This is a genomic window from Parafrigoribacterium mesophilum, from assembly GCF_039652555.1.
Taxonomy (GTDB): Bacteria; Actinomycetota; Actinomycetes; order Actinomycetales; family Microbacteriaceae; genus Parafrigoribacterium; species Parafrigoribacterium mesophilum.
Map to the genome: position 1 here is coordinate 1688858 of NZ_JBDJAF010000001.1, position 55596 is coordinate 1744453.

55 protein-coding genes (2 of these 55 only partly in view) are annotated in these 55596 nt (G+C 66.1%); 14 read left to right on the top strand and 41 right to left on the bottom strand.

The window, feature by feature from the left end; genetic code table 11:
* Positions 1-237: the end of an SDR family oxidoreductase gene (locus ABFX56_RS08075; RefSeq protein ID WP_346232738.1), read on the top strand. 765 nt of this gene lie to the left of the window's left edge; only the last 237 of its 1002 coding nucleotides appear in the window; its start codon lies beyond the left edge, outside the window; the stop codon is at positions 235-237.
* Positions 238-254: 17 nt separating this feature from the next.
* Here ABFX56_RS08075 and ABFX56_RS08080 read toward each other — a convergent pair whose 3' ends face one another.
* The 5 genes from ABFX56_RS08080 to ABFX56_RS08100 all read right to left on the bottom strand — a co-directional run bounded on the left by ABFX56_RS08080 (position 255) and on the right by ABFX56_RS08100 (position 5201).
* A complete protein-coding gene (locus ABFX56_RS08080) occupies positions 255-1187 on the bottom strand; it encodes a pyridoxamine 5'-phosphate oxidase family protein (protein WP_346232739.1) in 933 nt (310 codons plus the stop codon).
* 51 nt (positions 1188-1238) lie between these two features.
* Complete coding sequence (locus ABFX56_RS08085; protein WP_346232740.1) at positions 1239-1712, bottom strand: VOC family protein; 474 nt, start codon at positions 1710-1712, stop codon at positions 1239-1241.
* A 126-nt stretch (positions 1713-1838) separates the two neighbouring features.
* On the bottom strand, positions 1839-2633 hold the full coding sequence (locus ABFX56_RS08090; RefSeq protein WP_346232741.1) for an MBL fold metallo-hydrolase: 795 nt from the start codon (positions 2631-2633) through the stop codon (positions 1839-1841).
* A gap of 77 nt (positions 2634-2710) precedes the next feature.
* Positions 2711-3001 carry a hypothetical protein gene (locus ABFX56_RS08095; protein ID WP_346232742.1) on the bottom strand — a complete coding sequence of 97 codons (291 nt, stop codon included), beginning with the start codon at positions 2999-3001 and terminating at the stop codon, positions 2711-2713.
* 34 nt (positions 3002-3035) lie between these two features.
* On the bottom strand, positions 3036-5201 hold the full coding sequence (locus ABFX56_RS08100; protein WP_346232743.1) for a transglycosylase domain-containing protein: 2166 nt from the start codon (positions 5199-5201) through the stop codon (positions 3036-3038).
* Positions 5202-5388: 187 nt separating this feature from the next.
* Between ABFX56_RS08100 and ABFX56_RS08105 the strand changes: the two genes are divergently transcribed.
* Entirely contained in the window at positions 5389-5865 is a 477-nt protein-coding gene (locus ABFX56_RS08105; RefSeq protein ID WP_346232744.1) for a hypothetical protein, read from the top strand.
* A gap of 106 nt (positions 5866-5971) precedes the next feature.
* Here ABFX56_RS08105 and ABFX56_RS08110 read toward each other — a convergent pair whose 3' ends face one another.
* Positions 5972-6760: an MBL fold metallo-hydrolase gene (locus tag ABFX56_RS08110; protein WP_428834411.1), complete on the bottom strand. Its 789-nt coding sequence runs from the start codon at positions 6758-6760 to the stop codon at positions 5972-5974.
* Between the two features lie 74 nt (positions 6761-6834).
* Here ABFX56_RS08110 and ABFX56_RS08115 point away from each other — a divergent pair, with 74 nt between their 5' ends.
* From ABFX56_RS08115 to ABFX56_RS08125, 3 genes are read left to right on the top strand one after another with little or no spacing between them, the layout of a single operon-like run.
* Positions 6835-7545, top strand: coding sequence for an NUDIX hydrolase (locus ABFX56_RS08115; RefSeq protein WP_346232745.1), 711 nt, complete (start codon positions 6835-6837; stop codon positions 7543-7545).
* 41 nt (positions 7546-7586) lie between these two features.
* On the top strand, positions 7587-8564 hold the full coding sequence (locus tag ABFX56_RS08120) for a DMT family transporter (protein WP_346232746.1): 978 nt from the start codon (positions 7587-7589) through the stop codon (positions 8562-8564).
* Positions 8561-9250, top strand: coding sequence for a GntR family transcriptional regulator (locus ABFX56_RS08125; RefSeq protein WP_346232747.1), 690 nt, complete (start codon positions 8561-8563; stop codon positions 9248-9250). The genes ABFX56_RS08120 and ABFX56_RS08125 overlap by 4 nt, the downstream gene beginning before the upstream one ends.
* A 13-nt stretch (positions 9251-9263) precedes the next feature.
* Here the strand turns inward: ABFX56_RS08125 and ABFX56_RS08130 are convergent, their stop codons facing one another.
* Genes ABFX56_RS08130 through ABFX56_RS08145 form a run of 4 tightly spaced genes read right to left on the bottom strand, consistent with a single transcriptional unit; the run spans position 9264 to position 15175 of the window.
* Entirely contained in the window at positions 9264-10112 is an 849-nt protein-coding gene (locus ABFX56_RS08130) for a fumarylacetoacetate hydrolase family protein (protein WP_346232748.1), read from the bottom strand.
* Positions 10113-10146: 34 nt separating this feature from the next.
* Positions 10147-10788: an RraA family protein gene (locus ABFX56_RS08135; RefSeq protein ID WP_346232749.1), complete on the bottom strand. Its 642-nt coding sequence runs from the start codon at positions 10786-10788 to the stop codon at positions 10147-10149.
* The gene (locus tag ABFX56_RS08140; protein ID WP_346232750.1) at positions 10785-13019 is read right to left on the bottom strand and encodes a hydantoinase B/oxoprolinase family protein; all 2235 of its coding nucleotides are present in this window, start codon (positions 13017-13019) and stop codon (positions 10785-10787) included. Before ABFX56_RS08140 ends, ABFX56_RS08135 begins: the two co-directional genes overlap by 4 nt.
* Positions 13016-15175, bottom strand: coding sequence for a hydantoinase/oxoprolinase family protein (locus ABFX56_RS08145; RefSeq protein ID WP_346232751.1), 2160 nt, complete (start codon positions 15173-15175; stop codon positions 13016-13018). The genes ABFX56_RS08140 and ABFX56_RS08145 overlap by 4 nt, the downstream gene beginning before the upstream one ends.
* A gap of 151 nt (positions 15176-15326) precedes the next feature.
* On the opposite strand from ABFX56_RS08145, the gene ABFX56_RS08150 reads away from it, so the two are divergent.
* Positions 15327-16334 carry a LacI family DNA-binding transcriptional regulator gene (locus tag ABFX56_RS08150; protein ID WP_346232752.1) on the top strand — a complete coding sequence of 336 codons (1008 nt, stop codon included), beginning with the start codon at positions 15327-15329 and terminating at the stop codon, positions 16332-16334.
* 9 nt (positions 16335-16343) lie between these two features.
* Here ABFX56_RS08150 and ABFX56_RS08155 read toward each other — a convergent pair whose 3' ends face one another.
* From ABFX56_RS08155 to ABFX56_RS08170, 4 genes are all read right to left on the bottom strand, one after another.
* Entirely contained in the window at positions 16344-17636 is a 1293-nt protein-coding gene (locus ABFX56_RS08155) for a TRAP transporter large permease (protein ID WP_346232753.1), read from the bottom strand.
* Positions 17633-18172, bottom strand: coding sequence for a TRAP transporter small permease (locus tag ABFX56_RS08160; RefSeq protein ID WP_346232754.1), 540 nt, complete (start codon positions 18170-18172; stop codon positions 17633-17635). Before ABFX56_RS08160 ends, ABFX56_RS08155 begins: the two co-directional genes overlap by 4 nt.
* A 29-nt stretch (positions 18173-18201) precedes the next feature.
* The gene (locus ABFX56_RS08165; RefSeq protein WP_346232755.1) at positions 18202-19236 is read right to left on the bottom strand and encodes a TRAP transporter substrate-binding protein; all 1035 of its coding nucleotides are present in this window, start codon (positions 19234-19236) and stop codon (positions 18202-18204) included.
* Between the two features lie 104 nt (positions 19237-19340).
* Entirely contained in the window at positions 19341-20276 is a 936-nt protein-coding gene (locus ABFX56_RS08170; RefSeq protein WP_346232756.1) for a dihydrodipicolinate synthase family protein, read from the bottom strand.
* A gap of 248 nt (positions 20277-20524) precedes the next feature.
* On the opposite strand from ABFX56_RS08170, the gene ABFX56_RS08175 reads away from it, so the two are divergent.
* The 4 genes from ABFX56_RS08175 to ABFX56_RS08190 are packed head-to-tail and all read left to right on the top strand — an operon-like array spanning position 20525 to position 24280.
* Positions 20525-22261 carry a dihydroxyacetone kinase family protein gene (locus tag ABFX56_RS08175; protein ID WP_346232757.1) on the top strand — a complete coding sequence of 579 codons (1737 nt, stop codon included), beginning with the start codon at positions 20525-20527 and terminating at the stop codon, positions 22259-22261.
* A gap of 15 nt (positions 22262-22276) precedes the next feature.
* Positions 22277-22738: a ribose-5-phosphate isomerase gene (locus ABFX56_RS08180; RefSeq protein WP_346232758.1), complete on the top strand. Its 462-nt coding sequence runs from the start codon at positions 22277-22279 to the stop codon at positions 22736-22738.
* Positions 22735-23535, top strand: a complete 801-nt coding sequence (locus ABFX56_RS08185) for a triose-phosphate isomerase family protein (protein WP_346232759.1) — start codon at positions 22735-22737, stop codon at positions 23533-23535. The genes ABFX56_RS08180 and ABFX56_RS08185 overlap by 4 nt, the downstream gene beginning before the upstream one ends.
* Before the next feature lie 25 nt (positions 23536-23560).
* Positions 23561-24280 (top strand): GntR family transcriptional regulator, encoded by a 720-nt coding sequence (locus ABFX56_RS08190; protein WP_346232761.1) that lies wholly within the window; start codon positions 23561-23563, stop codon positions 24278-24280.
* Positions 24281-24370: 90 nt separating this feature from the next.
* Here ABFX56_RS08190 and ABFX56_RS08195 read toward each other — a convergent pair whose 3' ends face one another.
* The 7 genes from ABFX56_RS08195 to ABFX56_RS08225 all read right to left on the bottom strand — a co-directional run bounded on the left by ABFX56_RS08195 (position 24371) and on the right by ABFX56_RS08225 (position 31293).
* On the bottom strand, positions 24371-25735 hold the full coding sequence (locus tag ABFX56_RS08195; protein WP_428834427.1) for an MFS transporter: 1365 nt from the start codon (positions 25733-25735) through the stop codon (positions 24371-24373).
* 167 nt (positions 25736-25902) lie between these two features.
* A complete protein-coding gene (locus ABFX56_RS08200) occupies positions 25903-26670 on the bottom strand; it encodes an SDR family NAD(P)-dependent oxidoreductase (RefSeq protein WP_346232763.1) in 768 nt (255 codons plus the stop codon).
* A gap of 30 nt (positions 26671-26700) precedes the next feature.
* Complete coding sequence (locus ABFX56_RS08205; RefSeq protein ID WP_346232764.1) at positions 26701-27675, bottom strand: 3-hydroxyacyl-CoA dehydrogenase family protein; 975 nt, start codon at positions 27673-27675, stop codon at positions 26701-26703.
* A gap of 9 nt (positions 27676-27684) precedes the next feature.
* The gene (locus tag ABFX56_RS08210; protein ID WP_346232765.1) at positions 27685-28626 is read right to left on the bottom strand and encodes a sugar phosphate isomerase/epimerase family protein; all 942 of its coding nucleotides are present in this window, start codon (positions 28624-28626) and stop codon (positions 27685-27687) included.
* A gap of 95 nt (positions 28627-28721) precedes the next feature.
* Positions 28722-29672 carry an aldo/keto reductase gene (locus ABFX56_RS08215; RefSeq protein WP_346232766.1) on the bottom strand — a complete coding sequence of 317 codons (951 nt, stop codon included), beginning with the start codon at positions 29670-29672 and terminating at the stop codon, positions 28722-28724.
* 20 nt (positions 29673-29692) lie between these two features.
* Positions 29693-30544 carry an NAD(P)-dependent oxidoreductase gene (locus ABFX56_RS08220; protein ID WP_346232767.1) on the bottom strand — a complete coding sequence of 284 codons (852 nt, stop codon included), beginning with the start codon at positions 30542-30544 and terminating at the stop codon, positions 29693-29695.
* Positions 30541-31293 (bottom strand): FadR/GntR family transcriptional regulator, encoded by a 753-nt coding sequence (locus ABFX56_RS08225; protein WP_346232768.1) that lies wholly within the window; start codon positions 31291-31293, stop codon positions 30541-30543. Before ABFX56_RS08225 ends, ABFX56_RS08220 begins: the two co-directional genes overlap by 4 nt.
* A gap of 109 nt (positions 31294-31402) precedes the next feature.
* On the opposite strand from ABFX56_RS08225, the gene ABFX56_RS08230 reads away from it, so the two are divergent.
* Positions 31403-32647, top strand: coding sequence for a four-carbon acid sugar kinase family protein (locus ABFX56_RS08230; RefSeq protein WP_346232769.1), 1245 nt, complete (start codon positions 31403-31405; stop codon positions 32645-32647).
* Between the two features lie 119 nt (positions 32648-32766).
* Here ABFX56_RS08230 and rocD read toward each other — a convergent pair whose 3' ends face one another.
* The 3 genes from rocD to ABFX56_RS08245 are packed head-to-tail and all read right to left on the bottom strand — an operon-like array spanning position 32767 to position 36686.
* A complete protein-coding gene (rocD, locus tag ABFX56_RS08235; protein ID WP_346232770.1) occupies positions 32767-34050 on the bottom strand; it encodes an ornithine--oxo-acid transaminase in 1284 nt (427 codons plus the stop codon).
* Positions 34051-34090: 40 nt separating this feature from the next.
* On the bottom strand, positions 34091-35371 hold the full coding sequence (locus tag ABFX56_RS08240; protein ID WP_346232771.1) for a M24 family metallopeptidase: 1281 nt from the start codon (positions 35369-35371) through the stop codon (positions 34091-34093).
* 7 nt (positions 35372-35378) lie between these two features.
* On the bottom strand, positions 35379-36686 hold the full coding sequence (locus tag ABFX56_RS08245) for an ABC transporter substrate-binding protein (protein ID WP_346232772.1): 1308 nt from the start codon (positions 36684-36686) through the stop codon (positions 35379-35381).
* Between the two features lie 115 nt (positions 36687-36801).
* Between ABFX56_RS08245 and ABFX56_RS08250 the strand changes: the two genes are divergently transcribed.
* On the top strand, positions 36802-37710 hold the full coding sequence (locus ABFX56_RS08250; protein WP_346232773.1) for a LysR substrate-binding domain-containing protein: 909 nt from the start codon (positions 36802-36804) through the stop codon (positions 37708-37710).
* Positions 37711-37752: 42 nt separating this feature from the next.
* On the opposite strand, the gene ABFX56_RS08255 is transcribed toward ABFX56_RS08250, so the two are convergent.
* The 12 genes from ABFX56_RS08255 to ABFX56_RS08310 form a co-directional block, all read right to left on the bottom strand.
* On the bottom strand, positions 37753-38523 hold the full coding sequence (locus ABFX56_RS08255; RefSeq protein ID WP_346232774.1) for an ABC transporter ATP-binding protein: 771 nt from the start codon (positions 38521-38523) through the stop codon (positions 37753-37755).
* Positions 38516-39328, bottom strand: coding sequence for an ABC transporter ATP-binding protein (locus ABFX56_RS08260; protein ID WP_346232775.1), 813 nt, complete (start codon positions 39326-39328; stop codon positions 38516-38518). The genes ABFX56_RS08255 and ABFX56_RS08260 overlap by 8 nt, the downstream gene beginning before the upstream one ends.
* Positions 39315-40313, bottom strand: a complete 999-nt coding sequence (locus tag ABFX56_RS08265; RefSeq protein WP_346232776.1) for a branched-chain amino acid ABC transporter permease — start codon at positions 40311-40313, stop codon at positions 39315-39317. The genes ABFX56_RS08260 and ABFX56_RS08265 overlap by 14 nt, the downstream gene beginning before the upstream one ends.
* A complete protein-coding gene (locus ABFX56_RS08270) occupies positions 40313-41593 on the bottom strand; it encodes a branched-chain amino acid ABC transporter permease (protein ID WP_346232777.1) in 1281 nt (426 codons plus the stop codon). Before ABFX56_RS08270 ends, ABFX56_RS08265 begins: the two co-directional genes overlap by 1 nt.
* A gap of 481 nt (positions 41594-42074) precedes the next feature.
* Complete coding sequence (locus tag ABFX56_RS08275) at positions 42075-42674, bottom strand: DUF222 domain-containing protein (RefSeq protein ID WP_346232778.1); 600 nt, start codon at positions 42672-42674, stop codon at positions 42075-42077.
* A gap of 160 nt (positions 42675-42834) precedes the next feature.
* On the bottom strand, positions 42835-43359 hold the full coding sequence (locus ABFX56_RS08280; protein WP_346232779.1) for a DUF222 domain-containing protein: 525 nt from the start codon (positions 43357-43359) through the stop codon (positions 42835-42837).
* 78 nt (positions 43360-43437) lie between these two features.
* Positions 43438-43659: an avidin-fold protein gene (locus ABFX56_RS08285; protein ID WP_346232780.1), complete on the bottom strand. Its 222-nt coding sequence runs from the start codon at positions 43657-43659 to the stop codon at positions 43438-43440.
* 787 nt (positions 43660-44446) lie between these two features.
* The gene (locus ABFX56_RS08290; RefSeq protein ID WP_346232781.1) at positions 44447-45490 is read right to left on the bottom strand and encodes an HNH endonuclease family protein; all 1044 of its coding nucleotides are present in this window, start codon (positions 45488-45490) and stop codon (positions 44447-44449) included.
* A gap of 92 nt (positions 45491-45582) precedes the next feature.
* Positions 45583-46170, bottom strand: coding sequence for a dihydrofolate reductase family protein (locus ABFX56_RS08295; protein ID WP_346232782.1), 588 nt, complete (start codon positions 46168-46170; stop codon positions 45583-45585).
* Between the two features lie 237 nt (positions 46171-46407).
* On the bottom strand, positions 46408-47595 hold the full coding sequence (locus ABFX56_RS08300; protein ID WP_346232783.1) for an acetyl-CoA acetyltransferase: 1188 nt from the start codon (positions 47593-47595) through the stop codon (positions 46408-46410).
* Positions 47592-48248 (bottom strand): CoA transferase subunit B, encoded by a 657-nt coding sequence (locus tag ABFX56_RS08305; protein ID WP_346232784.1) that lies wholly within the window; start codon positions 48246-48248, stop codon positions 47592-47594. The genes ABFX56_RS08300 and ABFX56_RS08305 overlap by 4 nt, the downstream gene beginning before the upstream one ends.
* Before the next feature lie 24 nt (positions 48249-48272).
* On the bottom strand, positions 48273-49031 hold the full coding sequence (locus ABFX56_RS08310) for a CoA transferase subunit A (protein WP_346232785.1): 759 nt from the start codon (positions 49029-49031) through the stop codon (positions 48273-48275).
* Positions 49032-49328: 297 nt separating this feature from the next.
* On the opposite strand from ABFX56_RS08310, the gene ABFX56_RS08315 reads away from it, so the two are divergent.
* Complete coding sequence (locus tag ABFX56_RS08315) at positions 49329-50078, top strand: 3-hydroxybutyrate dehydrogenase (protein ID WP_346232786.1); 750 nt, start codon at positions 49329-49331, stop codon at positions 50076-50078.
* 102 nt (positions 50079-50180) lie between these two features.
* On the opposite strand, the gene ABFX56_RS08320 is transcribed toward ABFX56_RS08315, so the two are convergent.
* The 5 genes from ABFX56_RS08320 to ABFX56_RS08340 form a co-directional block, all read right to left on the bottom strand.
* The gene (locus ABFX56_RS08320; RefSeq protein ID WP_346232787.1) at positions 50181-51257 is read right to left on the bottom strand and encodes a branched-chain amino acid ABC transporter permease; all 1077 of its coding nucleotides are present in this window, start codon (positions 51255-51257) and stop codon (positions 50181-50183) included.
* Complete coding sequence (locus ABFX56_RS08325) at positions 51254-52123, bottom strand: branched-chain amino acid ABC transporter permease (protein ID WP_346232788.1); 870 nt, start codon at positions 52121-52123, stop codon at positions 51254-51256. The genes ABFX56_RS08320 and ABFX56_RS08325 overlap by 4 nt, the downstream gene beginning before the upstream one ends.
* Before the next feature lie 66 nt (positions 52124-52189).
* On the bottom strand, positions 52190-53431 hold the full coding sequence (locus tag ABFX56_RS08330; RefSeq protein WP_346232789.1) for an ABC transporter substrate-binding protein: 1242 nt from the start codon (positions 53429-53431) through the stop codon (positions 52190-52192).
* Between the two features lie 36 nt (positions 53432-53467).
* A complete protein-coding gene (locus ABFX56_RS08335; RefSeq protein WP_346232790.1) occupies positions 53468-54160 on the bottom strand; it encodes an ABC transporter ATP-binding protein in 693 nt (230 codons plus the stop codon).
* The gene (locus tag ABFX56_RS08340) at positions 54153-54980 is read right to left on the bottom strand and encodes an ABC transporter ATP-binding protein (protein WP_346232791.1); all 828 of its coding nucleotides are present in this window, start codon (positions 54978-54980) and stop codon (positions 54153-54155) included. The genes ABFX56_RS08335 and ABFX56_RS08340 overlap by 8 nt, the downstream gene beginning before the upstream one ends.
* 154 nt (positions 54981-55134) lie before the next feature.
* Here ABFX56_RS08340 and ABFX56_RS08345 point away from each other — a divergent pair, with 154 nt between their 5' ends.
* A protein-coding gene (locus ABFX56_RS08345) for an IclR family transcriptional regulator (RefSeq protein ID WP_346232792.1) crosses the window boundary here: on the top strand, positions 55135-55596 show its 5' portion. 318 nt of this gene lie beyond the right edge of the window; only the first 462 of its 780 coding nucleotides appear in the window; it begins with the start codon at positions 55135-55137; its stop codon lies beyond the right edge, outside the window.

Consider the following 55596-nt stretch of genomic DNA (forward strand, 5'->3'; position numbering starts at 1 on the left):
GCGAGTCCGGAACTCGGCGCCTCGCACCTGGGCGACCGGGCGCACTCGGTGATCTTCGACAACAGCAAGATCAAGGCCCTGGTGCCCGACTTCGTGGCCACCACCCCGTTCGCCGTCGGCGCGCGGGAGATCGTCAACTGGTACTCCTCGCATCCGGAGCAGCAGGTGGTCGACCAGGAGCTGGATGCGCTGTTCGACCGGCTCGTGGTGGCCAGCCGCTTCACCCGCAAACGCTAGCCAGGAGGCCAGTCGGGTCAGGCAGCGCGGCTCGGGTTATAACGGCTGAGAACCGCGGTGCTCCACCGCGTGTCTAGGGCGTGTTCGGTCTGCCGCACGGCATCGATGGTCAACTCGACTACGCGCTCCGCCCCGGCCAGCGCGGCCGCCGACACCGGATCCCAGTCCACTCTGGCCCGTCCAGAGAGCTGTAACATCCCGCCGGTGGCCCAGTCGGGGAAGAGCAGCCCGACGCGCGGGTTGACCGTGATGTTACCGAGCGTCATGAACATGGCGTTGCCGTTGTAGTCCGGCCAGCGCAAGGTGCGGGGCGAGTCGACGTCGATGAATCCGGGGTTTCCACCACGGTGGGAGGCGTCGGCAGGGCCGTCCGGATGAGATGTGCCGATGAAGAACGTGTCCGCCGCCCGGACCACCTCCATTTGCGCTGCCGTCAGCGCGGTGCCGGTGTTCGGTTCAGGGCCGATGCCCGCTGCGGCCGGTCCTTCGTGGAGATTGGCGTCCGGCGCTGGCTCTGTTTCTGGCGTCTCCAGCGGATGCCGCTCGGCGATGTAGCGGCCGCAGTTCGAGTACACCTGCACCGTGCTCACGGCGAACCCGTCCGCTCGCGGGTCCAAGACCCCGTTGACGCGCATCCGCCCGTGGTGGTCCCACAGAATCGTGCCGACCTCACCGCCGGTAGCAACCAGACGCGCGAGCGGATCACTCGCCAGCGGTCGCGCGTGTACCACCATGACCTGCGGGTCCGGCGCCTGCATGAAGCCCGGCTCACCGGTGAGCATGGTCGCCCACATCCGTTCGTCCGGGTCACGGCCGGCAATAACGATCGCCGGCCGGCTGACCAGAAACTCCGCGGCGATCTCGGGTATCGATCTGCGGATCATCGCCCCGGAGCTCTTGCCCGCGCGTTTCTGCACGGCAAGCTCACCGGGGTGGAACGGCTGACTCATCGGGGCCAGCCGGCTGTGCGGCTGCGGAGGCGACCGGCTGGACCGCTCGTTTTAGAAGAACCCACAGGTCGGTGCCTCACCGCTGGGAGCCGGGCTCTCCTCGGCCCCGGTCGGGGCGAAAATTTCTAGCCTGATGCCATCCGGATCGGCGAAGAAGATACCACCGGACGAGGAGCCTTCGGAGTGCGCGACGATGCTGTCGTGGAAGAATGGCGCGTTCAGTTCGTGTGCAATGGCCTCGGCGGCATGCACCTGTACCATGCTCTCGACCTGGAAAGACAGATGATGCAACCCTGGCGTGGACGGGCTGAATTCCCCATTGCTCTGCTGGAACAGGGTGAGGACGAGCTTGCCGCCTCGGCCCAGGAACACGAAGCGCCGGTCCGCGTCGTTGCCTTCCTTGGCGATCGAGAGGCCAAGCAGTCGCTGGTAAAACGCCTTGGAGCGGTCCAGCTCGGTCACGTTGAGAGCGACGTGACCGGTCTGCAGTGACGTAATGGTTGGCGTCGTGGTGGGTGTTGACATTATTGCCTTCCTTGGCGTCGTGCCGCGACGCCGACTACCATGATTATCTCTCTGAATGGAGGCCTTGGCGCGGTTGAGTTGCGCGGCTCACGACCGACAGCCGCAAGTATCCGCGCAGTTCGCACGTCAGGCGGCCCCCACCGCGAGCGCGGCCGACACCGCGGCACCGATGCCGGCCCGCCACGGCTCGCCGTGGCCCGGCAGCACGATCCGGGCTCCCGTGGCAGCGAGCCCGCTCAGCGATGCGAGTGCCATCTCGGAGTCGGCGGTGGCCGCGCCGGCGATGATTCGCGCGCCGGTCTGTGCGGTGTACGGATCGAGGGTGACCAGCGCGTCGCCGGTGATGATCGCGTCCCGATCGGGGAAGAACAGAGCGCAGTGCCCGTAGGTATGACCGGGGCTGAACACCACGGTGGGGCTGCCCGGCACGTCCAGCACCGTCGATGTGGGCATCCGCCGCACCTCCCGCAGCCCCTTCACCCGCAGCGCCCCGGCCGCCGCCATCGCCGCCAGCACCCGCATCCCGCGCGGGTAGAACAGCGGATAGAGCGCCCGATTCCGTTCGTGCTGGTAGCGGTACGGATGCGCGGCGATGTCGCTGTCGCGTTCCTGCAGCCAGATGGGCACCGCGAAGTCGGATGCCGCACGCGCCGCAAACCCTAGGTGGTCGAAGTGGCCGTGGGTGAGCACGATGGCGGTCACGTCACCGGGGCTGTGTCCGCACTCGAGCAGTGCTGCCAGAAGGTGTTTCCAGGTAGAGGGGAACGCCGTGTCGACGATGGTCACCCCCGTGCCGTCCTCCACCAGGTAACAATTGACGTAGGCATGCGCCAGACGGTGGATGCCGGGGGCGACGTTGCGAGTGAGCACAGCATGGCCCGACGACGAGGCTGACTTCCGACTGCGCGTGCTGCGAGACATGGCACCTCCCGGGTGCAAAGTCCCCAGTCAAAGCCGCTGTCCGATGGCGCGCAACCCCGAAGGTCAGCGTCGCAGATTCATCGTGCCTTGGTCGATCGCTTGGCTGCTGGCTTGGCCGCCGGCTTGGCCCTCGCGGCCTTGGCCGCCGCGAGCTCGTCGGCTCCCGCCCAGTAGTTGCCGAGCACGAGGAGGGCAACAAACGGCACCACCACGATGATCCCGAAGACCCAACCGGGAAGCGGCACACCCCAGAGCAGCATCATGACGCCCAGGCACGCGGCCATGATCAGCCAGGATGCCGACCGCCGGCCCTGGGTGCGCGACAGGGCGATGCGGGCATCCTTGTGGATCAGATTTCTCAAGCCCATCCCGGTGGCCTCCCTGCATCAATAGTGCACCATGTCAGGGCTTGTCCCCGTTACCGTTACCGTTACCGTTCCCGTTCCCGGGCGGCTCGGTGGTGGGACTGGGCGGCGCAGGAGCGACCGGCGGGACGGTCGGCTTCGGCGCCGGCGGGGCCACCGGCCGCGGCCGGCGCATCAGGGATTGATCCGGCGGCGGGAATTCACCGCCGCGGTATTCCGGATTGGTGTCGAGCGAGGCCATCGTGGCCCGGAAGATGTTGAACTTCGTGTTGTAGCCGTTGGTTCCGGCCACCGAGATCTTCCGCAGGCTCTGGCCTCCGCTGATGTTGCCGACCCAGACCGCCAAGGAGACCTTGGTCGTGGTGGCGACGAGCCAGTTCTGGTGGGATTCCTCAGCGGTCCCGGTCTTGCCGACGATCGGCACGCCGTCCCGCGGATTGCCGGCCGTGCCAGTGCCCGCGGTCATCACCGATTTCAGGGCGAACGCGACGGTGGCGGCGATATTCGGGTCGATCGACTGCGTGCACTGCTTGGGCTGGCCGGGCAGGTCCTTACCATCCGGCCCGATCAGCTTGTCCACGATGGTCGGGGCGCAGTACACCCCGTTGGTGCCGATCGTGGCGATGGCGGCGGCCATCGTCAACGGCGAGATCTCGTTGGTCCCGAGCACGGACGACGGATACACGTCGAGCGGTGCCCCGTCGGCGCGGTGCACTCCCATGGAGGTGGCGGCGTCCCGGATGGCGCACAAGTCGAGTTTTTGGGCCATGCTGACGAACGCGACGTTGACGGAGTTGCGCGTCGCATCCAGCACGCTCATCCTGCCGCGCTCCCACGTTGCGTCGTTGCCGGGGGCATAGGGTTCGCCGGCGAAACGGGCGCAGGATGCCTTGAAGCTCTTCATCGGGAACGGCCGGGGCGTGCCGTCCACGATGTCGTAGAGGCCGTGGCCGGTCTGCAACCAGTTGGTGAGCGCAAAGATCTTGTAGGTGGAGCCGGTCTGGAAGCCGGATGAGCCGCCGTAGTTCTTGTCGGTGTTGAAGTTCACCGCCGTGGTGGTTGCGGGATCCCCGGTGCCCGAGTCGTCGAAGATCTTGTTCTGTGCCATCAGGAGGATGCGACCGGTGCCCGGCTGCACCGCAGTGGCCGCCGCGCCGAGCTTGAAGCGGGTCTCGGTGGCCGGGGCGCTCTTGTCGAGGTTCGCCTGGGCGACATCCTGCTGATTCAGGTCGATGCTCGTGTAAAGCTGGTAGCCGCCGCGCGCCCAGCTGCGTTGCCGCTCGGCGGGGCTTCCGCCCAGCGACGTGAGTGTTGGCACCAAGCGGCGCACGTAGTCGCAGGCGAATTTGGCATCGGCGGCGTAGAGGCATCCGTTCGCCGGCGGGGTGATCTTGACCATGTCCTCGATCTTCGTGGCGATGGCATCGTCGTATTGCTGCTCGTTGATGTAGCCCTCTTCGAGCATGTCGCCCAGGATCTGGTCACGTCGGACCTTGTTAGCCGGGTAGAACTTCGGGTTCCGCAGGTTCTGCATAGTGGGCTGCTGAACGATGGCGATGAGACTCGCCGCCTGGGCCAACGTGACGTCCTTTGCGTCGACGCTGAAGTACTGCCGCGCGGCGGCCTGGACACCATAGGTCTGACCACCGAAGCCGGTGATGTTGAGATAGCCGAGCAGGATCTCGTTCTTCGTGTACCGCTTGTCCAGGGCGATCGCGAGCTTGGCCTCCTTGAGTTTGCGGTCCATGGTGTCAGTGATCGCGTCATCGTAGGCGCGTTTGCGCGCGGTCGGATCGTCGATCTGCAACGCCTCCTGGATGAGGATGTTTCGCACCAGCTGCATGTCGATGGTCGAGGCGCCGCTGGTGGTCTTTCGGCTGGCGAAGTTCGACGTCGCCGCGCGGACGATCGAGGTGAGGTCGACGCCGCCGTGGTCCCAGAAGCGCCGGTCCTCGCCGGCCACCGCCGCCTCGCGCAGGAATGGCGAGATCTGGTCCCAGCCCACCACCTGCCGGTTCTGGTCGAAGACGGTTGCGATCTGCACGGGCTGCCCGTCCCGGTTGGCGAAGATCACGTTTTGCTGCGCCTGCGTGCCCAGGGCGATGTCGCTCGGAAGCTCGTTGAACATGGTGATAGCACTGTCAGCGGCCGCCGCGGTCATGGTCAGCGCCGGAGTGATCATCGCGCTGATCAGCACCGCCATCGCGACGCAGCAAGCGAGGAGGCCCCCGAGCCCCCCGACAACGCTAGAAAACCCTCGATTTTGGGTAGTCATTCCATGAAGGATAGGCACTCACTTCTCCTGCCGCCAGGGAGCCACGGTCACAATATGAAAACCTTAAGATTCTTCACAGCTCCGGGATGTCGGTGGTGCGGTCCATCCTGTGCGCATGAACACACCACGACCACACATCGACGACATCCTCGCGGGCTTCTTCGCGGACGCCCTCGAGGACCAAGCCCCCGTCGCACGACGCCGCATCCTCGCGGTGGAACAGCGACTGCGGCTGTGTATCGAGGCGGAAGGCGACCGGATGCTGAGCGATGAGGACTATGCCCTCCTCGCTGTCGAGCGCGCCTTCGACCCGGAACACGCCATCGCCCGCACCATGCACGCAGAAGACCTGCTCTGGGTGCTCACGGTCTTCTTGCTCGACCCGTGGCGCCTGGGCGACCCGCTCGCACTACGGGTGCAGGCGCAGCTCACGGACGATCTCACCAATCGGATCGTGTACGGCGGGCTGGTCTGCATCGAGTGCATGAACCATCCGTTGCAGCACATCCGCGAGGGCCTGTCGACGGCGCGCAAACAGATCAACCGGGCGCAGCCGAAGAAGCGGCGCCGGGCGGTCCCGCATCGGACCTAGACGACTCGCTCGAGGCATCCGAACCACCGCGGCCGAGCGATACCGTTTCGGACGAGACCGGCCGCCGCGGCGGGCACACTCGTCCGCAACGGTATCGGTCGGCCGGTCAGCCGCGCAGGTAGGCCAGCTGCGCACGCACGGATGCCTCGGCGGCGAACCGCACGGCGTCCGGCGCGTCAACATAGACGAGGTCGGTGACCGCAGCGACCGACGCATCGGCTCCCAGTTGCGCAAGAGCGCCGCGAATCTGCTCGAGTCGCTCCCGTCGATGTCGAAGATAGGCGTCGCAGACGGCGGCGAGGTCGGGCAGCACGGGTCCGTGCGCCGGCAGTACCGTGGCCGGGCCGAACGCCCGCAGGGTGGCGAGGGACTCCAGATAGTCGCCGAGGGTGCCGTCGGGAAAATCGAGAATCGTGGTGCCGCGGCCGAGGATCGTGTCGCCGGTGAGCATGACGCCGGTGCCGCCGTCGTCGGGCAGATGGAACGAGACGGAGTCTGAGGTGTGCCCCGGAGTGTGTACGACGCGGATGCGTGTGCCTGCGGCCGCGATCAGCTCGCCGTCGGTGAGTGGCTGGCCGCCAATGCACAGGGCCGGGTCGAACGCGCGCACCGGTGCCCCGGTGAGGGTCGCGAAGGCGTCGCGGGATTCACTGTGGTCCAGGTGGCGGTGAGTGAGCAATACGAGTTCGACCGGGGTGGCCGCCAGCGCGGCCAGGTGCGTGTCGTCGAGCGGACCCGGATCGACCACGACCACACTGCCGGAGCCGGTCGCGCCGACTAGATAAGAGTTGGTGCCCTCCAGCGTCATAGGGCCGGGGTTCGGGGCGAGCAGCCGCCTCACCATCGTGGTCACGGTTTCGGCAGCGGGCTCGTCGTCGACAGCGTCGTGGCTCATAGCAAGAGCCTAACCAGCGCTCCACCGTAGAGTCGCAGCCCGCACGCCTCAGCCGGCGGCGGTACCGTAACAGAATGCGGCAGATCCCTCCGAGCTCGGAACCCGACGGCACTCGCGTCGCCGCCACCGTCGTTCTCGTGCGCGATGGCGACGCGGGTCTTGAGGTCCTACTCGTGGAGCGGCCGAGCAACCGCGGCTCCTTCGCCGGTGCCTGGGTGTTCCCGGGCGGCAGCGTCGATCCTGAGGACTGGCCCGCGCAGCGTCCGGGGACCCAGCCCGACGAGGAGGCCGCGGCCAGAAATGCGGCGGTGCGGGAGGTGCGCGAAGAGACCGGTCTCGAAGTGGCCAAAGATCACCTCGTTGTCGCCTCGAAATGGACACCTCCGGCCGCGGCGCCACGCAAGTTCCGCACCTGGTTCTACCTGGCTCCAGCGCCGGCGGGCGAGATCGTCCTCTCCGCCAATGAGTGCGTCGACCACGCCTGGCTGAGCCCGGATGCGGCGCTGCAGCGGCACGCCGGCGGCAAGTTCCAGCTGGTACCGCCCACCTGGGTCACCCTGTACGGCCTGGTCGGAATCGACTCCGCTGCCGATGCCCTCGATCCGGTGCGACATGCCGCGCGGCAGGACTTCGCGACGCGCATGCTCACGATGGAGGACGGGACGGTGATGCTGTGGGACGGAGACATCGCTTACGCGGATGACGCCCTGTTCGAGGAGGACGGTGCCCGGCATCGGCTGGACGCCAGGACACTGCCCTGGGTCTATACCAAGTCAGTGCAGTAGTCACACCTTCTCCCGCAGCGGATTGTGTAACAATATTGTCCGTGCGCCCCTACTTCGTCATTCTTCTGGCGTGCCTGTGTTTCGGCACCACCGGTACGGCTCAGGCGTTGGGAGCGAATGAGGCGTCCTCGTCGTCGATCGGCGCCGCGCGCATCCTGATCGGCGGCGGCCTGCTCGCGTTGATCGCCGGGACCATGTGGCTGCGGCAGGGAGAGTCGCCGTTGCGGCTTGCTGTTTCCGTTGCGCGGGGCACAGCTATCCGGAACGGGAACAGCCGGGGGCGTTGGGAGCGAACACGAACGACGGCACTGGTCGTGATCGGCGCGCTCGGCGTGCTGACCTACCAGCCCACGTTCTTCCTCGGCACCAGGCTCAACGGGGTCGCGATCGGCACGATTGTCGCGCTCGGCTCCGCGCCGATGATCACGGGTCTGCTCGACTGGGCGTTGCGGCGCCGCTTTCCGGGGGTGCTGTGGCTGATCGCGACGCTGGTCGCCACCGCCGGGGTCACCCTGCTCAGCGGCATGACGGATGTCGGTGGGAGCACGATCAGCGTGCTCGGGATCGTGAGCTCGGTGGGCGCCGGCGCCGCCTATGCCGTGTACACGCTGGCCAGCAAGGCCCTGCTCGATAGCGGCTGGAGTCCGGTGGGCACGATGGGCGGCGTTTTCGGGCTGGCGGCCGCATTCTCGGTGCCGCTACTGCTGGCCGGGGATGCGAGCTGGCTGGCGTCCCCGTCCGGGCTGGCGATGGCCCTCTGGCTGGGCGTTGTGACCACCACGGTGGCGTACCTCCTCTTCGCGTGGGGGTTGCGGCGGCTTCCGGCCGCCACGGTGTCTACGCTGACCCTGGGCGAGCCGCTTACCGCGACGCTGTTGGGTCTCCTGCTGTTGGGCGAGCGGTTGCCGCCGATGGCCGTCGCGGGTCTGGTGGTCCTCGCGGCCGGGCTCACCATCCTCATCGCCCCCTGGCGGCGCCGGCGCAACGCCGATGCAGTGGTGCTGCGGGCGGCGGGATGATGACATTGCACGCCACGGCACCGCGGCAACGGGCGGTCGAGGAGCTTGCGGCCACGGTGCGCGAGCGGATTCTCAATGGCGCTCTGTCGCCGGGCCAGCCGCTGCGGGAGAGCGTTCTCGCCGAGGAATCCGGGCTCTCCCGGCACACCGTGCGGGCCGCGCTGGCGCTGCTCGCGGCCGAGCGGCTCGCCACGGCAGAGCCCTTCGCCGGGGTGCGGGTCGCCGCGTTGGGCGACGAGGACTTAGTCGCGCTCCAGGACCTGCGGTGTGCACTGGAGAGTGCCGCGGTTCGCCGACTCCATGATCGGTTCGGCGATGGCCCCTGGCCGAGTCCGATCACCGCAGCACTGGAGGCCGCCCTGCGGGAGTTGGAGAAGGCCTGCTCCGCTCATCCGGATGATTGGGCCGCGGTGGAGCGGGCCCACTCTCGGTTGCACCTGGCGCTGGTCACCGGGGCGGCCAGCCCGCGGATCACGGACAGTTATCGCCAGCTTGATGCAGAACTTCAACTCCTGCTGCTGCACATTCGTCCGCACTACGGCCCCGGTGCGCTCGTCGCGGAGCACCGCCGGTACATCGGCGATGTGCAACGCCTCGGCGAGCCGGCCGTGCGCGACCACCTGGCCCACTCGACCGACCTCATCCTGCGGTCGCGACGCACCAAGCCTGGCGACCCGGACCTCTGATACGCGAGCCAGCTTATGACGCGACGAACCGGTTCTGGATGCTGCCGAGCCCCGAAATCGAGCACCTCACGACATCGCCAGTCGTAAGGAACCGCGGCGGCCTGAATCCAAGGCCCACCCCGGGCGGCGTGCCGGTAAGGATCACGTCGCCGGGTTTCAAGGTGACGGTGGCCGCCAGATAGCTGATGATCTGGGCAGTGCTGAAGATCATGTCCGAGGTCACGCCGCTCTGGCGCAGTTCCCCGTTTACGGTGGAACTCAGATCAAATCCACCGGGTCCATCGAATTCATCGGCCGTCGTAATCCACGGCCCGATCGGACAGAACGTGTCTGCGCTCTTCGACCGGGAGAACTGCCCGTCCGACCGCTGCCAATCCCGTGCGGAGACGTCGTTGGCCACCGCGTAGCCGAACACGTAGTCCAGGGCCTCCGCCTCTGACACGCCCTTCGCGGTGCGGCCGATGATGACCGCCAGCTCAACCTCGTAGTCCGCCTGTTCGGTGACCCGCGGCCCGATCTCGACGTCGGCAAACGGTCCGGTCAGTGAATTCGGGTACTTGGCGAAGATCAGCGGGCGCTCCGGTAGCGTCGCCCCAGTCTCCTTGGCGTGGCTGGCATAGTTGAGCCCTACGGCGAGCATCTTGCTCGGTCGCACGATCGGGCATGCGAACGCGTCGTCCGGCAGGTCAACGCCGCCAACCGGCTGCGACTGAAGTGCCGAGCGGATGCCCTCGGCATCTGCAATCAGGGACTCGCTGTCCGGGTAGTCGAGGCCCAGTTGTGCCAGTCGTACCCAGCTGCCGTCGCGGCCAGATGCCGCGAACTCCAGCGTCCCGTTGTGCGTGATTCTGCCGATTCTCATCGTCTTCTACTCCTTCTCATTTACGCAGCTTGTGTTACTTGTCGCCGATCAACCCGAGATAGCTCGTGGTACTGATGCCCTCCTCGTCCACCTGCTTCATCAGCTGGTCTTCCCGCACGACGATGGCACCCGCCTCCACGCGAACTCGCTCCCTGCCCGTCCAGGGCACGGCCACGATCCCGTCCTCGTCTGCGACGATCAGGTCGCCCGTCGCGACCGGAACGCCGCCGCACGACACGGTGCCACCCCAGGAGCCGCCACCGGCCTTGTGCGGTCCGGCGGGCGTGACCGCGGCCGAGTAGATGGGGAAGGTTCTCCGCCGGATCCCGTCGACGTCCCGGATGGCCCCGTCGATCACGGCACCGATCACCCCGCGCCGCTGTGCCGCAGCGGTGAGCACCTCACCCCAGACGGCGCGGTCGCAAAAGCCACCGGCATCCACGACGAGCACCGACCCGACCGGCGTCTCATCCAGCGCCAGGTGCAGCGATGCGCTGTCTCCGGCGACCACCCGCACGCAGTACGCCCGTCCGATCAAACCAGCGCCGGTGCGCGGTCGCAGTCTGGCGGCGAACACCTGATGGCGGCCGAGGGCGTCGGAGATCGCGGTGGTGGGCAATGTCGCCCATGCGCGCCACTCGGCCTCGGTCAGCTCCGCGTTGGCCAGCTCGCTCACGATTGCGCTCCGGTAAGACTTCCGCCACCCGTCACGATGGAGGATGGGCCGATCCCGCCCGGCACGACGAGGTCCGCCTCCAACTGCCTGCCACAGCCCGGGCAGTAGAACAGCCGCACCGCGATCGCCACGGTGCCCTCCTCGACGTAGTCACTGCCGTGAACCGGCCCGGCCTTCCACGCCGGCACTTCCTCGGCGACGCAGCCCGCGCGGAGATCCCTGCCCACTCTGCCCAGCTGGAAGCCGCAACCGACGCAGCTCATGGAGTCGCTGGCGTGGTCGACCTTCACGATGTCCCAGTAGCCGACCGCCTCGCGGCTGGCTACTGCAGCGCTGTCGTCCCGGTCCATCACCGGGAGCGGATAGGCCTCGGTGAACGGATGCGCACGCGCCAGCCGGCCGTGCCGCAGTTCGTCGCGAAGGGTGACAGTGGCAACCGCGTCGGCCACGGCACCACGGACTCCTTGGCCGAGCACGACCCCGTAGGTCTGCCGCGCCTGCTCCGCAGACACCAGGCCGAGCCGCACGTCGTCGCTCACCTTGGCCGGGTCGCGGTCCAGCGGATCGCCGAACCCGCCGCCCCCTTGCCAGTTGTGGTATTCGACGGTGCGCAGGTCGAACTGGATCTTGGACGAGTTCAGGATGCCGGCGGTGCGCGGGCCGGCAATGTCGCCAAGCTCGCCGGCGAGCCGTGGTCCATTGCCGCCGAGCGCATCTGCCTCTTCGAAGCGCAGGAAGCGCACGGTCGCCCCTGGCAGCCCGCCGGCCACTCCAAGCGCGTTCGGCGTCACCGAGCCGACCCCGGCGAAGGAGGTCGACAGCGGCTCGCTGGTGTCGTAGGGGGTGATCGCCACCTCCCCCGACACCCCGCCACGGAATCGACCGGCTCCACCGGAGTCGGTGAGCTGCCGACGGAACAGGTAAAGCAGCGGATAGGCGTCCTCGGTGGCTTCGATCGACGGGATGTTCGCAGTGGTGTTGATGATGATGCCGCCGGTGTCGACGCCGTCGGCGTAGGACCGCGCGCCGCAGCCGGCCGCGAAGTGGCTGGCTTCCGGCGCTACCGTGAGCAGGCCGTCCCGGTTCACCCCGACCATCGACACGCCAAGGGACGTGCCGCACCAGCTGGCCATCGCCTGTTCGTGGTGCTTCGGGCTGGCCAGCAGCATCCGGGACAACACCACCAGGGTGAGGTTCAGGGTGACGATGATCGCCGAGATCGTCGACATCGATACCGGCGTCGGGTACTCGGCGGTCACGATAGTGCGCCGCGGTGCCTTGATCTTCACGCACTCGGAAACCCCGTCGTTCCAGGTCAAGTCGTAGCCCAGCGCGATGCACACCCCGGAGAGCACGGCGGCCCGCAGCCCGCCGGCGGCGCAGTTCGCGAACCCGTTCACCTGCGGATCGGATCCGGTGAAGTCGAGTGTCAGCTGCTCACCGCGCTTGGTCACCGTGCAGACGATCTTCCGCACGTTCCGCTGGTGCCCATCATGGTCCAGGTATTGCACCTCTCGCCAGACGCCGTCGGGCAGTGAGCGCAGTCGCCGTCGCATGCCGGAGGCGACGTGGTCGATTCCGCGGCGCATCACGGTGTCCAGGACCGCCGGTCCCACATCGTCGGCGATGTCGAGCAGCCGGGTGCGGCCAACCTCGTTGGCAACGAGCTGGCCGCGCAGGTCGAGCTCGGCCAACGGTTCCCGAATCTGCGCCATGATCAGCTCGACGATGTCCTCGCGGATTTCGCCACGCTCGACGATCTTGGTGGGCGGCAAGCGCAAGCCCTCGTCGAACACCGACTCGGCGTTCATGTTGAACCCGCCCGGCTCGCTGCCGCCGATGTCCAGCCAGTGCCCGGACGAGCCGACCCAGGCCCTCAGTTCCCCGGAGTGGTGCACCGGGGCGACGGTCGCGACATCCGGTTGGTGGGTGGCGCCCAGGTACGGGTCGTTGCAGATAAGCATGTCCCCCGGGTTGATGCCCGGGTTCACCGACCGGGTGCGCAGCACAGACTCCACGATCAGGTTGAGCACGTGCGCCTGCGTCGTGATGTACGGACCCATGGCCACCAGCCGCCCGTCGGGCAGGGTGATCCCCGTGCTCGCGTCGTATGCGCCGACCAGCACCGGGGAGCCGGAGGTGCGCATGTACTTGATGCCCATTTCCTCGGTGATGTCCAGCAGCTTGTGCCAGACCACCTCGAACTGAACCGGATCAACGTCCCTGGTCATTTCATGCTCCCCACTGCGATTACGTCGGCGTTCGCTCTTTCCGCCTCGGGTGCCGGAGTGGCACCTTCCAACGTGATGATCAGGTTCCGCAGCGCGTCTACCCTGGCATCCGCGCCCGGCGGAATGACCACGCTGGTTCCGGGTTGCTCGACGATCGCCGGACCGGCGAGCACATGCCCGTCGGCCAGGGTCTCGCCGTCGTAGATGGCGGTCTCCAGCCACCCCGAGTTCTCCGGCCAGTACACGCTGCGGACTCCGGTCTCCGCCGGAATTTCGGATGCCGCCGGGCGGGCACCGACACCGCCGACGGAGATTCCGCTCGGCGCGGTGGCATCGACGCCGATTCGTAGGATGCGCGGTTTCGCATCCTTCAGCCGGGCGGTCTTGCCGAACAACAATTCGTAGCGATCCGCGAACGCCTGCGACAGGTCTCCGACGAGCGACGGGCCGGCGTCGTCTGCGCGACCCAGATGCACCCGCACATCGTGCAGCTGCCGCTCGTAGCGCATGTCGGCCCATCGGTTGAGCGTGATGTCTCCTGTCGCAACCCCTTGAGCGTTCAACGCGGCGAGGGCCTGGGAGCAAAGCTCCTCGTAGCTCGCCGCGAGACTGGTCTCGTCTCGGCCGAGTTCCGGGCTGATCGAGCGCTGCACGCTCCGCACCGTGTCGGAGATGACGACGCCATAGGCGGAGAACGCGGTTGCGCTGAGCGGCACCATGATCTGCCCTACCCCGGCGGAGCGCGCGTAGGAGGCCGCGTGCACCGGACCGGCGCCGCCGTAGGCGGCGAGCAGGAAGCTGCGCGGGTCGAAACCCCGTTCAAGGGTTGCCTTGCGGATCAGGTCGCCCATCTGCGAGTCGACCACCTGCCGCACTCCGGCCGCTGCGGCGGTGACGTCCCCGCCGAAGAGCGGATCGGCGACGTGCTCCCGCATCGCCTCGGTGGCCAGATCCAGACGCAACTGAATGCGGCCGTCCAGGAAGCGGGCCGGGTTGAGGTAGCCGAGCAAGGCGTCCGCGTCGGTGACTGTCGGCCGGGTTCCGCCCCAGCCGTAACAAGCCGGGCCCGGCGCCGCGCCGGCCGATACTGGGCCAATCCGTAGCCGGCCGGCATCCGCCCAGGCGATGCTACCGCCACCGGCACCGATCGACACCACGTCGATCATCGGCGAGAGCAGCGTGTACTGGTTGATCACGGTCTCCGGTGCCATTGACCAGCGCCCGTCGACGATGAGGCCGACCTTGAACGTGGTGCCGCCCACGTCGGTGGCGATCACCCGGGGGCGCTCGATGCGCTCGGCCAGTTTCTGCACGGCGACCATTCCGGCCGCAGGGCCGGACTCGATCGTGCTCACCGGCAGTACGGAGGGAACGTCGTTGACGCCGCCGCCGGCTTGGAAGATCAGGATCGGCACCCGCAGTCCGTGGGAACGCAGCCGCTCATCAAGCCTGGCGAGGTAGCGCTCCAGCGTCGGTGCCACGAAGGCGTTCACCACCGTCGTGGAGGTGCGCTCGTATTCGCCGGTGACCGGCGCGATGTCGCTGGAAAGTGACACATGAGCGCCGGGGACGATTCGGCGGATGACCTCGTGCACTTGCTTCTCGTGCGCCGGGTTCTGGTGACTCCACAGCAGCGCGACGGCGAAGGACGTGACTCCGGATGCGATCAGTTGCTCAACCGCGCGCTCGACCTCCTCCTCGCGCAGGTCCTCGAGCACTTTGCCGGATCGGTCGACGCGCTCGGCGAGTTCGATGATCCGGTCCCTGGGTACGATTTGCTCGGGCTTGTCGGTGAGGCGCAGGTGACGCCGCTCGGCAAGCCCCAGGCCGGCCACCCGGCCCCGGGCGCGCATGATGAGCAGCTCGTCGCCGAACCCGCGCGTGGTCAACAGGCCGACCACCGCACCGTCCTGCCAGGTGAACATCACATTCGTGGTCTGGGTTGTGGCGTGGGAGAACCGTTCGGTCGCGGCGAGCAGCTCCGGCAGGCTCAGCTGGAACTGTGCGGCCGCGCGCTGCACACCGTCGAGCAGTCCCTCGATCAGGTCGAGCGGGGTGGTCGGGGATTTGGCGATCACCTCTCGACCGGTGTGCCGGTCGATCACCGAGACATCGGTGAATGTGCCGCCGATATCGACGCCGACAACGTACTGCATCTGGATCCTCCTCGACCTGCGGTGGCGACTCGCGCAAGTACTGCACAATCGTTTTCGCTAATCTATGGGTAATGGCGCGGGCCCGTCAAGTCCGGTGGTGTTTCCGGCGCCGGTCTGCAACAACCTGATAGTTTGCGGTTGGAGACTGAACATGGACACACCGGGGCACAAGGCCACCCTCAAAAGCATCGCCGAGGCCGCGGGCGTGCACCCGTCGACGGTGTCACGGGCGCTGATGGGAATGCCGGGGTCGCGGATTCCGGCGGCCACGGTTGAACGCATCCGGGCCGCCGCCGCGGAGCTGAACTACGAGCCGGACCCGTGGGCGAAGAGTCTACGCACTCGCCGCGGGATGATGGTCGGGCTGGCGATTCCCCGGTTGACCGATGTGGTGCTCGGGCAGATGTTCGAGGCCGCCCAGTGGCGGGCGCGTGACTTCGGCTACCAGACGATGACCGTCAGTGCCGAGAAGGAGGGTGCCGAGAGCACCTCGATCAAGAGCCTGATGGACCGCCGAACGGACGGCCTGATTCTGGCAACGGCAACGCTCCGCGATCCGTTCTTGAAGGTGATCGAGGCATCCGGTCTGCCGTTCGTGCTGCTGAACCGCAGCTCCGGCGCCTACCCCGCGGTGTGCGGCGATGACCTTCTCGGTGGCTACCTTGCGACCAAGCACTTGATCGAACTGGGTCACGTCCGCATCGGCCACATCAGCGGACCGGCGAGCGTCAGCACCGGGAAGCTGCGCGCGCAGGGATACCGTAAGGCGCTGCGCGAGGCCGGCATCGAGCCGACGAGCGACCTGGTCGCACCCGGTGAGTTCGACGTCGATTCCGGCATGGCGGCGGCCGAGTCGCTGCTCAGCCTGCCGGACCGGCCGACGGCGATCTTTGCGATCAACGACATCAGCGCCCTGGCCGCCATGGCAGTCGCCCGGCGACGCGGCTTGCGGGTGCCGGATGATGTCGCAATCGTCGGCTACAACGACTCCGAGATGTCCCCGCTGTTGCCGATCCCGCTGACCTCCGTGCGCGTCCCGCTGCTGGAGATGGGCAAACTGGCCGTCGAGCTGCTGATGAAGCGCCTGTCCGGCGAGGAGGTCGGCTCGGTGCGGATGGAACCTCAAGTGATCGCCCGGGAGTCCTCCGGCGCCGCCTGATCATCGACATCACCCGCTGAGCAGCGGGATGATCCAGTTGTAGGTTTGCGGCACCAGGGTCACCACGACGGTGAGGATCAACAGTGCGATCAGGAACGGGATGATCGCCACCGACAGCTTCGCCATCGATACCTTGCTGATCGACATCGCCACAAACAGGCTGGCGCCGACCGGCGGTGTTGCCAGTCCCAGCGTGAGCGCCAGCACCATGACAACGCCGAAGTGCACCGGGTCTACGCCAAAGCTCAGCGCTGCGGGCAGTAGCACCGGGGTGACGATGATGATCGCGGGGACCGGGTCCAGCGGCATTCCGATGATCAGCAGCAGCACCAGCACGATCAGCAGGAACACGGTCTGGTTGTCGGTGATCGACAGCATGAACTTGGCGACCAGCTGGGGCAGTTGCGAGTAGGCCAGCGCCCAGTTGAGCACGGCCGACGCGACGACGATGATCATCACGACCGCGGTCATCACGACCGATGAGCGCAGCACGTCGATGATTTTGCGGATGCTCAGGGTGCGGAAGACGAACACTCCGACGACGAGGGCGTACAGCACGGCGACGGCCGCCGCCTCCGTCGGGGTGAAGACGCCGCCCAGGATGCCGCCGATGATCACCACGGGCATGAGCACCGCGATCAGCGCATCGCGCACCGAGAGGGCCAGGTCTTTGCCTTTGAGGTCCTGCTCGGCCGTGAGCTTCGGGGTCACGAAGCCGTACCGCTTGAGCAGGATGTAGTTGGTGATCATCACCGCGACGCCGATACCGATCCCTGGAATGATGCCCGCGAGGAACAGCTTGCCGATCGAGGTCTCACTCTGCACCCCGTAGATGATGAACGGGATGCTCGGCGGGATCACCGCGCCCATCAGGGAGGCGGTGGTGATCGTGGCGGTGGAAAACTCGCGCTTGTAGCCATCGCGCTCCATCTGCGGGATCATCGTAATGCCGACTGCGGCGAGGTCGGCGGCCGCCGCCCCGCTTACCCCTCCGAAGAGCATCGACACCAGAACGGCCACCTGGGCGAGTCCGCCGTATACCCGGCGCAGCATGATCCGGGCCAGGGTGACGAGCCGTTCGGTGAGGCCGACCTCGTTCATCAGGTAACCGGCCAGCACGAACAGCGGGATCGCCATCAGAGTGAAGTCATCCATGCCGGCGAAGAGCCTTTGCGCAACGATGGACAGCGGCACCTCGGTGGCGAACATGATGTACAGGGTTCCGGCGCCGATGATGACCACGGCGAGCGGAACGCCCAGCGACATCATTCCGACGAACCCGCCGAGCAACACCGAGGTCATGCCAGCACCTCGCGTTCAGGATCACGGTCATGGGGAGGGCGGAAGACCCGCACCAGGGATTGCAGCGAGAGCAGCCCGAACCCGACCGGGATGGCGAGGTAGATCCAGGCGATCCCGATCTGCATGGCGGGGCTCACCTGGTGGTTGGCGAAGTTCCCGGCCGCCGCCTGCGTCCCGAACCATGTGACCAAGAGGCAGAACACGAGGGTGACCGCCTCTCCGATCCGGCGAGCCAACGGTCGCGTGATTCCGGGGATGTGGCCAAGAAGCGAGTTGATCGAGACGTGCTCGTTCCTGCGGTGGGCACTGCTCAGACCCAGGAACACCAGCCAAATCGCCATGTACCTCACCAGTTCCTCGCCCCACAGCAGCGACGAGTTGACGACGTAGCGGAAGAACACGGCGAGGATGACGACGGCGAACAGCCCGAACAGCAGGGCACAGCACGCGACAACGACGAACCGGTCCACGTACCCGAGGGCGCGGTCGAGCTGCTCGATGAGCCGAACGGCGCGCCGCAGTGGGGGCGGTGACACGCCCTCGGGCTTGTGGACCGGTCTCGCGATCACTGACGCAGGTCCAGGATTCCCTTGAGGATGTCTTCGGCGGCGAGGTCCTTGGCCCACTTGTTCCAGACGGGCTTCAGCACCTCGAGGAAGGCTTCCTCATCGATCTCCGAGATCTGCACCCCGGCATCCTTCACCGCCTTGATGGCGTCATCCTGGATGTCTTTGAAGGTTTGGCGTTCGAATGCCGCGGCTTCTGTCATCGCCTTGGTCACGGCATCCTGCTCCGCCTTGTTCAGCGACTTCCAGAACGAGTCAGACATGATGACCGGGCGTGGTTCCGCGAGGAATGCGGCGCTGGGTGAGGTGGCGTGCTTCACCAACTCGAACAACTTCATCGAGTTCACCGAGCCCCAGTCGAGGGTCGCACCCTTGACGACGCCGGTCTGGATGCCGGTGTACACCTCGCCGTAGGGCATCGGTGTCGGGTTGGCCCCGAGCGCCTGGAGGGCGGCGGCGAGCGCCGGGTTCTCGATGGCGCGCAGCTTCAATCCCTTCATGTCGGCCGGAGTCTTGATCGCCACGTCGGTCGTTTCGATCGAGCTGTCGCCGGTGCTGAACCAGTCGAGCACCTTGAACTTGCCCTGATCCTGGATCTTGCCCGCGAGCTTGTCCCCGATCGGCGATTCGATGATGCGGTTCATGTGGTCCTGGCCCTGGATCATGAACGGCATCTCGAGCAGGTTCATGATGGGGGCCAATGTGGCTAGTGCGCCGGCGCCGACACCGAGGTGCACCGATCCGGTGAGGATCGACTCATTGATGTCCCGTTCTCCGCCGAGTTGCCCGCCTGGGTAGACCTTGACGGTCATCTTGCCGTCGGTTTGCTTCTCAAGGAGTTCCTTGAACTTCAGCGCGCCCGCCTGGTAGGGGAAGGATTCTGCGGTGATGTGCGCGAAGACGAGACTGTGGCTGCCGATCTCACCGTCGCCATCCGCCTTCGCCCCTTCCCCAGCTGTGCCGGAGCACGCGGTCAGAGCCAACGCGGAGACTGCCAGTGTCGCTATCGCGGCACGCCTGAACCTTTTAATCAATGTTCTTCACGTCCTTGTGTTCTTCGGATGCCGCAAGCGGCGCTAGGTGCGGAATTGGATGCGGTACTCGGTGGTGCGGATGCTTGTTACGTTCAGGGCGTACCTCAGCTCAGCAGACCAACCTGAACGAGCGTCTTTCGGATCTCCTCCTTTTCCTGGTCGGTGACGGCGGGTTCCGGCGCCCGCGCGGTGCCGTTGGGGATGCGTCCCAGCTGCACCAACGCTTCCTTGACGCGGGCGATGAATGAGAAGGTCGTGTTGCCCAGATCCCGACTGAACGTGTTGACCAGAGGAACGATTTTCGTGTTGGCGTGCTCGATGGCGGCGGTGTGGTCGCCGGAGTCGATCAGCCGGTTCAGTTCGGTCCACAGCGGGACGCCGACGTTGCCGATGCCGACCATCGAGCCGTCCGAGCCGTAGAGCAGCATGCTGACCAGTGTGTAGGTGTTGTTGTCGGCGTAGAGCAGCTTCCGTCCGGCGACCGCCTTGAAGTCGGCCTCGTAGACCTCCATCTCGACGGCCTCCTTGAAGCCGATGACCTTCTCGATCTCGCTGAGCCTGGCGATCGTGCTCGCCGGATAGGTGAGCCCGCTGGACCTCGAGTACTGGAATACGGTCATCGGGAGGCCGACGCCGGCGGCGAGGTCGGTGAAGAACTTGACCGCAATCTCCTCGTCACGAAGGAATCCGCGACGGAGGATGTTGTAGAACGGGGAGTTGATCTGCAGCGCGTCGACACCAGCCTCCTTCAGCTTGATGCCGAATTCGATCGTGTCTTTCGTCGAGGTCGGGCTGATTCCACTGATGACGGGGATGCGACCGTTCACGGTCTCGGTGACGGCGCGCACGACGCTGAGCTGCTCGTCCCGGTTGAGGCCGCCGCCTTCACCGCTGTATCCACAGGTGAGGATGCCGTTCACCCCGGGCACGCCGACGACATATTCCACGTACTCCCGCAGCGCCGGAAGGTCTAAGGACTCGTCCGCCTTGAACGGGGTGACTACTGCCGTGACGACGCCCTTGAGGTCCATGACCGACATTCCTGCTCCTTTGCGAAAACTGCGAAAACGATTGTGCGATTTCAGCGAGCATAGTGGAGCGCCGACTTGAAAGTCAACATGGCAGATTTCTCGGGTTCTTGGCGGCCTCGATCGCGCGACGTTTGCCATCCCGAGAGGATGCGCGCCCGCGCGTTGATCTTGATCCGAGGTGCCGGGGCGCGTAGAAGGGGGTGCGAATCACACAAATTTCCAATATCCTATAGGAAAGACGGTAGGAGATGGATGTCGTGACGCGGCTCTGGAATGATCCAGCGGCATTCGCCGATGAGACGGTGAACGGATTCGTTCGTGCCAATGGGCGGTGGGTTCGTGCCGTGAAAGGCGGCGTCTCCCGCTCGACCCGATCGGCGGAACCCGAGGTGGCTCTGGTGGTCGGCGGCGGATCCGGCCACTACCCGGCGTTTGCGGGTCTTGTGGGGCCAGGTCTCGCTCACGGCGCCGCGATGGGGAACCTCTTCGCCTCGCCATCCGCGCGACAGGTCGAATCCGTGGTGCGAGCGAGCGAGCAGGGCAGGGGCGTCCTTCTGAGCTACGGGAACTATGCGGGGGACGTGCTGCACTTCAGCGCCGCACAGGAAGCCGTCCGCGCGGATGGCATCGACTGCCGCACCGTTACTGTGACCGACGACATCTTCAGTGCCGCACCCCAGGAGAAACACAAGCGTCGCGGTATTGCGGGCGACCTCACCGTGTTCAAGATCGCCGGCGCCGCCGCAGCATCCGGCTATGACCTTGACGGCGTCGAGCGCGTGGCCGTGCTGGCGAACGAGCGAACGCGCTCGATGGGAGTCGCCTTCACGGGGTGCACCCTTCCGGGAGCGGACGCTCCCCTATTCTCGGTTCCTGCCGGTCGCATGGCGGTCGGACTCGGAATACATGGCGAACCCGGAATCGACGAGATCGATATCCCCAGTGCCGATGGGCTCGCGGAACTGTTCGTCGAGCGCCTCCTTGCCGCGGTTGAAATTCCGGACGACGTCAGCGCCCAAGGCGCGCGGGTCGTTCCCATTCTCAATGGGCTCGGCTCGGTGAAGAACGAAGAACTCTATGTCGTGTTCGCGCGCATTGCGGAATTGCTCGAAGCCACCGGCATCTCCGTCGTGGATCCCCAGGTTGGTGAGTTCTGCACCAGTTTCGACATGGCGGGGGCATCGCTCACCCTGCTGTGGCTCAACGATGAACTGGAGTCGCTCTGGCTGGCTCCTGCAGACACTCCGGCGTTCCGCACCGGGGCGATCGATTCCGGCTCCCTGAGTCACGTCGATACCTCCATGCCGGAGACGTCAGAAGAGTCGGTCCCACCAGCGTCGGGCGACTCGCGCCGTGCCGCAGCGCGCGTGTGCGATGCGCTGGCCGCCGTGCGCGAGGTAATCGATGAAAACGCGGAGGAACTGGGCCGCCTCGATGCTATAGCCGGAGACGGCGACCATGGAATCGGAATGCAGCGGGGGTCGATCGCTGCCTCCGCAGCAGCCGCGGCAGTCCTGGGCCAGCGCGCCGGCGTTCAAACGGTGCTCACCCGGGCGGCGGATGCTTGGTCGGATCGTGCGGGCGGCACTTCAGGAGCGCTGTGGGGCGTGATCCTGCGGACTCTCGGCAACACTCTCGGCGACACCGAGGCGGTCTCGCCCGCATCCGTTGCGGCTGCGGTGTCAGCCGCAACGCGGGCTGTGATGGAGTACGGCCAGGCAGTCGTCGGAGACAAGACAATGGTCGACGCGCTCGTTCCTTTTGCACAGACGCTGGCCGAACGCGTCAGTGCCGGCGAGCCCTTTTCGGCGGCCTGGACCGCAGCAGCCACTGCCGCATCGGCAGCGGCCGATCAGACTAAAGATCTCATGCCCCACCTGGGTCGCGCACGCGCGCACGGTGACAAGGCGCTGGGCGTCCCGGATCCCGGGGCCGTCTCGTTCGCCCTCATCGTCGAACGGCTGCGCACGTTGCCGACAGTCCCCACGCACTGAACAAGAAGGAGAATCATGACAAACAAGTGGCGCATTGTGGTGGGGTCGGACGATGCCGGCTTCCAATACAAGGAAATCATCAAGAAAGACCTCGAAAGCAACGAACTCGTGGCCTCGGTCGCGGACGTTGGCGTCGACGCGACAGGACACACGAACTATCCGACCATTGCGACCACTGCCGCCGAAATGGTGGCGCGCGGTGAGGCCGACCGTGCGGTGTTGATCTGCGGAACGGGACTCGGCGTGGCGATAGCGGCGAACAAGGTACCCGGCATTCGCGCCGTCACCGCCCACGACGGTTATTCGGTCGAACGCGGTGTCCTCTCTAACAACGCACAGGTGCTCTGCATGGGACAGCGGGTGGTCGGCATCGAGCTTGCCCGGCGCAACGTCCGCGAGTGGCTAACGTACGTATTCGATGAGACCAGTCCTTCCAACGCCAAGGTGCAGGAGATCTGTTCGTACGAGGGCGTGTGACCGCGCCCGCGCCCGCCCGCACGCGATACCTCATCGGGGTAAGTCTGAAAATGTACTTCAGCCACGCCCGAACCGTCGAGTGGTGTCGCGCGGTGGCAGAGATTGCGCGTGCCCACCCCGCGGTGGCCCGTGAGGAGGCGGAGTTGTTCGTCATCCCCGGTTATCTCTCGGTGCCGGCGGCGCGACAGGCCCTTGGTGACGATGTTGCCGTTGGTGCCCAAGATCTCAGCGTCGAAGATGTCGGCGCGTTCACCGGGGAAGTCAGCGGGGCAACCATCGCCGAACTCGGATGCAGCGTGGTCGAAGTCGGGCACGCGGAGCGCCGCCGACTGTACGGAGAAACCGACGACATAGTTCGGGCCAAGGTTGCGGCCGCGATCCGAAATGGCCTCACCCCGGTGCTGTGCATCGGCGAAGCCACACAAGGCACTGCGGAGGAGGCCATCAGGCAGTGCATTCGTCAGTTTGACGATGCTACGTGCACTGTGCGGGGTGCCGGCGATTTCGGGAGGATCATCGTGGCATACGAGCCCTTGTGGGCGATCGGTGCCGTCCAGCCGGCGACGCCCGATTACATCCGCGCAGTCTGCGGCCCGCTGCGGAACCACCTGATCAGACAGACGGATGCTGCTCACTCAGCCCTGATCTACGGTGGCAGCGCCGGCCCTGGCCTCCTCACCGAGATCGGCGACACGGTAGACGGCATCTTCCTCGGTCGCTTTGCCCACGACCCCGCCGCGGTTGCACAGATCCTCGACGAAGTGCACGCGCTCGCGGCATCGACTGCCGCCCGCTGATAACATCTGCATTCCGGAGGTATGGATGTCGCAAACCATCAGCCCGATCAACGCAGGAGTCGCTCTCGAACGCCGAGGCCTGCGGGATCGCGTCTATGAGCTCGTTCTGGACACGTTGATGAGTCCCGACATCGAGCCCGGGGCACGCTTGTCCATCGACACCGTCGCTCGCGACCTGCACGTGTCGCCGACCCCGGTTCGCGAGGCGCTCGTGCTGCTGGAACGCACCGGCCTAGTGACTCGGGAGGCGCACAAAGGCTACCGCGTGTCGCCCCCGATCTCGGACGGACAACTCGAGGCCTTGTTCGACGCCCGACTCGTGCTCGAGGGTGGCGCCACAGAGCTGGCGGCGGCGAACTCGGCCGCAATCGTCCCCGCGCTCGAGAACGCCTTGGTCGCCCACCGAGAAATCACTGGCCGCGTCAAGAGCGCGGCATCGGCCGGCGAGATTCCGGTCGAGTTGCTCCGGGAGTATTTCGCCATCGACTGGAGCTTTCACCGCCTCATCTTCGAGGGCACTCACAACCCCTTCCTTCTCGACATGTCGGAATCGATCTCGACCCGGGTCCACCGGATGCGTCAGACTGTGCACACCGGCGTCACCGACGCGGACGACGCCGTGACAGAACACACGGCGGTCCTTGATGCGTTCAAGGGCGGAAACCCAAGGGTTGCCGCCGCGGCGATGCGTGACCACATTGAACGGGTGCGCGTGCGGTCACGCTCAGACTCCAAGGCGACATAACAGGGCTTGGGCCGGCATGAAAAAAGTCGGGTCGAGCAACGAGGCTCGACCCGACTTTTCTCTCCCTGACACCAGCCAGCGTGGGCGAAATCAGTCGGCGGGCACGGTCTCCAGGAAGGCGTCCGCCTTGGCGGCCCTGAAGTACTTGGTGCAGAACAGCATCGCCGCGGCGAGGAACGCGAACACACCGAGCGAGATGATGCCCCATACCCCGCTGTCGGTCGGAACCGCGGCGTTGATAGAGGTGCGCATGATCGGCGCCACGAATCCACCGAGGTTTCCGAGCGAGTTGATCATGCCGATGCCGGCCGCAGCGGCCGTTCCCGTCAGGAAGGCCGTCGGATAGGCCCAGGTGATCGGTCCGACGGTGAGGAAGCTCGCCACGGCAAGAGTGATGAACAGGATGCCGAGGATCGGCTGATTGTTCGCGCCGGCCCAGCCGGAGCCCAGAATAAACAGGCCGGTGGCGATGAAGAACCAGGTACCCCAGTTGCGCCGACGGAGCACGGTGTTCGCATGCTTGCCGAAGTAGTAGCAGGCGAACAGGCCGACGAACCACGGGATGCCGGCCACGAGCCCGACCTGCCAGCCGACCTTCTGGCCGATCAGGTTCGAGACCTGTTGCGGCAGGTAGAACGTGGTTCCGTACACCGCGATCTGCAGGCAGAAGTAGATGATGGTGAAGTACCACACCTTCCAGCTGCCCATTGCCCGCCAGATCCCGGTCGGCCCATCCTGGGTGCGAACGGTGTTCTCTTTGTCCATGACGGCGAGCAACGCTGTTTTTTCGTCCTCATTGAGGAACTTGGCCTGTTGCGGGTTGTTGATGAGCAAGAAGGCGGCGACGATGCCCGCGATGATCGCGAGCACGCCCTCACCGAAGAACATCACCTGCCAGCCCTCCCACGGGGTTACCGTGTCACCGAAGCTGATCAGTCCGCCGCTCAGCGGAGCGCCGAGCATCTGTGACAGAGGCTGGGCCAGATAGAAGATGGCGAACATCGCGACGCGCACCTTGTTCGGGAACCAATCCGCCAGGAACATGATGATGCCGGGGAAGAGCCCGGCCTCCGTGACGCCGAGCAGGAACCGGAGCACGATGAACATCGTGTCGTCCGTGGTGAAGGCGAACGCCGCCGCGACGATTCCCCAGGTGATCGCGATGCGCGCGAGCCAGAACCGTGCGCCGAACTTCTTCAGCAACAGGTTGCTGGGGACTTCGAACAGTGCGTATCCGATGAAGAAGATGCCGGCGCCGAGTGCGAACGCTCCGTCGGAGACGCCTCGATCCATCCTGAGGGCTTCCTCGGCGAAGCCGACGTTCGTGCGATCGAGGAACGCGACGAAGTAGAGCAGGACAAGCATCGGCATGAGGTGCCGCGCTGCCTTCGAGATCGCCGACTTGAGCACCGGTTCTTGCAGTACGTTGCTCTGGCTGGCAACAGGGGATGAAATGGACAAATTCTGCTCTCCTTTGAGTGGGTGGTGCGTGGGTGGTGGGGTCAGCCGAACAGGTGGGGGAAGATCATCCAGATCCCGGCCCCGACGAGGATGACCCCGATGACGAGGAAGAGGATGCGTCCCTTGGACCAGGGCCCGGAGATGTCGGTCATGTTGTGCTCCTAATTCATGTAGAGGCCGCCGTTGACGTTCAGGGTCTGCCCCGTCACGAATCCGGCGTCCTCGCTGATGAGATAAGAAATTGCAGCGGCGATGTCCCGCGTGGTGCCGATGCGGGGCAGCACACCGTCGGCCGCCATCGCCGTTTTGCGTTCCTCGGTGAGGGTGCCGCCCATGATGTCGGTGTCGATCGGACCCGGCGCGACCACGTTCACGGTGACCCCGGCGGCGCCCAACTCGCGGGCGACGCTACGCGAAAAGCCGATGATGGCGGCCTTCGACGCCGAGTAGACGGTCTTGCTGAACGTTCCGCCGCCGCGCTGCGCCGAAACCGATGACAGGCTGACGACGCGGCCCAGTCCGTGCTTGACCATTGATTCGACGGCACGGCGTGTGGCGTAGTGCACACCGTTCAGGTTGATGCTGATGACCCGGTCCCATTCCTCTGGCGTTACCTCGAGGTACGGCACCGGGGAGGACACGCCGGCGAGGTTCACCAATGCGACGACCTGCGGCAGTGTGGCCTCCAGTTCGTCGAAGGCGGCGCGCACCTGACTATCGGATGCGACATTGGCGCCGGCACCGGCGGCCTGAACGCCATGCTCCTGCGCGATTTCGGCAGCGACCAGCCGGGAGGCGGCCGCGTCGAGATCGATGATGCCGACGTTCCAGCCGAGCGCCGCCAGATAGTGGGCCGTTGCCCTACCGATCCCGCGCGGGGACGCTGCCCCGGTGAGGATCACGGTGCGGGATTCAGGGAAGGTCGTCATCGATGACTCCGTTCTGATGTGGTCGAGTGGTTACTTCGAGACCGTGCTTGGCGCGTGGATGGGCGCTGGGCCGAGGTCATCCATGAGCTTCTTGATGGCGACGTACGCCTTGTTGCGGTACGCGACGAGTTCGGCGGTGCGCTCGGCGGGAACGTCCAGATAGCCGGCGCCCGACTTCGTGCCGAACTTTCCGGCGTCCACCAGTTCCTTCAGCGACGCGGGGGTCGCGAACCGCTCCGGCCAGCGGGTCTGCAGCGACGCGTAGCAGAACGAGTACACATCCAGACCCGCCATGTCGGCGATCGCGAACGGTCCGAACACCGGAAGCCGGAAGCCGAAGGTGGTCCGGACGATCGTGTCGATGTCTTCCGGGCTAGCGACGCCCTCTTCGACAATCTGGGTCGCCTCGTGGAACAGGGCGTACTGCAGCCGATTCAGCACGAAGCCGGTCGAATCCGTGATTCGCGCCGTCTCCTTGCCGGTGGCCGCGACGATCTCCTCGACCAGCGCGATGGCCGCCTCGGTCGTGCCGCCGTGCGGGATCAGCTCGACGCCGGGGATGAACGGCGCCGGGTTGGAGAAGTGCACGCCGAGGAATCGTTCCGGACCCGCCACCGCGGTCGCCAGAGATCCGATCAGGATCGTGGACGTGTTGGACCCGATGATGGCGTCGGGCCGGGCGGCCGCGCTGATCCGCCGTAGCGTCGCGTGTTTGATCTCGATCTTCTCGGGGACCGCCTCCTCGATGAAGTCGGCACCGGTGACCGCCTCTTCGATCGATGCCGCGGGCGACACGTTCGCCCGGATGCGCTCGACCGCGTCGACCGGGAACAGGCCGTCGGCGACGAACTGCGTCGCCTCCTCGATGAGCCGTTCGTAGTTCTTCTTGGCGATCTCCTCGGAGATGTCCGCGATGCGGACGGTGGCACCGGAGAGCGCGAGCACCTGGGCGATGCCGCCACCCATGTATCCGGAGCCGACGACGGCGACGGTGCGGTTGGTCATGACGCTCCCTTACTTCGCTGCTTTGGGCAGCAGTGTGCGGATGTACTTCTGATTGGCGGCGCAGACGCCGAGGCTGTCCCCGCCGTAGTGCTCGGCCAGCACGATCCCGTTGAAGCCGAGTTCGATCGCGTCGTGGAACACCTGGCGGTAGTTGATCAGGCCGTCCCGCAGCGTGGACGGAACCGACGTCGCCCACGATCCGTCGGCGGCTTCGTCTCTGGTGTAGTTCTTGACGTGCCAGTAGTTCGCATAGGGGAGGGTCTTGGCGTACAGCTCCCGCCAATCTTCGACGGGGCGGTGCAGGCGGATGAGGTTGGCGACATCCGGGTTCAGTCCGACGTTGTCCAGCCCGACCGCCTCGACGAAACGCACGGCGCTGTCCGCGGTGCCGAGATAGGTGTCTTCGTACAGCTCCAGGGCCATCGGCAGACCGACGGATGCTGCGTGCTGCCCGAGTTCCCGGATTCGGCTGACGGCGGCGTTCCAGACCTCGGGGTCGTCCGGGTCCTTCGGCCCCTGCGCGGTCCAGAACCAGAGCGCCTTCCTCTGCGCCTCGCTGTAAGGCTGGTGCAGTCCGGTCGAGAAGACCTGCATCCCCCATTCGGCTGCGGCATCGATGGTGCGGTGCGCATAGGCGAGGTTCTTCTCCTCGTGTCCCGGCATGATCACGCTCTGGCGCTGCAGGTGCACGGACGGGATGCCGACGCCGTGCGACTTCGCAATCGACAAGAATTCGTCGCGGCGGGAGGGCTCGAGGTCCGCGGGGCGAACATGGCTGTCGGCCAGTTCCGCCAGAGTGAATCCTGCGTCGGCGATCTGGGTGAACATGTCGTCCCAGACTTCGGCCGGAGCGTCGTGCAGGGCGATGCCGTTCTTGTCGACCGGGGGAAACGCGTGAAGACAGGTGGCGATGGGCCAAGTGTCCGCTGTGTATGGGCCCTGTGCGGCCATGATGCTCCGTTGCTTCTCGGTGTTACTAAATACGATAGGAAAGATCCTATAGGAAATAGTATGCGCACGTCTCGGTTCGTGCAAGATGCCTGAAGCTACCGGTTGTAAGCCGGCATCGGTCCCCGCAGTTCGGCGCCGACGGCATCCGCCGCGTCGATCAGGTCCTGCGGGAGTGGCCCCTGGGTCAGCGCGTGGAGGTTCGCGCGCAGGTGAGATACCCGCGATCCTCCGAGCAGCACCGACTGGACGACCGGGCGCCCGATCGTCCAGCGAAGCGCCAACTCAGCAAGGGGCATGCCGGCATTGGTCGCGATGGTGCTCAGCTTGTCGACCGCGGCGAAGAACCGCGGGTCCCAGTAGCGTGCCCGGTATTCGCGGGCGTTTCTCGCGTCACCGAAGCGTCCGTGGCCAGCGGCGGCGTCCAGGCTATAGCGGCCGGTGAGCATGCCGCCCGCAAGGGGGTTATAGATGGCCGTCGCAAGGCCGGTCGTCAGCGCGTATTCCTGGTATTCCTCTTCCAGCCGCCTGGCCACGACGTTGTAAAGCTGCTGGCTGATCGCCGGCGTCGGGGCACCGACCTCTTTCGCGGTCGCCACTACCTCTGCGATTTGCCAGGCCGAGAAGTTCGACACTCCGAACTGTTTCACTTTCCCAGCACGAAGGAGTTCGGCGACCTCCGATAGTGTCTCGGCCAACGGTGTTGAGCGATCGGGCTTGTGGAGGTAAAGGAGTTCTACCTGATCACGCCCGAGGCGAGTGAGGCTGGCCTCCACCGAGCGGCGCACGTTGCGCGCGGACAGCAGGTGCTCGGTGCCCAGTTCCGACTGCGGCTGGCCGACCTTCGTGGCGAGGGTGATGTCGCTTCGTCGGCCAAGAACCCGCCCGACGATTCGTTCGCACAGGCCGTCGCTGTAGCTGTTGGCCGTGTCAAACCAGGTGACGCCGGCGTCGAGTGCGGTGGCCACGATCTCGGCGGCCGTCGCCTCGTCCACTGTGTCGCCGAAGGTCATCGTGCCCACGATGACGGCCGGGATGGTGCTGGCCATGGCGTTGCCCCTCTCCCCCGTCATCGGGCGTAGGTCTCGATGACTCGGCTGTCGTCTCGCACCCCGAGCCCGGCGTCCGCGGCCAGGCGATAGCGCTCTTGTGCTGCCCTCAGGAGGGGGACCTCGGCGCCGCTGGTGGCGGCGGCCGCCGCCACCAGTCCGCTGTCCTTGACGAAGATGTTGATCGTGCTCATCACCGGAACGTCCGTGCCGCCGAGCATACGTGGACCACGATCGGACAGCATCCAGGAGCCGGCGGCGCCACCGCTGACCAAATCGAGGGCGGATGCCCGGTCCAGCCCCAGGGAATCGGCCAGGTTGAGCGCCTCCGCCGCTGCGACGATGTGGATCGAGCACAGGTGCTGGTTCACAATCTTGACGGCTTGCCCGTCGCCGATGTGATCTCCCACCACTCGCACCGTTCCGAGCACACTCAGAATCGGCGTCACATCCTGGACCGCGGCCGGCTCTCCTGAGACGAAAATGACGAGGTCGCCGGTCTGGGCCCGTGCGACACCACCAGTGACCGGCGCGTCGACCACTCGGGCACCGGCCGCGACGAGCGCACCAGACTGCGATTGAATCGCCTCGGGTCCCACGGTCGACATGATCACCCAGGTCTGGCCCCGGGCCGAGTCGCCGGCCTGCTCCACGAGGGTGGCGAGGTGGTCCGGTGTGGCCACCATGACGATGACGAACTCCGTCCAGGCTGCGTCGGTGATGGTCGCCGCGGCTGCGATCCCCGCGGAGGCGGCGCGCTCGCGTGCGCCCACGGCAGGGTCGACTCCGGTTACCTCGAATTCAGCTCCCGCGAGCTGCAAAGCCATCGGTAATCCGATGGCTCCGATTCCGACGAAGGTGAGAGCGGTCATTGTTCTTCTCCAGATGCTGGGCTAAGGCGGGATGGTTCGGACGGAGCCGCGGTCAAGTCGGCGACGGTAAGTGCCGAGTATTCCGCGAAGTGTTTGCGCATCGCCGCGCGCGCCCGATCCGGCGAGCGTGTGGCAAGCGCGTCCACGATCTCACTGTGCACGTTGTCGGTGTTGATCGAGCCGTCGGGGTTCTTGGCGTCGCGGCGGGCCGCGAAGTCGCGCCGCACCCGCACGTTCTCGTGCAGGACGTGGCTGAGTCCCGCGTTGAGCATGGTGAAGATCGGGTTGTCCACGATGGCGTAGAGCCGGCTGTGGAACGCGAAGTCGGCCTCCAGCGCCGCGTCGTCGTTTCCGGCGATGGATTGGGTCACGATGTCCCCGACGAGTGTCCGCAGTTCGGCGAGGTCCGCATCCGTGACGTGGCGGGCGGCCTCGGCGGCAATCGTCTGCTCGAGCATCTCGCGCGCGCCGGCGACCTGCTCCTCGCTGAGGTAGCCGAGGCTGCGCATCAGGGTGAAGTAGGTTCGGAGGAAGGACGCATCGGGCGTATCGATGGAGGTGCCCTGCCCCTGCCGGCGCCGCAGGATCCCGAGGCTCTCCAGCGTGGCCAGCTGTTCGCGCAGGGTCCCGCGGCTGACGTCCAGCGCGGCGCACAGTTCGCGCTCCGGCGGGAGGTTGCGGGAGCCCGCATCCCCCGGGACGCTGAGCCCGATGAGCCGCTCGACGAGGTCCTCGAGTCGATCGGCCATGTGCCCCCTCGCAGATTCCGTAATTGGTCAAACCAATTTGTACGATCACCGTATGACAGCGCCGCGGCTGTGTCAACATTGGCTTGACCAATCCCTGGGAGGGAAGAGCATGAAGACAGTCGTCCTGGACGATGATCCGACGGGCACGCAATCCGCGACCGGGGTGACCGTTCTGCTGGAGTCGAGCGCCGACATCCTCACCGCCGCGCTGCGGGACAACGACAGCGTCTACGTGCAGACGAACTCGCGTGCCATCAGCGAAACGGAAGCGGTCGCACTGGTGAGGCGGGTGCGCGCCGACGCGCAGGAGGCCGCCGCCCGGATACACGCCGACCTGCGCTTCGTGCTGCGCGGCGATTCCACCCTGCGCGGGCACGTCTTCGCCGAGAGCGAGGTGTTCGCCGCCGGGGACTCCATCATCGTGTTCGTCCCGGCCTTTCCCGATGGAGGCCGCACCACCATCGACGGGGTGCATCGGGTGCTGATCGACGGCCGGCAGGTGCCGGCAGACCAGACCGAGTACGCGCAGGATCCGGTGTTCCCGTTCGGGCATGGTCGCCTGGACGAGTACGTCGCCGAGAAGTCGGATCGGCCCCCCGTGCTCGTGCCGTTGGGGAAGGTGCGGGCCGGCGCGTTGGCCGGCACCCTGCGCGATGTTGCGCCTCGGAGCGTCGTGCTGCCCGATGTCGCCGACAACTCCGACATCGACCTGATCGCCGAGGCGATCACCGCGGCCCAGCTTGCGGGTCGCGATATCGTCGTGCGCTGCGGCGCGCCGCTGGCGGCCGCCCTCGCCGGGGTGCGCAGCGTCGGACTCCTCGACACGCCGCTGGTGGCGGAACCGCGTGCCACCCTCCTGGTCTGCGGCTCCCACACCAACGGGGCCACGAGGCAGTTGGCGCCGGTCGTCGCCGCCTGGGGTGAACCGGCCGTCGTCGACACGGAACTTTCGCTATCGGACAGCGCCCAAGCAGGCAACAACGTCGCCGCCGCGGCATCCGCACAGCTGAACGACCGGGGCCTGGCCATCGTGATGAGCGAGCGCACGCGGTCGAGCGAGCACAACACGCTGGAGCATGGGCGGCGGGTCATGGAGGCCCTCACTACCGCCGTACGCAGGATCGCGCCGCAGGTCGACGTCGTCGTCGCCAAGGGCGGAATCACCTCAGCCGATGTCGCGCGGATCGGCCTCGGCGCTCGAACGGCGCGGGTACTCGGTCAAGTGCTCCCGGGGATCTCGGTCTGGGACCTCCGGGCGTTCGATGGACACCGAGTGCTCTATGTCGTCGTGCCGGGCAATGTCGGCGGCCCCGACACGTTGACCGACGTGCTCGCCGCCGTCGGCTACCGCTGATCCCGCTGGTTGAGTAGCGAGCGCCAGCGCGAGCGTATCGAAACCGAGCCCCCGTCGGGTCGTCTGCGCCTGCTGGTCACGGCCGGTGCCAGCGAAGGCGCGCGCGTCGACTACCGGGTTTACGCGCGCAGTTCCTGCAGGACGGCGTCGAGTTGCCCGATGGCGTGGTCGAGTTCGTCGGCGGTGATCACCAGTGGCGGGGCCAGCCGGATGGTGGACCCGTGCGTGTCCTTGACCAACACACCCCGGTCCATCAACAGTTCACACACCCGCCGGCCGGTGGCCAGCGCCGGGTCGATATCGATGCCCGCCCACAGGCCCGCCCCGCGCACCGCCAGCACCCCGCGGCCGATCAACGCGGTTAGCCCGTTCTGCAGTCGGGCGCCCAGCTCCCGGGCCCGGTCCTGGAACTGCCCGGTCTGCAACAGGCCCACCACCGCCAGACCCACCGCGGCGCCCAACGGGTTCCCTCCGAAGGTGGACCCATGCTCCCCCGGCCGCAGCACCCCCAGGACATCCTGGTTGCCCACCACCGCGGACACCGGCACGATCCCACCCCCCAGCGCCTTACCCAACAGATACAGATCCGGCACCACACCGACCAGATCACAGGCGAACGTTGACCCGGTACGGCCGAGGCCGGACTGGATCTCATCGGCGATGAACAGCACATTCCGATCCGTGCACAGTTCCCGCACCGCGGGCAGATATTCCGCCGGCGGCACGATGATGCCCGCCTCACCCTGGATCGGCTCAAGCAACACCGCCACCGTATCCTCATCGATGGCCGCAGCGATCGCCGCCACATCGCCGTACGGCACAGACCGGAACCCCGGCGTGAACGGGCCGAAGTCGTCGTGAGCGACCGGATCGCTGGAGAAACTCACAATCGAGATCGTGCGTCCATGAAAGTTGCGGTCCGCAACAACGATGTTCGCCTTGCCGGCCGGCACACCCTTGACGCGGTAACCCCACGCCCGAGCCACCTTGAGGCCGGATTCGACCGCCTCGGCTCCCGTGTTCATCGGCAACACCATGTCCTTACCCGACAAGGCCGCCAACGCCGCCACGAACGGGCCGAGCCGGTCGTTGTGGAACGCACGACTGGTCAGGGTGATCCGGTCTAGCTGAGCGTGCGCCGCAGCGACGAGCGTCGGATGCCCGTGCCCGAAATTGATCGCGGAATACGCGGCCAGGCAGTCCAGGTAACGCCGACCCTCGATATCGGTCACCCACGCACCCTCACCGTGGGAGACCACCACCGGCAACGGATGATAATTGTGCGCCGCATGCTCAAACTCCACCGCAATAGCAGCACCGGTCTCGACAAGCTCGACCACCGGACGCTCGACCACCGGAGCAGGCTCGACCAGCGGATTGGTCGTGAATGTTGCGTTGTTCATACTTCTCCTTGGACGGGCCCCCGCGGGCCCATTTCCGCCCCTACTTGGCCGCGGCCACTTTCTCTTCGATGATTTGGAGCTCGTGCGGAAGGCTGTGCAGCACTTCATGCCCCTGTTCGGTTACCAGAACCAGGTCCTCGATCATGACCGCGCCGGTGTCGGATGAGTAGGCAGGGGTTTCCACCGCCAGCACCATGCCGGGCACCAGCGCGCGCCGCTCGGTGGCGCTGATGAAGGGCGGCTCCTCGTGGAAGGTGTCGATGCCCGTCGAGTGCCCGTAGTGGCCGCGGGTGAACCGCGGGTATCCGTGTTGGCGGATATGGGTTTCCGCCGCCCTGAAGATCTCCCGAATTTCCACGCCCGGCCGAATCTGTTCCCGCGCCAGGCGGTGTGCCTCCTGCAGTACGGAGTAGAGCATTCTCACCTTGGGTGTGACCTCTCCGTAGGCGAAGGTGCGCCCACCGTCACTCCGATATCCGCCCACTGTGGTTCCGCAGTCGAACTTGATCAGGTCCCCCGCGGCAAGCCCGCCGCCGGACTCGGAGTCCACGCCGATCTGGGTGCCCGAGCCGACGGACGGCAGCACCCAGTTGTCGGAGTAGCCGCGGTAACGCTCGGATTCCATGGCCCGCGCGGTGACTCCCATCGCATATCGCAGCCGGATATCTGCCGCCGTCAGACCGGGGCGCAGATCCGAGACGGCGTACAGCATTCCGGCTTCCGATAGCTCCGTGGCCCGGCGTAGTCGCTCGACCTCAAAGTCGAACTTGACGCTGCGGATTTCGTACAAGTCCTGCGTCATGTCGACCCACCGCAGCTGCGGCGCGAACGCCGCCACTCGCTCGGTCGTGTCGTGCAGCATGTGGCGCAGGTCGGTGCCGATTCGGGATGCCAGCAGCCCGCGGTCGGCCAGGATGGCGCGCAGCAGCTTGTCCTGCTCGGCCTCCTCATACTGCGCGGGGCGCACCAGCTCCGACCCGGCCTGCGGCGCCTCCGACTGCAAGTCGGAGGCGTCGCGCAACTCCACCCACATGCGATACGAGCGCACGTCCCGAATTCCCGAAACCCTTGCGGCCTGCTCAGCTTCGAAGTCGCTGATCAGGATCGCCGGTTCCAGTGTCGGATCGGTGGGCACGAGCACCATGACCGTGCCCAGCATCCGCCACCACTCCATCAGGAAATAGCTTTGGAACCCGGTGGTGTAGAACACGTTCGAGGGTGTGTAGGCCAGGTACGCGTCAACGCCTCGTTCTTGTGCCCGAGCCCGGATCGCTGCTAGTACCTCCGCACGGACAGAGATCCCTGGAACGCTCGTTGACATGGGGTGCTTAGCCTTTCGACTTGATCGTCTTGATGATTTGCGGAACGCCGGCGTTGTTGAACTTGACAATGTCGAACAATCCGACGGATGGCTCGCCGGCGGAGTTCAGATCCAGCGGGCCTGAGACACCCTGGTAGTTGATGTCCTTTCCGGATTTCAGCAGCGCCAGGCACTTCGCGAAGTCCGAGCACTCCTCACCCGGTGCGTTGCTGATGGTGTACAGCGACTGGGCGATCTTGCCCGGAGCATCCGAGTTCGCCGCGACGGCGGCCAGGGCGATGGAAATCACGCAGTCGTAGTGGTACGGCGAGAAGTTCGTCACCGCGAGGCCGGGGTTGGCCGCCACCAGGCGCTTGATGAACTCCGGGTCGTTCTGGGAGGAGGCCTGGGTGGCCTGCATGCCTTCCAGCACGCCGGGAGATGCCTTATCCACCGTGCTGGCCAGCGTGCCGAGAGACATTCCGTCGGTGCCGAACAGCTTGACCTTGTCCGGCCCCATCCCGGTCTCGATCAGCGAGCGGATGATGGCGGTTCCCTCCTGGAAGGCGATCACCACCACGGCGTCCGGTGACGCGGTCTTCACCTTGGACACTTCCGCGGTGTAGGTGGTGGCGGCGGGGTCGTACGGCACTTCGGCGACGATTTCGGCGCCGGATGCCTTCAGGTTTTCGATCAGCGAGCTGCTGAGGCTCTTGCCGTAGTCATCGTTGCGCACCAGCACCGCAACCCGGGAGGCGCCCTCGCCGATCACCGCCTGGGCCAACACCGGGCCCTGCTTGATGTTCGGCGGAATCGTGCGGAAGTACAGGCCATGGCTGTCGTAGTCGGTGAACGTCTTGCTCGTGTTGGCGCCGGCGCACTGCAGCACACCGGAGCCGGTGATCTTGTCGATCACGGACAGCGAGATCGCCGAGGACACGGGCCCGATGATCGCGTCGGCGCCCTGGCCGAGCAGGCGGTCCACTGTCTGGCCGGCGATGGTCGGATCACCGGCTTCATCGCCGCCGTTCAGGGTCACCTGGGCGCCGTTGACGCCACCGGCCTTGTTGATGTCGGCAAGCGCGAGCTTCACGGCCGCGATGATGCCCGTTCCGAGTCCGGAGAGGGAGCCGGTTTCCGGCAGCACGTAGCCCAATTCGAGGGTGCCGTTGCCGGGCAGGGTGGAGACGATTTGCCGGGCGTCGGCGGCGGAGGGGGAGGCGCTGGGCGAAGCTTTAGGGGATGCCGTGGGCTGGGCCGGCGCAGCACTGCACGAGGACAGGACCACGACGGCGGCAGCGACGATCGAAATCGTCGTGTAGCGGTTGATTCTCATTTCACTCCATTTCTTGGCGCGAGGTGTAGGGGGTTCCCTGTAGCCTCCCGTGGCCCGATTGCGAAGTCCAATATCAAATGTTGACTTGGTGATATGCGGCAGGTATAAATGGGCCGTGCAGATTCGCCGACTGAAGTACTTCATCGCCGTAGCCGAGGAACTCCATTTCGGTCGCGCCGCGGCCCGACTGCACATCGCTCAGCCGCCACTGAGCCAGCAGATCCAGCGGTTGGAGGAGGAACTAGGTCTTAGCCTTTTCGACCGGGATCGGCACAGCGTGCGGCTGACCCGCGCGGGCAAACTGCTGCTCCTCGAATCCCGGCGAGCGGTGGCGCAGGCCGAGCGAGTGCTCTCGGTCGCCAGGGACATCCGCACCGGCGAGGCCGGCCAGGTGCGCATCGGTTTCGTCGGCAGCTCCCTGTACGGCGGCATCCCGGCCATGATTCGGGAGCTTCGGATGGTCTCCCCCGACATTCGCATCACCGCGGTGGAGATGGAGACCGGAGCGCAATTGACGGCCCTGAACGAGGATGTGATCGATCTGGGCGTGGTGCGCACCGCCACGGTGCCCGACCCGCTGGCGTTGCAGATCGTCACCTCCGATGACCTCGTGGCCGCGCTGCCCAGCGATCATCGGATCGGACCGCGGGAGGTGGTTCGTCTTTCCCAACTGGCCGAAGACCCGTTCGTGCTGTTCAAACCGGAGAACGGGCTGGGATTCTGGGAGCTGGTCGTCAGCTCCTGCGCCGCTGCCGGGTTCACCCCGCGGGTGGTCTACGAAGGCGAGCACGTGCACACCATGATCGGGATGGTGGCGGCCGGAGTGGGCGTCTCGCTGGTGCCTGAGCCGGTGCGGTCGCTGAAGATCTGGGGGGTGCGCTACGCCCGTCTGGCCGAACCGGCGCCCCGCCTGCCGTTGGCGCTGGCGTGGGATCCGCATCGCAGCTTCGCGGCGCTGGACCGGGTGATCGAGGTATTCACCGCGGTGGGACCGCGGCTGCGGGCCTCCGCCGCGCAGCGCTGATCAGCGAAGCGTCAATCGGCCGCGCTTATCCAGTCATCGGACTCACGCCTCGGCAGCGCTGCCCCGTTCCTTTGCGGCGCCGTCCGCGCGCGAACCCAGCCGTCCAAGGTAGAGCTCGACCACCACCGGATCGGTCAGCAGTTCGGTTCCGGTGCCCTCCACCGCGTTGCGCCCCTGATCGAGCACGTAGCCCCGATCGCAGATGCGCAGGCACCGCCGGGCGTTTTGTTCCACGATGACCATCGACAGCCCGTCGCTGCGCAGCTGGTCCAGCAGCAGGAAGATTTCCGAGGTCGCCTTGGGCGAGAGCCCGGCGGAGGGTTCGTCCATGAGCAGCACCTGGGGGTCGCCCATCAGCGCCCGGGCGGTGGCCAGCAACTGGCGTTCGCCGCCGGACAGCGAGCTGGCCTTCGCCTTGAAGCGTGCCTCCAGACTGGGAAACAGCGGCCTCCAGCGCTCCCAGGATGCGGCGTATCCGGCGACGTTGCCCAGCGCGCCCATCTTGAGGTTCTCCTCAACACTGAGGCGGGCGAACACGTTGGCCAGCTGCGGCACGTAGCCGACACCCCGCCGGGCCAGCCGCACGGTACGGGTTCCCGTGACCTCATCGCCGTTCAGCAGCACCCGGCCCGCCCTCACGTGCACCTGACCGAGGATGGCCTTGAGCAGCGTCGACTTCCCGGCGCCGTTGGGGCCGAAAATACCGATGATCTCACCGGGTCGAACGGACAGGCTCACCTCGGTGATGATGTTGAGGCCCTTGACGTATCCGGCCGTTACGGCATCCAGTTCCAGCATCGCCGCGTCACTCATGCCAGACCACCGCCTCATCCGGTTCCGCATCGCTGCCCAGATAGGCCTCCATGACCTCCGGCGCCCGCATGACCTCGTGCGGGGTGCCGCTGACCAGCACTTTGCCGGCGGCCATGCAGACGACGTGGTCGCTGATCTCGGCCACGACGTCCATGTTGTGTTCCACGAACAGCACCGTCGCCCCCTGGCTTCTGGTCCACAGGATGTGCTCGATGAGCGACTCGGCCAGCCGCGGGTTGACCCCCGCCATCGGTTCGTCGAGCATCAGCAGCCGCGGCCGGCACATCAGGGCCCGGCCCAGATCCAGGAGCTTGCCCTGGCCGCCGGACAGTTCGCCGGCCGGCGAGTCCGCGAGCGCCTCTAGCTTCAGCCGTGCCAGCAGTTCGCGGGCCCGGTCGGCGTTCTCGGCTTCGCGCCGTCGCCAGGACGGGCGCGAGAACATGGCGCGCATCCAGTGCTCGCCCGTCTGGTCTTGGGCCGACAGGAGCAGGTTTTCCATCAGGCTGAGGGTCGCGATGGGCCGGGCCGCCTGGAACGTGCGGATGATCCCTCGGTCGGCCAATTCGTGCGGCGCCCGGTTGCTGATGTCCTCACCGTCGAAGGCCCACTCGCCCTTGCCGCCCCGGTCGAACCCGGAAATGACATTGAACAGGGTGGACTTGCCGGCCCCGTTCGGCCCGATCAGGGAGGTGATCGAGTTCGGGGTGACGCTGATGTCGTGCACATCCACGGCCACCAGCCCGCCGAATTGGCGACGGGCGGAGCGCACGTGCAGCAGCGGCGGCGCGGTGTCAGACCTGTTCACTGCCCACCGCCCTCCGCTGCTTGGCACCCAGGATGCCGTTGGCTCGGAACAGCATGAACAGCACCAGTGCCAGCCCGACCAGGATGAAGCGCACCGCGCCACTGTTCAGCCCGCCCGCGAACACGCCGTCGAGCCCACCGGCCGAGACCGCCTGGCGCAGCAGCGAGTCCGCGCCGGAGGCCAGGAACCAGAACAGCATGGCGCCGAGGATCGGGCCTCCGAGCGTGCCGCGGCCGCCGAGCAGCAGGGCGGCGAAGGCGAAGAAGGACAGTTCCGAGCTGAACGCATCCGGGGTGATCGACTGCGACGACACGGTCAGCACCATCCCGCCGAGCGCCGCCAGGCATCCGCCGAACACCAGCGCCTGCATCTTGTAGGAGTACACGTTCTTGCCGAGCGCGCGGGTAGCTTCTTCGTCATCACGGATGGCGCGAAGGATGCGCCCCCACGGGCTTCGGATGAGGACGAAGGTGACGACGAAGAAGACTCCGACCAGCAGCCAGCCGACAAGGGCGATCCAGACCTGGGTTCCGGTCATGGATAGGCCGAGGAGCGAAAGTTCGCCGCTGCCGAACGGGTTCGCGGCGTAGAAGCCGCGGGCGTACTGTTGCACGCCCAGCACCCCGTTGGTGAGCGGTTCCGCGCCGGCGCTGCGGAAGGTGAGCCGGAGGATCTCGGCGGCGCCCAGGGTAGCGATGGCCAGATAGTCGCCGCGCAGCCGGAGGGTGGGGATGCCGAGCAGCAGGCCGAGCACGATCGCTCCGGCCAGGCCGACGAGGACACCGACCCACAGCGGCAGGCCGAAGTTGGTCACCGACAGGGCCACCCCGTAGCCGCCGATCAGCATGAAGCCCACCTGGCCGAAGTTCAGCAGGCCGGCGTAGCCGAATTGAAGGTTCAGCCCCATGGTGACCAGGGCGAAGGCGGCGGCCTGCGGGCCGATGGAGGAGCGGAGCGCGTCGCCGAGAACAGCAAGGATGTCCATCAGCCCACCCGCTCCCGTTTGCCGAGGATGCCCTGCGGCCGAACCAGCAGGGTGAGGATCATCAGCGCCAGCGCCCACACCACCTGCAGCTCGCTGTCGAAGAACATGGTGCTCAGCTGGGCCAGAATGCCGATGACCATGGCCCCGATGAAGGCCCCGAACGCGCTGCCGAGGCCGCCGAGGATGACCGCGGCGAACATCAGCAGCAGCAGGTTGAGGCCCATGGTCCAGCTGACCAGTTCCTGCAGTCCGTAGAAGATGCCACCGGCCGCGGCCAGGGAGCCGCCGAGCACCCACACCAGCACGCCGATGCGTTCGGAGTCGATTCCGGATGCCTCGGCCAGCACCCGGTTGTCGGCCACCGCCCGGATCTTGGTGCCGATGCGGGTCTTGGTGAGCATGAGGGCGACGGCACTCAGCACCGCGAGGGAGAGCACCAGGATGATCGCGTCCCGGGGTGTGATGCTGAACGGGCCGAAGGTGATCGCCCGCTGCAGGGAGTATTGGGCGTAGCTGCGTGGGGCGCCGCCGAAGAACATCAGGACGAGCTGTCGAAGGATCAGCGCGACGCCGATGCTGGCGATGAACATCGAGACCAGGCCGACGCCGCGTCGTCGCATCGGTCGCCACAGTCCAAGTTCCAGTGCGCCGGAGAAGGCGCCGACGAACACGATGGCGATCGCGGCGGCCAGCAGCAAGTGAAGTCCAGCGGCGTTGAGCACCCATGCCGATACGGCGCCGAGGGTGACGAGCTCGCCGTGCGCGAAGTTGATCAGGCGCGTGGCGCCGAAGATCAGCGACAGGCCGACGGCAGTGACGCCGATGAGGGCGCCGAAGCGGATGCCGTCCAACAGGTGCTGGGCGAGGGAGGCGAGCCAGGTGGTGCCGCTTTGGGCGGCCTCGCCGAGGCTGAACAAGACATTCTTCGTCGCGCCCTCGGCGATTTCGACCGCGCGATGATCGGGAGTTCCCTCGCGGATCCCGACACCGGAGGGCAGGGTGCCGGTGCGGATCGCGACGTCGTAGGTGCCGGGTTCGGTGAGTGGGATGACCCAGCGCCCGTCCTTGCCGGAGCGGGCCTCCCCTGCCTCATCGCCTTGCTTGGTGGCCACGAGCACGACGTCGGCCACCGGATTGCCGCTGCCATCAATGAGGCGGCCCTGCACCTGTTCGCCGGCGGCGAAGGCTGCGGGCGCACCCACCAGGAGGAGGGCGAGTGCGGCGAGGAGCACCAGGATCGCTCGAGGAACTACCCTCCGGCCGAACACTCGTAATCTCACCTGGAAGGCAACCTTCGTTCGTTGTCCTATCACCGGCGATAGGAGTGTCCGGCAAAGAGCGCGCTGGTCCGGCGCTAGTCCAACAGTCAACCGCATGCTGTCGGGGCCGTCCAATACAGATAACCCAGCCCGTGATATTCGAATGGTCTCAAGGCTCGCTCCGTGCCACCACTTCGCGCTCGATCATCCCGCGGGACCTTATTGGGCGGTTGACCTCATCGTCCCGGTGATTGAGCTTGGACTCCACTGAGCCTCGACTCCACCGAGCTTGTCGAAGTGTCGAAGTGTCGGTGACCTCAGTTGGTTTGCCGTCGTCGTTTGCGATCGATTTTGGCTTGTCGGAGTGTGGCGGACCTGCCGGTGGGGTACCACTTTCCGGTGTTGTCGAGCCAGGGTGGATACTTCACTTCGGGCAGGCCGTTGACTATTCGGAACGCCCAGCCGGAGGTGTCGAGGGTTCGGTGATGAAACCAGCAAACAACTAGGCCGTTGTCGGTGTGGGTGGGTCCGCCGGTGGCGGCGGGGTCAACATGATGGATTTCGGACAGGGCTCCGGGCATGTGGCAGCCGGGGTGCAGCATTCCCCATCGCGGAGGATGGTCGCTCGGCGTTGCTGAGCGGTGAAGATACGTTCCGGAGACCCCAGTCCGATGATCCGGCCATCATCGTCGAAGACGATCTGTTGCACGCCGCCGGTGCAGGTGAACTGGTTCACGGCCCGCATCGAGATGGGGTTCTCGCCGATGTATCCGCAACCTTGGCCGGTTTGCAGGTTTTCCAGGGTGACGGCCACCGCCACCACCGGGGCGGCACCACCCAGTTGCGGCATGTCCAGGCTGCGGCCGGCAATGTCCACCACCCCGGCGAACACGTCATGCCGTTGCTGATCCCGAGACCGGGGATCCGCGTCCCGGCCGGCGGCCATCGCTTCCTCCACACTGAGGAAAGTGGGTGCGGTTTTCGGCGACAGGCAGGCGTCCATGATTGTGCGAAGTTTCGCCGCTACATCCGGCAGCAGTGCCCCGCGGATACCGACCAGCCCATCGCGTTCCCTGGACAGGTGCAGGTTGCGTTGTCGCATCGCCTGCTCCTAGTGGGCTGACTGCCGTCTTGGTCCAGGAAAAATCCGCCACACACTGGCCTGACTACGAATATCATCCGCCGTACATGCCACCGGGGAGGTGTCGGTCGCCCCGGTGGCGGCGGCGACCAGTTCACCCTCGGCGGCTTGCAGAACGTCTTTACCCACCGGGTGGGTGGGTCAGTCCTTGGATGATCGCATGGGCACTATCCACACCGATACTGCCGGCGATCAGGGCGGCAGCGACGGCGGAAAACTCGGCCGGCAGCCGCTCCCCGGCAAGCGAGAGCCGGGTACGGGTGGCTCGGCCGGTCTTGATTCGTTTCCTGGCGGTGTCACTGGAAACCCGGGTGATCCGTTCCAACAGTTCGGCGGTGTTGCGGCACCCTTTCCTGGCGGCCAGACCACGGTTCCCCAGTTCATTCCGGGACGCCTCCGCGACCTCTCCGGCGGCCAACACCCGCAGCGCGTCTATGCGCCGGCCGGCCCGTTCGGCCGCGGCCAGCACCGCCAGCAGGGTCGTCCTCGGACAGGCCGGCCAAGCACACGCGGGTCCAGCACGGCGGCCAGTTGCCAGCATGAAGGCACTGTTGCCCGCGAGTGGCGACCGGTTCGCGGCCCTCGACATTCGCCACAGCGCTGCGGTGGATTCAGTGGCGGACGGATGCGTGTCGACGGTGGTCATGCGGGAATTTTTTCAAGGGCATCCGGGAGCAATTCGGTCCAGGCGGCCCGTTCGGCGTCGGCGGGGGCGGCCGGCACGCTACCGGCTCCATCGGGGACGGGAATGGCAGCCACGAGCGCCGACGAAATGGCCGAACGTGACGGTGTCGCCGTCGTAGTCGCCCCAGACAACGCCGTCGCGCTCGAAGTACCGAAAGTGTGAGGCGGAGGTGGCATCGACGATGCTGTTGGTCGACGATTCCATCACGAATCTGCGACCGTTCAGGCTCGGAGCGACGGTCGGAGGCTGTTCAAAGTCCACGGCTCTGAGTATGCGGTCCACACGATCGTGGGGCCAAATTCGCATCCGCCGCGCCCGAAAGAGCTCTAGCCAAACGCCCCAGACTCCAGTACAGTTGCTCAGGTTGCGTGCAGTTTCGCCGCACAAGAGGGAAGAAAGGAGGGCTCGTGATGATCACCATTGCCATCAGCGCCGCGTCCAACGATGCGTTCTGCGCCGCGCTTCGTTCGTTCACCGCCCGTCCATTTACTTCCCACCAGCTTCGCGGCTAACCGTTCATCGGAGCGCCCGGAGCGCTCACACGATGAGGTTGACCGATGATCCCTTTCTCAACCGGGCCGTCGTGCCCGCGCACCCAATCGTCTGCCCGTAATTTCGGGCCAACACCGGGGTTTCGCCGGCCGAGCGCGCGGGCATCCGCCCGTCCCGGCCAGCACGCCCCCACCATTACCTATTTCTTTTGCCACGAAGGAGCACCACCGTGTCGGAATACCTGACATACATACTCTGGCGGCAGCGCGAACAGACGCTGCCGCGCGAGCTCGAACGACGACGAGTCGTTGCCGAGCAACTCGCACAACAAGAAAGTCACTCTCGTAAGGAGCAGCATCGACACGAGCCGGCCGTGGTTCCGGATGCGCCTGCCCAAGCGGGCGGCGAACCGCGCGTATCTGCGCGGGAAACCGACCTCGAGCGAGTTAGCTAGGCACCCGCACCTCGAGCGATACCTTTCCGGACGAGTACACGCGCCGCGGCGGCCGGTGTCGTCCGGAAGGGTATCGGTTGCCCGGCACATCCGGCAGCGAGGTCAGTCGCAGGCGACCCCGTCGTGGTCACCGTCCAGGCGGTAGATGTCGCTGCCCACGACCTTCGCGGTGCCGGTGAGATATGCGGGGCCGTTGCCATTGCCGCCGGCGCAGTCCACGTCGGAGGCGACCGGCACGCACGCGCCCGAATAGTTGGCATCGCATCCGGCGGCTGCCGCCATCGGGGCCGGGACGACCGGGACCGGCGCCGGCGCCGGCGCCGGCGCCGGTACCGGGGCCGTTACTTTCGCGGTGGCGCAGGTGCTCAACACCCGTGCCATGGCATCGTGTTCCGCAGGGGTCACCCATAGGCCATAGGCCGCCTTTACCGACACCTGGTGGCTGACATAGGTGCACCGGAACGACTTTGCCGCGGGCAGCCAGGTGGCGGTATCACCGTCGCTCTTCTGCGAGTTGGATGCGCCATCCACCGCGAACAGGTTGGCCGGGTCGTTGGCCAGCGCGATCCGTTTCGCCTGCGAGAGTTGCTGCGCCCCGGTGCGCCAGGCATCCGCGAGCGCCACCACGTGATCGATCTGCACTTCGGTGGAGGTGGTGTTGCCGCGTAGGAAGTGGATGGTGGCGCCGGTGTACGGGGAGATGAGGGTGCCGCTGAGGACCTTGCAGTGGCCGGACATCACGGTCTCGGTCAGGTCGCGGGCGAGGATGTCGTTGCGGGTGTCGCAGCCGTTGCGGTCGACGTCAAGCCACGCGGTGCCGAACTTCGCGGTGCGGGCATACCCGGTCATCGGGGCGCGGCCCTTGACCGGCAGGGTCGCCAGTACGGCGAGCGCGTTCGTATCGATGGTGGTCGGGGCGGCGGCTCCCGCCGGCACGGCACCCTGGGATGCCGGTTGTGGCGCACCGGGTACGGTCGGAGCGGCGGATGTCGTGACTTCGGAGACGGAACCAGTGCCGGAGGCCGGAGGGCTGACCGCGCACCCGGTGGCCGTCACCGCGATGGCGCCGCCGAGCACGATGGCGAACCGTAGCCGTTGCGAGAATCGGTAACGCCGCAGACGCGCTGCTACGGCAAGTGTTCTCAAGGGTCCGGTTTCTCTTATGCGTCTCCTCGAACTCTAGACGGATGAGCTATCACGCAGGCAGTCCCACACCGAGGGGCACCACGGCGAACGAATCAGCCGCGGTCGCGCCGCGCTCGGTCGCCCGGTGGGCTCTCCAGCACAGTCGGCACGTACTCCAGCAGTTGCAGCCCATTTTCGAACGTGCGGCTGTTCACCAGTTGCAGCCGCACGTCAGGGTAATCGTCGAAGATTCGGTCGGCGCCGGTCGCCCCGGTGATCACCGGGAAGATCACGACTCGGTAGATGTCGACGAGCCCCGCCCGCAGCAGCGCCCGACACAGCGACACGCTACCGAGCGTGCGTAGCGGCCGATCAGATTCCTCTTTCATCGCCCGCACCGCGGCGACCGGATCGGTGCTGACCAGAGTGGTGTTCGCCCAATCCAGCGGTTCCGTCAGCGTCGAGGAAAACACCACCTTCGGCACCGCAGTCAGGCCTTCGGTGCCGGGCTCGCCGGATGCGGCAAAGTCCGACATCAGTCGGTACGTCCTGGCGCCCATGAGTATCGGATGATCCTTCTCCGGCGACTGGTCGAGCCACCGAAGATACTCCGGACTCTCCATGCCCCACCAGCCGGGCCAGCCCTCCGCCGCCCCGTAGCCGTCGAGCGAAATGATGAAGTCCACCGTCAGTTGTTGCATCGGAAGTCCTGTTCCTGTCCTGCTCTCCCTGCCCGGTACGCCGCGGGTGCTCTCGCGCTCACCGGAGCCACGATAGGACTGAATGGGGTGGCTTGACAGGTCCTAGGATCCGGCACCAACTGTTCCCATTCCGGCTAATGGTGCCCGGCGCAACGGGAACACTTAGCCGGAACGGGAACTAATGCTGCACGGTATGGATGTTGCGCCGAAACCGGCGAACGCAGGAAGCGGGTAGTGCTAGACCGCCTCGAGCACGCTGACGTAGTTGGCGATGCCGACCCCGCCCATGTTCTGCACTGCGGCCCGGCGCGGGCCGGCCAGTTGCATGTCCCCGGCGGTACCGGTGAGCTGCATCGCGGCGATCACGTGCTGCGAAACACCGGTGGCGCCCACCGGGTGCCCCTTCGACTTCAGTCCGCCGGATACGTTGACCGGCAGCTTGCCGTCCTTGAACACCCAGCCCTCCTCGAGGGCCCGCGCGCCCTGGCCGTCGCCGGTGATTCCCAGCGCCTCATACATGAGCAGTTCCGCGATGGTGAAGCAGTCGTGCACCTCGAGGAAGTCCAGGTCCTCCAGCGCCACCCCGGCCATCGCCAGCGCCCGCTGCCAGGAGACCCGCACCGCCGCGAACTCGGTGGGGTCGCGGCGCACGGCCGGCATGAAGTCGTTGGCCTGCCCGAATCCGGCCAGCCGCACCGGAGCGGTGTGTGCGCCGGACCCGGGTCGGGTGGTGATGATCAGCGCCGCGGCGCCATCGGAGACCGGCGAGCAGTCGGTGCGCCGCAGCGGTGCGGCGACCATCGGGTTCTTGTCCGACACGGTGCGGCAGAACTCCTCGCCGAAGTCCTTGTGCAGGTGCGCGTACGGGTTAGCCATGCCGTTGTGGTGGTTCTTCGCCGCGATGGTGCCCAGCGTGTCCCCGACCGGGCCGTATCGCTTCTCGTAGGCCTTCGCGACCTCGGCGAACAGGCCGGTGAAGCCCGTCGTCGAGGGGGTGCCCGCATTGTCGTAGTCCGCGCCCATCAGCGCGGCGCCCACGACATCCGCCCCGGCATCCGTCATCTTCTCCGCACCGATCACCAGCACCGTCTTGGCGGTGCCGGCCAGCAGAGACTTCACGCCCTGCTGGAACGCAGCGGAGCCGGATGCGCAGGCATTCTCCACCCGGGTGGCCGGCACGTTGGCCAGCTGGTCGGACACCTGCAGTGCCAACGAGGAGGGGAACGCCAGCGGCATCATGCCGGAATTGAACTGGCCGACGTAGACCTCGTCGATCTGGCCGGCGTCGATGCCGGCGCCGTCAATGGCCTCCGTGGCGACCTGGACAATGAGTGACTCCAGCGATTCCCCGGTAAGTTTGCCGAACTTGCTGTGCCCCCACCCGGTGAGCAACACGTCGGTGTCGAACTGGCTGCGCAGGCTCATGCCGGCACCTCCGTTATCTCCAGGGCCACGGTGAAGTCCGGTTCGGTCTTCTGCCGCACTTCTTCGAGGGTCACCTCCGGGGCCAACCGGGTCAGAACCAGGTGGCCGTCGGTGATGTCGAACACGGCCAGGTCGCTGATGATCCGGTCAACAACCCGCACCCCGGTGAGGGGCAGGCTGCAAGTCTTCACGATCTTCGGCGAGCCATCCTTGGCGACGTGCTCGGTGAGCACCACCACCCTGGGGGTTCCGGCGACCAGGTCCATCGCCCCGCCCATCCCCTTGACCATCTTGCCCGGGATGGTCCAGTTGGCCAGATCCCCGGACTCGGACACCTGCATCGCACCGAGGATGGCGATCTTCACGTGCCCGCCCCGGATCATGCCGAACGAGGTCACCGAATCGAAGATGCTGCTGCCCGGCAACACGGTCACCGTCTGCTTGCCGGCGTTGATCAGGTCGGCATCCTCGTCGCCCTCGTAGGGGAACGGACCCATGCCGAGCAGGCCATTCTCGCTCTGCAACACGACCCGCACCCCGTCCGGGAGGTTGTTGGCCACCATGGTCGGGATGCCGATCCCCAGGTTCACATAGTCGCCGTCCGACAGTTCCCGGGCCGCAATGGCTGCCATCTGGTCACGAGTCCATGCCATGGTGTCTCTCCTTGTCGAGTGTGGTCAGTTGCCGCTGGATGCTGTCGCGAGCGCCGGATCCTGAGTCTTTGCTTCACCGGGTACCGGGCGCTGCCGCACCGTGCGCTGCTCGATGTCCTTGACTCGGTTGCTGGTGCGCACCAGGGCGTCCACGAACACCCCTGGGGTGATGATGTGGTTGGGGTCGAGTTCGCCGGGCTTCAGCACGACCTCGGCCTCCGCGACGGTGAAGCGACCAGACATGGCCACCGCCGGGTTGAAGTTGCGGGCGGTGAACCGGTAGATCAGGTTTCCGTCGGTATCCGCGGTGTGCGCATGCACCAGCGCAACATCCGCAATGATCGCCCGCTCAAGCAGATAGGTCTCACCGTCGAACTCGGCGTGCGGCTTGCCCTCGGCGATGATCGTGCCCACTCCGGTGCGGGTGTAGAACGCCGGGATGCCCATTCCGCCGTCGCGCAGGCGCTCGACCAGCGTGCCTTGTGGGCAGAACTCGACCTCGAGCCGGCCGTCGAGGAACTGCTGCGCAAACAGTTTGTTCTCCCCCACGTAGGACGCGATCACCTTGCGCACCTGGTTCGCCTCGATCAACACGCCCAGACCCTTGCCGTCGACGCCCATGTTGTTGGACACCACGGTGAGGTCCTTGACCCCGGAGTCGCGCACCGCGTCGATCAGGTCAGCCGGGATGCCACTGAGCCCGAATCCGCCCACCGCGACGGTCATGCCGTCGGCCAGCACGTCCCGAAGCGCGTCGGCCGGCCTGGTGTGCAGTTTCGACATGGAATCTCCTCCTCGAGGTTCGCGTGGTCTGCGCCGGCGTTCGCGCCGTGCTATCCACGTTGTGGACGAGAGTCCGTCCGTTACCTCACAGTATTGATGCGCACGCGAGGCTGTCAATTCGATCAACATGTGCATCGGTCATCCGAATACAGTGTGAGAACGACCGGAGATTGCGTCCACATTGTGAGCGAATGAATCACCGGGTGAGGAATCCTGCGACGGTGCCGGCCGGTGGTGCTACTTTGACATCGGGGCGACGGAGACCAACTGTTCGCCATAGCGAAGGCAGGACAGCTTATGACAACAATTCTCAGCGGACGCACCGCACTCGTCACCGGCGGAGCGAGCGGAATCGGGGCGGCGACGGCGCGCGCCCTCGCCGCCGCCGGCGCGCACGTCACGATCGCCGACATCAACGGCGAGGCCGCCCAAGTGGTGGCCTCCGAGATCGGCGGCGAGGTGTGGCAGGTGGATATGAGCGACACCGCGGCGCTGGCCGAGGTGACCCTCACGACCGACATCTTGGTGAACAATGCCGGCATCCAGTACATCAGCCCGATCGAGAAATTCGACCCGGCGAAGTTCCACCTGATCCTCTCCCTCATGTTGGAAGCGCCGTTCCTGTTGATCCGAGCCAGCCTGCCGCACATGTACGCCAACGGGTTTGGCCGGGTGGTGAACCTGAGCTCGGCGCACGGCTTGCGTGCCAGCGCGTTCAAGTCCGCCTACGTTGCCGCGAAGCACGGTCTGGAAGGGTTGTCCAAGGTGACCGCGCTCGAGGGCGGCCCGCACGGCGTCACGAGCAACTGCGTCAACCCCGGCTACGTACGCACTCCGCTGGTGGAGAAGCAGATCGCCGACCAGGCGCTCGCGCACAACATCCCGGAGTCCGAGGTGGTCGAGAAGGTCATGCTCACCGAGAGCGCGATCAAGAGCCTGGCCGAGCCGGCCGAGGTCGCCGACCTGGTGCTGTGGCTGTGCGGCGACACCGCCCGGATGGTCACCGGTGCGTCGTACACCATGGACGGCGGCTGGACCGCGAGCTAACCCTTCATTCTCGGTACGCAATCGAGGGTGGATCGCAACACGCCGCGAAAAACCGGCCAGGAATACGGCGTCCCGCCCGTTTCTCCTCGATTACGTTCCGCGCTACGGGAGGTCTCCCGGACTACCGGCGATCGCATCCTCTCTCGGCGGGGCGGCCTTGTCGCCCGGTGCGAACTTGATGCGGGCCCACAGCAGCAGGTCTCGGGCGGTGCCCCAGATCCCACGGCGGAACAGCAGCACGCAGATGATGAAGATCCCACCGGTGATGATGCCGATGCCTTCGAATCCGGATGATGCCAGCCGATCCTCGAGCATCACGACCAGGGCGGCGCCGACCGGGCCGCCCCACAGCGTTCCGATTCCGCCCAGCACCGTCATCAAGACGACCTTGCCGGAGGTGGTCCAGTCCAGCTCCTGCAGCGACGCGAAGCCGTGGCTGATCGAGAACACCCCGCCGGCGAGCCCGGCCAGTCCGGCTGATAGAACGAAGACAATCAACTTGTACCGTTCGACGTCGTAGCCGAGCGCACGCGCTCTGGCCGGGTTGTCGCGAATGGCGACGAGCACCCGACCGAACGGCGAGTGCACGATCCGCCAGGCGCCCCACATGCCCAGCAGGATCATCACGATGGCGGCGTAGTAGAAGTAGAACGCCTGCGTCTCCACCTTTTCGATGCCGAAGAAGGTGGTCGGGATGCCCTGAAGTCCGTTCTCGCCGCCAGTGAGGTCTTTCCATTGATTGGCCACGAAGTAGATCGTCTGGGCGAACGCGAGGGTGACCATCGCGAAGTAGATTCCGGCGCGGCGCACCGAAAGGTAGCCGATCGGGATGGCAATGAGCATCGCGAAGATCATGCCGCCGATGATCGCGACCGGGAACGGCACCCCCAGGTTCAGGGCGATGAGCCCTGTGACGTAGGCCGACGATCCCCAGAACGCGGCGTGGCCGAACGAGAGCAGTCCGGTGTAGCCCAGGAGGAGGTCGACCGAGATGGCGAACAGCGCCCAGGCCGCGATATCCATCGCCACGGGCGGATAGACGAACCAGGGCAGTCCGAACGCGGCGATCAGCCCTATCGCCAGCAGCACGAGCCGACGGATGATAGTGGTCCGGCGACTGACGCGGGACGGTTCCAGGCTGGCGTCCAGCGCCGCGGTGGGCATCAGTTTGTCGGTCATACCGAATCCGCCCTTCCGAACAGTCCAGCAGGCCTGACCAGGATGATGATGGCCATCAAGATGAAGATCGCCACCGACGCCAAGGGCCCGGCGTAGGCCTGCCCGTACGCCTCTACCAGCCCGACGACGAATCCGGCGACTACGGCGCCGAAGATCGAGCCGAGGCCGCCGATTACGACGATCGCGAACAGGATGATAATGAAGTTTCCTCCCATGTCGGCGGTGATCGCTCGGAACGGCGCTGCGAGCACCCCGCTGAGCCCGGCCAACGCGATGCCGAAGCCGAAGACCGGGGTGACCCACCGGCCGACATTGATACCGAGTGCACGAGTCCGTTCGGCATCCTCCGTCGCCGCCCGCACAATCATGCCGACCCGGGTCCTGGAGAGCACCAGCCAGACCACGACACAGACCGCCAGGGCGAAGACGAACACGAACACCTGATACTTGGGGAGCGTGGCCGGGCCGAGTTGCACTTGCCCCTCGAGGCCGGCCGGCTGCTCATACGGCAATCCGGAGACGCCGTACATCCGCTTCACCACATCGACCAGCACCAGGGCGATGCCGAAGGTGAGCAGGAAGTTGTAGAGAATGTCCAGCCCGAGCAGCCACCGCACGAGGAACCGCTCGATGAGCACGCCGAAGCCGAACATCAGCACCGGCACGACGATCAACGCGAGCCAGAAGTTCATGCCTGTGACATCGAGTAGCACGGCGGCCGTCACGGCACCGAGCATGTAGCAGGCTCCGTGGGCGAAGTTGACCACGCCCAGGGCGCCGAAAATCACCGCGAGGCCCAGCGCCGCCAGGGCGTAGAAGCCCCCGGCTGCCAGTCCCTGCACGGTGTATTGGATGAATGCGCTCATGTGTGATGCTTCCGAATGGTGGGGACGGGCGCGAACGCCCGTCCCCCTATCTCAGTGAGGGTTGACTCAGAGCTTGCAGTCAGCGGACACCGGACCGTAGGCCTCTTTGGCGGGGATCGTGTTGGTGATCTCCTCGTAGTCCCACGGCTCCTTGACCTGGTCCTTGGTCTTCACCTTGGCCAGGTAGGTGTCGTGGATCACGTTGTGGTCGGCACGGACCTCACCGTTGCGCAGGAAGACGTCGTTGAACTTCTTCCCCTCGAGTTCCTTGATGACGGCGTCCGAGTCGTCGGTGCCGGCGCGCTGAATGGCCTCAAGATACTGCGTGGCTGCCGAGTAGTTGGCCGCGTGCGCGAAGGAGGGCCGGGTGTCGGTCTTCTTCGTGAACTTGTCCGCCCAGGCACGGTTGGTCTTGTCGAAGTTCCAGTACCAGGCGTCCGTGAAGGACGTGCCGGCGAACTGGTCGACGCCCAGCGAGTGGATGTCAGTGATGAACATCAGGCCGACGGCCAGTTTTGCCTGGTCGCGCATGCCGGACTGGTTGAACTGCTTGACGAAGTTGATCAGGTCACCGCCGGCGGCCATCGTGCCGATGACATCCGGGTTGCTCGAGGCGGCCTTGGTGATGAACGTCGCGAAGTTGTCGTTCGGGAACGGGGTCGGGATGCTCTGCTGCACCGTGCCGCCGGCATCCTTCACCGCTGCGTTGAAGGACTTCTGCATGTCCTGACCGAAGGCGTAGTCGGGGTAGACGATGCTCCAGTTCTCGCCGCCGTTCTTGACCAGGCTGGCAGCTCCCTTGGCGAGCATCTGCGTGTCGTATGCCCAGTGGAAGGTGTAGGCGTTGCAGGACTTGCCGGTGAGTTCGGTGGTGCCAGCTCCGATGTCGATGAACAGCTTTTTCTGCTGCTTGGCCACGGTGGCCACGGCGAGCGCGGCCGATGAGGTCGGCACGTCGAGGATGATGTCGGCATTCTGCCGCTCGTACATCTCTTGGGCCTTGGTGTTGGCGATGTCCGGCTTGTTCTGGTGGTCAGCGGTGACGACCTCGATCGTCTTGGCGACCGCCTTGTCGCCGTACTTGGCCTTGTAGTCCGCAACGGCCATGTTCACCGCGACTACGCTGTTCGGGCCGGACAGGTCCTTGTACACACCGGACTGGTCGTTCAGCACGCCGATGACGACCTTGTCGTTGCTGATGTCACCGCCCTCTTCCTGCGGGCCGCCGGCGCCGCCCGCGCATCCGGCGAGCACCATTGCCCCAACCATGCAGACCGCTAGGGCGGCGCCGCGTGACTTTGTCACCATTTATTTCTCCTCTATTTGTTGTCAGATTGTGATGGATCAGATGCCCAGGTGTTCGAGCAGTTCGCTCTCCCTGGCCTGGAAGTCGGCGTTGGTCAATTGCTCGACGATTCGGCCCTGCGCAAGCAGGTAGTGTCGGTCGGCGACGGTGGCGGCGAATTTCACGTTCTGTTCGACCAGCAGCACGGCGACCCCGTCGGCCTTGATGTCGCGGATGATGGCGCCGATGTGCTGCACGATGACGGGAGCCAGGCCCTCGCTGGGCTCATCCAGCAGCAGCAGCCGCGATCCCATCCGCAGCACACGGGCGATCGCGAGCATCTGCTGCTCGCCGCCGGACAGCTGGGTGCCCATCGAGGACCGGCGCTGCGCCAGCACCGGGAACGACTCGTAGACCCGGTCCAGCGACCACGCGCTCTCGCTGACGACGGGGGGAAGGGTGAGATTTTCGGCGACGGTGAGGCTGGCGTAAATGCCGCGGTCATCCGGAACCCAGCCGATACCGGCGCGGGCCCGGGCGTTCGGCGAGAGTTTGTCGATGCGCTGGCCGTCCACGGTGACGGCACCCTCGATTTGCCGGTGCAACCCCATCACGCTGCGCAGCAGGGTGGTCTTTCCTGCTCCATTGCGTCCGACCAGGGTGACCACGGTGCCGGGCTCGACGGACAGCGACACCTCGGTGAGCACCCGAGCCTCGCCGTACCAGGCGGAGAGGTTATCGATCTCAAGCAATGGACTGCCCCAGGTAGGCCGAGATGACCTTCTCGTCTTTGCGCACTTCGTCGTACGTCCCTTCAACGAGGATCTCGCCCTGCTGCAGCACGCTGACCCGGTCGGCCAGGCTGCCAACGACGTGCATGTTGTGGTCGACGAACACCACGGTGCGGCCCGCGGCGATGCGCAGCACCAGTTCGATCGTCCGGTCGACGTCTTCCAGTCCCATCCCGGCGGTCGGCTCATCCAGGAGCAGAAGCTTCGGGTCGAGCGCCAGGGCGAGGGCCAATTCGATGGCCCGCTTCTGGCCGTAAGCGAATCCGCCGACTTCCCGGTCAGCCGAGTCGGCCATGCCGACCTGGTCCAGCAGTTCCATGGCGCGGCGGCGGAAGCGACTCAGCGATCGCTCGGAACGCCAAAAGCGGTAACCCAGGCCGGTCGGGCTGCCCAGCGCAAGTTCAAGATGTTCCAATGCGGTGAGCTGATCGAACAAGCTGGTGATCTGAAATGAGCGGGCGATACCCAGGTGCACGATTTGTTCCGGCTGCTGTCCGGTGATATCCGTGCCGTCGAACACGATCGTGCCGGCGGACGGCTTGAGGAATCCGCTCAACAGGTTGAACAGGGTCGTCTTGCCGGCGCCATTCGGCCCGACAAGCGCGTGCACCGTGCCGGTGCGGATTGTGAGGTCGACACCCTGGACTGCGGCGAAGCCTCGGAACTCTTTGGTCAGCCCATGCGTCGACAGAAGTGTCGCTGGCAGGTCTGCCGTCACCTCGTGTCCCGTCTGAATCTCCTCCTTGAGGTTCGCCGGCCCACGAAAGGGACCATCGCTCATAGTATCCACGTCGTGGACGTGTGCGCCCACGCCTGACACTAGGAGACGTCCGCCGCCACTGTCAATCTGAGACGCTCTGGGTGGCATGTTGGGAATATAGTGTGAGCAGCGCGCGAGCGAACGTCCACAATATGATCAACTAGAGGGATTCTCCGTGTCATCTACTCAGGTGCAGGGTGCGCAGGTCGTCAGTCGGATTGCCGCGCTTTTGCGATTCGTCGGGCGACGGGCCGAGGGCACATCGCTGTCGGAGGTGGTGCGAGACACCGGACTCACCCGGCCGACCGCACATCGGCTGCTCACCGCCCTCACGGCGGAAGGGCTGCTGGACCATCAGCCGACGACGAAAACATGGAGCCTCGGCCCGGAGTTCCACGTGATGGCGTCGGTGGCGGCCGCGCAGTTCCCGATCGGCGACATCGTGCGGCCGAGCCTGCACCGGCTGGCGGACAAGACAGAGGAGAGCGCGTTTTTCTCGCTGCGGCGAGGCAACCAGACCGTGTGCCTGATGCGGGAAGAGGGCAGCTTTCCGATTCGCACGTTCACGCTGCTGGAGGGCACGCGGTATCCGCTCGGGGTGGCATCGGCTGGCATCGCGATCATGGCGTTCCTGAGT

What these genes read in the sequence shown, in the direction of transcription:
- ABFX56_RS08090 (WP_346232741.1), bottom strand. Translation starts at nt 2,633, where the DNA reads ATGTCTCGCAGCACGCGCAGTCGGAAGTCAGCCTCGTCGTCGGGCCAT.
- ABFX56_RS08145 (WP_346232751.1), bottom strand. Translation starts at nt 15,175, where the DNA reads ATGCAGTACGTTGTCGGCGTCGATATCGGCGGCACATTCACCGATGTC.
- ABFX56_RS08125 (WP_346232747.1), top strand. Translation starts at nt 8,561, where the DNA reads ATGATGACATTGCACGCCACGGCACCGCGGCAACGGGCGGTCGAGGAG.
- ABFX56_RS08115 (WP_346232745.1), top strand. Translation starts at nt 6,835, where the DNA reads ATGCGGCAGATCCCTCCGAGCTCGGAACCCGACGGCACTCGCGTCGCC.
- ABFX56_RS08085 (WP_346232740.1), bottom strand. Translation starts at nt 1,712, where the DNA reads ATGTCAACACCCACCACGACGCCAACCATTACGTCACTGCAGACCGGT.
- ABFX56_RS08225 (WP_346232768.1), bottom strand. Translation starts at nt 31,293, where the DNA reads ATGGCCGATCGACTCGAGGACCTCGTCGAGCGGCTCATCGGGCTCAGC.
- ABFX56_RS08280 (WP_346232779.1), bottom strand. Translation starts at nt 43,359, where the DNA reads ATGACCACCGTCGACACGCATCCGTCCGCCACTGAATCCACCGCAGCG.
- ABFX56_RS08210 (WP_346232765.1), bottom strand. Translation starts at nt 28,626, where the DNA reads ATGGCCGCACAGGGCCCATACACAGCGGACACTTGGCCCATCGCCACC.
- ABFX56_RS08205 (WP_346232764.1), bottom strand. Translation starts at nt 27,675, where the DNA reads ATGACCAACCGCACCGTCGCCGTCGTCGGCTCCGGATACATGGGTGGC.
- ABFX56_RS08320 (WP_346232787.1), bottom strand. Translation starts at nt 51,257, where the DNA reads ATGACCGACAAACTGATGCCCACCGCGGCGCTGGACGCCAGCCTGGAA.
- ABFX56_RS08220 (WP_346232767.1), bottom strand. Translation starts at nt 30,544, where the DNA reads ATGACCGCTCTCACCTTCGTCGGAATCGGAGCCATCGGATTACCGATG.
- ABFX56_RS08230 (WP_346232769.1), top strand. Translation starts at nt 31,403, where the DNA reads ATGAAGACAGTCGTCCTGGACGATGATCCGACGGGCACGCAATCCGCG.
- ABFX56_RS08080 (WP_346232739.1), bottom strand. Translation starts at nt 1,187, where the DNA reads ATGAGTCAGCCGTTCCACCCCGGTGAGCTTGCCGTGCAGAAACGCGCG.
- ABFX56_RS08150 (WP_346232752.1), top strand. Translation starts at nt 15,327, where the DNA reads ATGGACACACCGGGGCACAAGGCCACCCTCAAAAGCATCGCCGAGGCC.
- ABFX56_RS08255 (WP_346232774.1), bottom strand. Translation starts at nt 38,523, where the DNA reads ATGAGTGACGCGGCGATGCTGGAACTGGATGCCGTAACGGCCGGATAC.
- ABFX56_RS08325 (WP_346232788.1), bottom strand. Translation starts at nt 52,123, where the DNA reads ATGAGCGCATTCATCCAATACACCGTGCAGGGACTGGCAGCCGGGGGC.
- ABFX56_RS08305 (WP_346232784.1), bottom strand. Translation starts at nt 48,248, where the DNA reads ATGGCATGGACTCGTGACCAGATGGCAGCCATTGCGGCCCGGGAACTG.
- ABFX56_RS08110 (WP_428834411.1), bottom strand. Translation starts at nt 6,760, where the DNA reads ATGAGCCACGACGCTGTCGACGACGAGCCCGCTGCCGAAACCGTGACC.
- ABFX56_RS08190 (WP_346232761.1), top strand. Translation starts at nt 23,561, where the DNA reads ATGTCGCAAACCATCAGCCCGATCAACGCAGGAGTCGCTCTCGAACGC.
- ABFX56_RS08300 (WP_346232783.1), bottom strand. Translation starts at nt 47,595, where the DNA reads ATGAGCCTGCGCAGCCAGTTCGACACCGACGTGTTGCTCACCGGGTGG.
- ABFX56_RS08265 (WP_346232776.1), bottom strand. Translation starts at nt 40,313, where the DNA reads ATGGACATCCTTGCTGTTCTCGGCGACGCGCTCCGCTCCTCCATCGGC.
- ABFX56_RS08155 (WP_346232753.1), bottom strand. Translation starts at nt 17,636, where the DNA reads ATGACCTCGGTGTTGCTCGGCGGGTTCGTCGGAATGATGTCGCTGGGC.
- ABFX56_RS08315 (WP_346232786.1), top strand. Translation starts at nt 49,329, where the DNA reads ATGACAACAATTCTCAGCGGACGCACCGCACTCGTCACCGGCGGAGCG.
- ABFX56_RS08100 (WP_346232743.1), bottom strand. Translation starts at nt 5,201, where the DNA reads ATGGCGGTGCTGATCAGCGCGATGATCACTCCGGCGCTGACCATGACC.
- ABFX56_RS08330 (WP_346232789.1), bottom strand. Translation starts at nt 53,431, where the DNA reads ATGGTGACAAAGTCACGCGGCGCCGCCCTAGCGGTCTGCATGGTTGGG.
- ABFX56_RS08170 (WP_346232756.1), bottom strand. Translation starts at nt 20,276, where the DNA reads ATGTCGGTCATGGACCTCAAGGGCGTCGTCACGGCAGTAGTCACCCCG.
- ABFX56_RS08340 (WP_346232791.1), bottom strand. Translation starts at nt 54,980, where the DNA reads ATGAGCGATGGTCCCTTTCGTGGGCCGGCGAACCTCAAGGAGGAGATT.
- ABFX56_RS08275 (WP_346232778.1), bottom strand. Translation starts at nt 42,674, where the DNA reads ATGCGACAACGCAACCTGCACCTGTCCAGGGAACGCGATGGGCTGGTC.
- ABFX56_RS08105 (WP_346232744.1), top strand. Translation starts at nt 5,389, where the DNA reads ATGAACACACCACGACCACACATCGACGACATCCTCGCGGGCTTCTTC.
- ABFX56_RS08245 (WP_346232772.1), bottom strand. Translation starts at nt 36,686, where the DNA reads ATGAGAATCAACCGCTACACGACGATTTCGATCGTCGCTGCCGCCGTC.
- ABFX56_RS08240 (WP_346232771.1), bottom strand. Translation starts at nt 35,371, where the DNA reads ATGTCAACGAGCGTTCCAGGGATCTCTGTCCGTGCGGAGGTACTAGCA.
- ABFX56_RS08140 (WP_346232750.1), bottom strand. Translation starts at nt 13,019, where the DNA reads ATGACCAGGGACGTTGATCCGGTTCAGTTCGAGGTGGTCTGGCACAAG.
- rocD (WP_346232770.1), bottom strand. Translation starts at nt 34,050, where the DNA reads ATGAACAACGCAACATTCACGACCAATCCGCTGGTCGAGCCTGCTCCG.
- ABFX56_RS08130 (WP_346232748.1), bottom strand. Translation starts at nt 10,112, where the DNA reads ATGAGAATCGGCAGAATCACGCACAACGGGACGCTGGAGTTCGCGGCA.
- ABFX56_RS08295 (WP_346232782.1), bottom strand. Translation starts at nt 46,170, where the DNA reads ATGCAACAACTGACGGTGGACTTCATCATTTCGCTCGACGGCTACGGG.
- ABFX56_RS08310 (WP_346232785.1), bottom strand. Translation starts at nt 49,031, where the DNA reads ATGTCGAAACTGCACACCAGGCCGGCCGACGCGCTTCGGGACGTGCTG.
- ABFX56_RS08200 (WP_346232763.1), bottom strand. Translation starts at nt 26,670, where the DNA reads ATGACGACCTTCCCTGAATCCCGCACCGTGATCCTCACCGGGGCAGCG.
- ABFX56_RS08180 (WP_346232758.1), top strand. Translation starts at nt 22,277, where the DNA reads ATGACAAACAAGTGGCGCATTGTGGTGGGGTCGGACGATGCCGGCTTC.
- ABFX56_RS08095 (WP_346232742.1), bottom strand. Translation starts at nt 3,001, where the DNA reads ATGGGCTTGAGAAATCTGATCCACAAGGATGCCCGCATCGCCCTGTCG.
- ABFX56_RS08215 (WP_346232766.1), bottom strand. Translation starts at nt 29,672, where the DNA reads ATGGCCAGCACCATCCCGGCCGTCATCGTGGGCACGATGACCTTCGGC.